The sequence below is a fragment of the Shinella sp. 20P9.1.1 genome (assembly GCF_057798995.1).
Genome location: NZ_JBYOLC010000001.1, coordinates 620466 through 676279 on the forward strand (window position 1 = coordinate 620466; position 55814 = coordinate 676279).

The window sequence follows — 55814 nt, forward strand, 5'->3', positions numbered from 1 at the left end:
AGAAGCAGATTTTCCGCATCGATCATTTCCTCGGCAAGGAGCCTGCGCAGAACATCCTGGCCTTCCGCTTCGGCAACGGGTTGTTCGAACCGATCTGGAACCGCAATTTCATCGATCATGTGCAGATCGACGTGCCGGAAACGCTCGGCCTTGCGACGCGCGCCGCCTTCTACGAAACGACCGGCGCCTATCGCGACATGGTCGTGACCCATCTCTTCCAGATCCTGGCCTTCATGGCGATGGAGCCGCCCACCGCGCTCGAGCCGGCGCCGATTTCGGAGGAGAAGAACAAGGTGTTCCGCTCCATGCTGCCGATCGAGCCGCGCGACGTGGTGCGCGGCCAATATATCGGTTACCGCAAGGAGCCGGGGGTCGATCCGGAGAGCGATACCGATACGTTTATTGCGCTCAAATGCGCGATCGACAACTGGCGCTGGGCCGGCGTGCCCTTCTTCCTGCGCACGGGCAAGCGTCTCGCCGAGGGGCAACGCATCATCTCCATCGCCTTCCGCGAGCCGCCGAAATCGATGTTCCCGCCCGGCTCCGGTGTGGGCGCGCAGGGCCCCGATCATCTGACTTTCGACCTTGCTGATGCCTCCAAGGTGTCGCTTTCCTTCTATGGCAAACGCCCCGGTCCGGGTTTCCGGCTCGACAAGCTGTCGCTGCAATTCGCCATGAGCGAAACCGGCCTGATCGGCGAAGTGCTGGAGGCCTATGAACGGCTGATCCTTGATGCAATGCGCGGCGACCACACGCTATTCACCACCGCCGAGGGCATCGAGCGGCTCTGGGAGGTCTCCCAGCCGCTGCTCGACAACCCGCCGCCGGTCAGGCTCTACGATCAGGGCGGCTGGGGTCCGAAGTCGATCCACCAGCTCATCGCCCCGCATGCCTGGCGTCTGCCTTTCGAGCGCGCTTGGCGAGATTCGTCGAAGGGGTAGGCGGCGGCTGAAGCCGTTTCGGTGCCGGCTCAGTCGGGCCGGTAACCATGGCGGGCGAAGAAGCGGTCGAGTTCGTTTCGGCGCGGCGTCTGGCCGGTGTAGATCGCGATATATTCCGGGATGCGCTTCATGCGCAGCGCGATGTCCTCCTGCGCCTGCATGGAGATGTAGCCGATCTGGACGAGGTAGGTCGTCCGCGCGCGGACGTCGGCGGCGGTCTCGTCATAGCCGAAGCGCACGAACATGCCGACCAGAGCCTCCAGCCGCGTTTGGTCGGCCTGCCGCACCTCTTCGAGAATGTCTTCCGATTGCAGCGCCCAGCTTCGAACGGCGAATTCGAAGGGAGAGTCGAACAAATCCTTGTCCAGCCAGCAATCGAAGACGTTCAACATGGCTTCGGTCAGCGATTCCGCATAGGCTTCGGACCGCTTCACCATGTTACCGGTGTTCTTTTCCCGCCACCGCGCGATCAGCGCGTTCAGCAGCTCCTCCCGATCCTTGAAGAACCAGTAGAAGCTCGTGCGGGAAAGGTTCAGCCGCTTGGCAAGTGGCAGGATCTTCACCGAATCCACCCCGGATTCGAGCAGCGCGTCATAGGCAGCCGCGAGCCACCCCTCCTGGGAGCCGCGCCAGCCGCTGTCGATCGTTGCCTGTTCCATCATGCCTCCTAGCAAATCCTGCCCGGCGTGACAAGCAAATGTACATATGTGTCGATATTCCGGTCAGGACTGTTTTCCGAATATTGACACATATGTACATTTCCGCTTACCGTCCGGAAAACCGACAAACCGGAGCCTGGCGCATGTCCAACGATCCCCTGCTGCAGCCCTATCAGCTCAAGCACCTGACCCTCCGCAACCGCATCATCGTCACCTCGCATGAGCCGGCCTATCCGGAAGATGGCATGCCGAAGGGCCGCTACCGGGCCTATACGCTGGAGCGCGCGCGGGGCGGGGTGGCGCTCACCATGACGGCGGGCTCGGCCGCCGTCTCGAAGGATAGTCCGCCGGTCTTCAACAACCTGCTCGCCTATAAGGACGAGATCGTTCCGTGGATCCGCGAGATGACCGACGCCGTGCACGAAGAGGGCGCGGCGATCATGATCCAGCTCACCCATCTCGGCCGCCGCACGCGCTGGGACAAGGGCGACTGGCTGCCTGTCGTCGCCCCCTCGCATCATCGCGAGGCGGCGCACCGCGCCTTCCCGAAGAAGCTGGAAGACTGGGATATCGAGCGCATCATAAAGGACTTTGCCGATGCGGCCGAGCGGATGAAGGCGGGCGGCATGGATGGCGTCGAGCTGGAGGCCTATGGCCACCTGATCGACCAGTTCACCTCACCGCTCACCAACGAGCTCGACGGCCCGTATGGCGGCTCGCTCGACAACCGCCTGCGCTTCTGTTTCGACGTGTTCAAGGCGATGCGCGAGCGGGTCGGCAACGACTTCATTCTCGGCGTGCGCTACACGGCCGACGAATGTCTTCCCGGCGGGACCGGAAAGGCCGAGGGCTTGGAAATCTCCCGCCGCCTCAAGGAAAGCGGCCTCATCGATTATCTCAACGTCATCCGCGGCCATATCGACACGGATCCCGGCCTGACCGACGTCATCCCGATCCAGGGCATGGCGAGCGCGCCGCATCTGGATTTTGCCGGCGACGTGCGCGCGGCGACCAAGTTCCCGACCTTCCATGCGGCCAAGATCCAGGATGTCGCCACGGCGCGCCACGCCATCGCGGCCGGCAAGGTCGACATGATCGGCATGACCCGCGCCCACATGACCGACCCGCATATCCTGCGCAAGATCATCGAGAAGCGCGAGGACGACATCCGCCCCTGCGTCGGCGCCAACTACTGTCTTGACCGCATCTACCAGGGCGGCCTGGCCTTCTGCATCCACAACGCGGCGACCGGCCGCGAAGAGACCATGCCGCACAGCATCCCGAAGGCGGATGTGCGCCGGAAGATCATTGTCGTCGGCGCAGGCCCTGCCGGTCTGGAGGCGGCGCGGGTGTCTGCCGAGCGTGGCCATGAAGTCGTCGTCTTCGAGGCGGCGAACAATCCCGGCGGCCAGATCCGCCTGACGGCGCAGAGCGAGCGCCGCCGCGAGATGATCGGTATCATCGACTGGCGCATGAGCCAGTGCGAGAAGCTGGGCGTCACATTCCACTTCAATACGTGGGCGGATGCCGATGCGATCACGGCGGAAAGCCCCGATGTCGTGATCATCGCGACGGGCGGACTGCCGCATACCGACGTGCTGACCAAGGGCAACGAACTGGTCGTCTCCTCCTGGGATATCATTTCGGGTGACGTGAAGCCGGGCAGCAACGTGCTCATCTATGACGACGCTGGCGATCATGCCGGCCTGCAAGCCGCCGAATTCATCGCCAAGGCGGGCGGCAAGGTCGAGATCATGACGCCGGACCGCGCCTTCGCGCCCGAGGTCATGGCCATGAACCTCGTGCCCTACATGCGATCGCTGCAGAAACTCGACACGACCTTCACCGTCACCTACCGCCTGGAGGCGGCGGAAAAGAGCGGCAACCAGCTGATCGCCCATGTCGGCAGCGATTACGGTGGCGTTTCCAAGCAACGCACCGTCGACCAGATCGTCGTCAACCACGGCACTATCCCGCTCGACGATCTCTACTTCGAGCTGAAGCCAAGCTCGAAAAACCTCGGCGAAGTGTCCTATGACGAGCTGCTGAATGGTGCTCCGCAGACCGTCGAGCGCAATCCCGAAGGCGCCTACCAGCTCTTCCGCATCGGCGATGCCGTCGCGGCCCGCAACACGCATGCGGCGATCTATGACGCGCTCAGACTCGCAAAGGATCTCTAATGGCGGCGTGAAGCGTTTGGTGTGTGACATGGCCGGCCTCGCCGCTTTCGCGGATGGTGGCCGGGATTGAAGTTCCCGCACATTGAAACGTGGGGTCGCGGCCCTATCCTTCTTGAGACAACGACCCAAAGGAGCCAGTCAATGAGCATTTTCAGCCGCATCAAGGAGAAACTTTTTGGACATCCGGCCGCAACGCCGGATCATGCCGTAACCGCCGGTGCGGGCAAGCCCGCAACCGCTGATGTAGCGGCCACTCCCACCCTTGGCGGCCAGGCGGATCAGGGCAAAGCAGAAAAGGTTGCGACGCCGATCCTCAGCGATGACGTCACTGCAACGCTTTCGGGAGCTCATTCCGACCCTGCCACCTCAGGAAATGCCGGCCCCGTCGATGTCGCAGCTATCATGGACGCCGCCGTTAAGGAGAACGGTCAGAAACTAGACTGGCGGCGTTCGATCGTGGACATGATGAAGGCGCTCGATCTGGATTCCGGCCTGTCGGCACGCAAGGAACTGGCCGATGAGCTGGGGTTTACAGGCGACAAGAACGATTCCGCCGCGATGAACATGTGGCTGCACAAGGCGCTCATGAAGGCCTTGGCCGACAATGGCGGCAAGGTGCCGGCCGAACTGCTCGATTGAGGCAAACGTGGAGGCGCTGGATATCCGGCGCCTCCAAAATATACCGAGCATGTCGTCGCTTCACGCTCCTTCATGGGCCTTGCGAGCAAAATCATTGAGGGCGATGACGGTGGCGTCGAAGCGCTGTTCCGCCTCGGCGTTTCTCAGGAAGCCGACGCGTTGCACGAGAATTTCCGGCGGCGTGGGATGCTGCTGGAAAAGTGCGATGACTTCATCGATGAAGTCCTCGAGCGGAAGATATCCCTCGCGCGTGGATTGGCCGGGCGTCAGCTCGGTCTGAACGGCAGGCGGCACCAATTCGATCACCTCGATCTTGCCTTTCAGGACCTCGCGAAGCGAGACCGTGTAGCTGTGAATGGCGGCCTTTGTGGCAGAATAGGTCGGCGTCGCCGTCAGCGGCACGAAGGCGAGGCCCGAGCTTACATTGACGATCACGGGGTTGGCTTGTGTACTCAAATGCTCGACGAGCGCATTGGTCAGGCGGATCGGGCCGAGCAGGTTGGTGGTGATCGTGGCCTCCGCATCCGCGAGATCACGGAATCCCTCCAGCGTCTCCATGCGCATGACGCCGGCATTGTTGACCAGCACATTGAGGCTTGGGAACTCGGCGATGACCGTCTTGGCAAATGCCGCGATGCTTTCCACGCTGTCGATGTCAAGTTGAACGGCGTGGATATTCGGACGATTCCCGATCGCCTGCCGCAACGTCTCCAGCCGTCGTCCGGCGATGATAACGGTGTTGCCGAGATCGTGGAAACGATGGGCGAGCGCCTCGCCGATGCCCGAACCGCCCCCGGTGATGAGAATGGTGCTGTTGTTTGTCTGCATGGACGTGAACCTCGTTGCTGTTGTTCCCCGGCAAATTAGGGTTCATACTCTCTGTTCCAAAGTAGGCACCAAAAAGATTTGTACGCACCAAAAGGAGAGTATCTGATGCGCCGGGCGATTGCGGACCCTCAAATGGAAGAACGGCTGCACGGCCCCGTCCCTGAACAGGTCGATCCGGCGATTGAGGCGCTTGTCGAGGACATTATCGGCAAGGTCGCCGACAAATGGACGATGCTGATCCTGGAGGCGTTGCAGGAACAGGGAACGCTGCGTTTTACCCAGCTTGGCAAGGCTGTTGGTGGCATCAGCCAGAAAATGCTGACCCAGACGGTGCGGCGCATGGAGGAGGACGGCCTTGTCCGCCGGACCGTGCACCCTGTGATCCCGCCGCATGTCGACTATGCGCTCACGCCGCTCGGTGAAAGCCTGAGCCAGGCGTTCTGCGGGGTCTGGATATGGGCGGAAAAGCACCACGATGCGATCAAGGAAGCCCGTCAGGCTTTTGCGAGCAACAGGAAAGGCTAGCCTGTCTTGCATTTGCGACAATTCTCGCGATTACGGAACGATTGCTCCCCTCGTTGATTTCTCCGGCGCATTCATGCGTAAGGAGAAACATCATGAAATCGCTATCCGATATTTTCGAGCATACGTTGCAGGACATCTACTACGCTGAAAACGCCATTACCAAGGCGCTGCCGAAGGTCGCCAAGGCGGCCAAGAGCGCCGAGTTGAAGAAGGCGGCGGAAGAGCATCTTGCCGAAACGAAAGAGCAGATCACCAAGCTGGAGCAGGTGTTCAAGTCCATCGGCAAGAAGGCGTCCGGCGAAAAGTGCGACGCCATCGAAGGGCTGCTCAAGGAGGCCGATGGTCTGATGAAAGAGGCCGAGGGGACGGCGCTGGATGCCGGGCTTCTGGCTGCTTGCCAGGCTGTCGAGCACTACGAAATCGCACGCTACGGTTCATTGCGCGAATGGGCGAAGGATCTCGGCCACGATGAAGCCCACAAACTTCTCAGCGAAATCCTCGACCAGGAGAAGGCGACGAACAACAAGCTGACGAACCTTGCGGTGACCTCGATCAACAAGACGGTCGCCAAAGCGAAGGCCGCATAGCGCCGGGTGGGGCGTTGCTGTGCGCCTCAAGTCTAAACAGGTGTGAAAATGTGTGGTGGCGCCGGGCTTTCGGCTCGTCAACCCGGCACCACCACACCCCCCGGGGAGTCGTCAGGTCTTCGCCTCGCGCAGGTCGAGGAAGTGCTTGATGCCCATCTCACTCTTCCCCCCACAGGCGCGGTAAAGCGGCAGCCATGCAGATATGGCGACGGAAGGCTAGCGCTGTGAATGTGATCTCCGCTCTCCTCCAGAGCGCGGCCTCAGGCCGTGAGGTCGATTTCGCGGCCGATACCCTTCGCTCGCGCGCTGGCGACGATAAGACTGCCGATCGCCAAATCCTGGATGGCGAGGCCGACGGAATTGAACAGGGTGATATCCTCTGCGGACGTGCGGCCCGTGGCCGCGCCGGTGATGACGTCGCCGATTTCGGTCGAGGCCTGTTGCGCGGTGATCGCTCCGTCGGCAATGGCCAGAAGCAGATCACCCGAGTCGTGCATGGACATGGGCAGGCTGTCGAGGAAGACACGTGCCCGCGCCATGCCGGCGGAATCGATTTCGCGGTGGTCCGGGCGTGGCGGTGCGCCGACCGCGTTGATATGCTGGCCCGGTTTGAACCAGGCGCCTTTGACATGCGGCTCGCGCGCCGGTGTCAGCGTGCAGACGATGTCGGCCTTGGCGAAGACGTCCTCAGGCGAGGCTGCGCCTTCCAGCACGAGATCGGGAAAATCACGGCCGACGCGTTCGATGAAGCGGGCGACGGTAGCTTCCGAGCGCGACCACACCACGACGCGCTCGATTGCGCGGACTTCGCGGATGGCGCGCACATGCTCGACGGCAAGATCGCCGGCGCCGATCAGGCCGAGAAAACGGCTGTCGGCGCGGGAAAGATGGCGTGTCGCCACGGCGCTGGCGGCGGCCGTGCGGATGCGGGTCGGAATTTGGCCGTGGAAGATCGCCACCGGCGCGCCGGTCTCCTGTGAAACCAGCAGCGCCACCGAGCGCTGCATCGGAAGGTTCCGCGCCGGATTGTCGGGAATGTCGGCGAGCAGCTTGACGACGGCGAGGCCCTGACGGTCGGCAAGTGCCGGCATCGCCAGGAAGGCGCCGGTGCCGGACGGCAGCTTCATCGCAGTCGCTGCCGGCTGTGCCGCCGCGCCGTTTGACATGTCGGCATGCGCGTTTTCCACCGCTTCGATGACCTCGGCCATGCTCACCAGTCCCTCGATTTCGGATCGGGACAGCACGAGCGTCGTGCGCGGGGAGAGGGGGCTGTCGGCTCTGCTATCGACGTTCATAGGCGCTCTCGCTGGCTTCGCGTGACGTTGGAAATTCTGTCGTCCGGAAGAACCTCATATCCTTCTCGCATTGTGATGCTATGATTTGATTGTATGCAATGTCAATGAATAATGATCGACACAAATCGTCAATATTTGCCATTTCGGTGGAAGATATAGGCAAAAATTGCATGCAGTTTGCGTTTTTCATACGAAAGACGTGGTGGGTGCCGCTGGTGCGGCGTGATGAAGTGGATGAAACACCCACATCCCTGGCTATGATGTGAGCGAAAATCACGAAGTTGGCTTTCCGCTGCGTCGGCCTTTGGAATGGCATGCAGAATTGTATGCTATTCCGGCGACACCAGCCCGTCGAAAACCTCGACGAGCGCAGTGACGATGGCCTGACCGAGCGCATTTGCCGTCTCTGCGATTTGCGCATCGTCGCCGTCACGGGCAGCAAGCGCCAGGTTTCCGCCTTCCTCCGCGACGATTGCCTTGGCGCGCTCGATAGCCCATTGCGCAAAATCACTGCGGCTGGATATCGTCATCATTTCCGATTGTTGATCCATTCGGTTTCTTCCGGGTTCGAGCCTGATAATCATTTCGCATAACAATAGGCTGACGGACGCGACCCTGCCCAAGGCAGGGTTAAACCCACGGAGTCAGCTAACGTCTGGTCGCCATCCATATGACATGGCGGGCACCACTGTTCTTGGTGCTGGCGCGCACGCGCACCTCGTCGGCGGCAAAACCCGCTTCGCCCAATCGGCAGGTAAACGCGTTGTCGGGCGCCGACGACCAGACGGCGAGTACGCCGTTCGGGCGCAAGGCGTCCTTGGCAGCGCGTAAGCCCTTGTGGCTGTACAGGCCGTCGTTGGACGCGCGCGTCAGCCCGTCCGGGCCGTTGTCGACATCCAGCAGAATAGCGTCGAACGCTGCGGTCTTCGAGCGAATGAGGGCACCGACATCACCGACATGGATATCGACGCGAGGATCGTCGAGTGTGCCGGCATGCAGGTCCGCCATCGGTCCGCGCGCCCATTCAACGACGGCCGGAACGAGTTCGGCGACGATGACGGACGTGTCTTGCGGCAACACGCCGAGGGCCGCCCGCAAGGTGAAGCCCATGCCCAGGCCGCCGATCAGCATGCGGGCGTTCTTCCGGCCCGCAATGCGCTCGCAGCTCAGTGTCGCCAGGGCCTCTTCGGAGCCGCTGAGCCTGCTGTTCATAAGCTCCGTCGAGCCGAGCATGATGGAGAATTCGCTGCCGCGCTGCTTCAGGCGAAGCTCGCCGCCATCGCCGGGAATGGTTGCACGATCAAGCTGGATCCAGGGAAGCATCGGGGTGTCTCGCGGCCTTGTTCAGGCGCCTCGTAGCATGGTGGCGTGAGCGAAGATATCCCATTGTCGGCGAACCGGGAAAGGGTGTTTTGTTTGGGGAATGGACGGCCAGCGGTCATGGCTGGTCGATCGTGCCGGGCGTACCGCAGATGGATCGGCACGCCCGGGCCGGCAATCACCTACTCGGTCCGGCTCAGCCCCTCCGGAACGCGATAACCGGAGGCTTCATAGCGCAGCCGGTAGCTGTTGCTGCCTGCGGTCTTGGTATCGATGCACGCACCGTCCTTGCCGGGCGTGCTTATGGTCGTCGTGCTGGTTTCGTCGACCACGATATCGGCGATGGCGTTTCCGGCCGAGGGAGCCATGGAAAGGGTGCGATCCGTGTTATGGAATTCGCCGGCGCAATTCGTATCCCATTCTCCCTGGTTGCTCGAGACGACAATGTTGTCCAGAACGGGCGTGAGGCGCTCCTTGTCGTCGATGCGGAAGAGCCGGAGCGTCGTTTCGCCGAAAGGGTTGGGACGCGAACTGCCCTGCAGCGACACGCGCAGCCCGAAGGCCGTCTTGCCCGGTGCAAGGTGATAGCGCGCCGTATCGAACGCAATGCTTGAAATATACAGGGCATCATCAGCCATGAGATGCGGCAGGCGTAATCGCTGCCTGGCCGCGGAATCGCTGCTGTTGACGACAAGCAGCTCGAGATCGCCCTCGTTGCCGTCGTCGGACTGGCGCGTCATGAGCGGCACGGCCACCAGCGTGAGCTCGGGCCGAGACGGCCAGACCCGGCAGATGATGGCATGCGGGTCGTCGTAGGCGCTTGCCGATACCTTGATGGTCGCGCCGTCGACATGTCGAAGGCGAGAACGAGGGGGATCAGGCCTATCAATGCGAAGGGTCGCGCAAAAAACGGTAAAGATTGCCCCAGGCTGTGCATATCCAAGTCCCCGTGATGTTCGATCATGGAGCGGAACATACAGACGATCTGCCGGGCTCACAAATGGCTTGCGGCATTCGGACGGCCGGCTGAAGCCGAAGCGGGCGTTTTAGAAAATGGATAGAGTCAGTTGTTTGCATGGCGCCGATATCGGCAAGAGGCTCGGGAATGTCACAGCGATCATTCCGGGGCAGAGGTCTGAACCACAAGATCGCCAAGGACGGCGATTGCCCGGTCTCTTCGGCGTCCCGTGGACGCGCGGTGGAAAAGGGGACGGCAAGGCCGTCCCCAAAATCATGCTTAGGCCAAGCGGACGTTTTCGGCCTTCGACTTGCCCGTCTTGCGGTCCTGGCCGATGTCGTAGCTGACCTTCGTGCCGTCGCGGAGCGAATCGCCAGCCTGCACTGCGGAAACATGGACAAAAACGTCTGCCCCGCCATTGTCGGGGGTGATGAAGCCGAAGCCCTTATCCTGGTTGAAAAACTTTACGGTGCCGGTTGCCATGTTATCCTCGTGATCTCAGTGCCGTTGTGGCCACTGCTGTAGCTTAAGCATCGTTCTGCGCCCCTGCAACCGCTTATTCGCGTTGTGTTGGCAAGGCTGGGAACAATCCTATGGATTATAGTCTTACGCGTGACGCAAATCCATTCAAGCCCGATTGGGCATATCTGTGGCCCTGACAGGAATATTGTTGGGTATCAGCATGAAAATCAGCGTTCAAAAGGCTCTCCAAGCGAGGCGACACCGTTGAGCTTGAGCAGGCGGCGATCGGCGGAGATGATGCCGAGCACGATGATGGTGACGATATAGGGCAGACTCGACAGCAACTGCGAGGGCAGATCGAGCCCGGTCGTCTGGGCGGCAAGGCTCATCAGCGAGACGGCGCCGAACAGGCAGGCGCCGAGGAAGACGCGGCCGGTCAGCCAGGTGCCGAAGACGACGAGGGCAATCGCGATCCAGCCGCGGCCGGCAATCATGCCGTCGGCCCAGAGCGGGGTATAGACCACCGAGGCATAAGCACCCGCAAGGCCGGCCATCATGCCGCCGAAGGCGACGGCGGCGACGCGCACGCCGATGACGGGATAGCCGATGGCATGCGCCGCCTTCGGATTTTCGCCGACGGCGCGAATGACGAGGCCGGTCTTGGTGAAAGCGAAAGTCGCCCAGATCGCCAGTGTCGCAAGCGCCGACAGCCAGACGACGGCGTCCTGCGCGAAGAGACCGCCGACGACAGGCAGGTCGGAAAGGCCGGGAATGCCGATCTTCGGCAGGCCCTTCACCGTCAGGCTCTCGTAGCTTTTGCCGAAAAGCGCAGCCAGGCCTTGTCCGAGAATGCCGATGGCAAGGCCCGTCGCGACCTGATTGGCGCGGAAACCGAGCGCGATGAGGGCGAAGACGAGCGAGAGCAGCGCGCCGCAGACCCCGGCGGCGATGAAGGCGATGAAATGCCCGCCGCCGTGATAGACGACGAGGAAGGCAATGACCGCACCGAAGGCCATCAGCCCCTCGACACCGAGATTGAGCACGCCGGCACGCTCGACCACCAGTTCGCCGAGGGCGGCAAGCAGGAACGGCGTGGCTGCCGCCAGCATGCCGGCGAGAATGAATTCGACGGCGTTCATGACGGGCTCCGCGCGGTGACATGCGGCCATTCGAGGCGATAGCGCACGAAGGCGACGGCGACGAGATAGGCAAGCAAGAGGCTGCCCTGAAAGACACGCACGGCGGCGATCGGCAGATTGGCCGAGACCATGGCATTGTCGCCGCCGATCGAGATCGCCGCCATCACCAGCGAAGAGATGACGATACCGATCGGGTGCAGGCCGCCGAGATAGGCGACGATGATCGCGGAATAGCCGTAGCCGGTGGAAATCGAGCGCTGGAGCTGGCCGAGCGGACCGGCGACTTCCGCGCCACCCGCAAGGCCAGCGGCGAAACCACCGATCAGCAGCGACAGCCAGATCGCCCGTCCTTCGCTGAAGCCGGCATAGCCGGCCGCGCGCGGTGCAAGGCCGCCGACCTGCAGCTTGTAGCCCATGAAGCTTCTCTGCATGAAGACCCAGGCTGCGAGCGAGAGGGCGAATGCGATGAGCAGCGAGACGTTGACGCGCGTGCCGGCAAACAGCGTCGGCACCATGGCGTCGTACTGGAACATCACGGATTGCGGAAAGTTGAAACCGTTCGGATCCTTCCAGGGGCCGAGCAGCAGATAATAGAGGAGCTGCGCGGCGACCAGGCTCAGCATCAGCGAAACGAGGATTTCGTTGGCATTGAGCCGCACGCGCCAGAATGCGGTAATGCCGGCCCAGAGCGCGCCGCCGATGGCGCCGATCAGCAGCATGGAGGGCCAGATCCAGCCGCCGGTCGCCTGCGGAAACCAGATCGGAATGGCCGAGGCGAAGATCGCGCCGAGGATGAACTGCCCCTCCGCGCCGATATTGAACACCTTGGCGCGAAAGCCGATGGCGAGGCCCTGCGCGATGAGAAGCAGCGGCCCGGTCTTCAAGAGCACTTCGGAAAACGACGACCAGGAGAGGAAGGGTTCGAGCAGCATGGCATGCACGACGGCGGCGGGGTCGCGGCCCATCAGCACATAGAGCGCGAGATTGAGCAGGATCGCGGCGGCGAGCGCCAGTGGGGGCGCGAACAGCATCGCCTTGCGCGAGGCGCGTTCGCGGCGCACGAGGTTGGGCAGGAAATGCGTCATGCTCATGCGTCGGCCTTTTCCGGCTTTGCGCCCATCATGTAGCGACCGATCTCTTCCGGCCTGGTGTCGCGCGTCACGAGCGGCGGGCTGAGGCGGCCGTGATAGAGCACCTGGATCGTGTCGGCGAGTTCGAAGAGTTCTTCCAGTTCCTCTGATATGACGAGGATCGCCATGCCGGCATTGCGCAGCGCGATCAGCCGCCGACGAATGGCCGAGGCGGCGCCGATATCCACACCCCAGGTCGGTTGCGCAACGAACAGCAATTTCGGCGCCAGCATGATCTCACGGCCGACGATGAACTTTTGCAGGTTTCCGCCGGAAAGCGCCCCGGCCTCGGCCTGCGGACCAGGCGTGCGCACGTCGAAGTCACGGATGCAGGTCTCGGCAAAGGCGGTGGCCCCAGCCTTGTCGACGAGGCCGTTTTTCAGTAGCTTCAACGGATGGGCGGTGAGCAGCCCGTTCAATACCAGCGACATTTCAGGCACAGCACCGCGGCCGAGCCGGTCTTCCGGCACGAAGGCGAAGCCGCGCGCGCGGCGAGCGGCCGGGCCGAGCTGGCCGACATCGGCACCCATCATGCGGATGCGGTCCTTCTCGTGTCGGGAAAGCCGCGTCTCGCCGGAGATCAGGGCGGCGAGTTCGCTCTGGCCGTTGCCGGAAACGCCGGCGATGCCGAGGATCTCGCCGGCATGCACCGTCAGATTGATATCGGCGAGCGGCACGGCGAAGGGATCGTCGGGCGTATGGTCGAGATTGATGATCTCGAGCTGCTTGTCGCCGCCGGTCCTGGGTTCGGCCGGCATCGGCTCGGGCATGTCGCGGCCGATCATCATGCGGGCGAGATCATGCGCGTCATGCTCGCGCGGATCGACATTGCCGGTCACGCGGCCGGCGCGCAGGATCGTCGCGCGGTCGCAGATCGCCCGGATTTCCTCCAGCTTGTGCGAGATGAAGAGAATGGAAACGCCGCCGTCGCGCAGGCGCCGCAGCGTATCGAAGAGCTTTTCCACCAGCTGCGGCGGCAGGACCGAGGTCGGCTCGTCGAGGATTAGAAGCTTCGGATTGGTCATCAGGCAGCGGATGATCTCCACCCGCTGGCGTTCGCCGACGGAGAGCGCATGCACATGGGCCAGCGGATCGACCTCCAGGCCGAAGTCGCGGCCGAGCGTGCGGATGCGCTCGGTCAGCTCCGCTTTCCTGCCGGGTACGACGAGGCGGATATTCTCCACCACCGTCAGGGTCTCGAACAGCGAAAAATGCTGGAAGACCATGCCGATGCCCTGCCGGCGCGCTTCAGCGGGGGAGGCGAGGGCGAGAGGTTCGCCCTGCCAGGTGGCTGTGCCGTCGTCCGGCTGTTCGACGCCGTAGATGAGTTTCATCAGCGTCGATTTCCCCGCCCCGTTCTCGCCGAGGATCGCGTGGATCGACCGGTCTGCCACGTCAAGGTCGATGCCCTGGTTGGCCTTGATCGGCCCGTAGCTTTTCGAAATGCCGCGCAGCGACAGGAGGGGCGGGGTCATGGACTTACTTCGGCAGCGGGGTGGTGACGCCCTTGACGTGCCAATCCATGGCGACGATTTCGGCATCCGTCATAGTTGCGCCGGCTGCGACACCTTCGCTGCCATCCGCTTTGGCGATCGGGCCGGTGAAGGGCGAGAAGCTGCCGTCGGCGATCTTGGCCTCGACGTCCTTGATCTTCGTCATCATGTCGGCCGGAATAGCGGGGTTCCAGTCCGTCACCTTCACGACCTTGTCGGCGACGCCGAGGAAGGCATTGGCGCCCTTGAAGGTGCCGGCGAGATGCGCTTCGACCGAGGCGAGGAAGAAGGGCGACCAGTCGGTGGCAACGCAGCCGAGGTAGGTCTTCTCGGCGTATTTCTTCATCGAGGAATTGAGATTGAAGGAATAGACGCCGGCGTCCTCGCAAGCCGCCACGACGGAAGGCGTGTCCTGCGCGTTGGAGAAGATCACGTCGCACTTCTGGGCGATCAGGGCCTTGGCCGCTTCCTGCTCCTTGGCCGGATCGAACCAGGAATTGACCCAGACGACCGAGACTTCGATATCGGGGTTCACGGCCTGAGCGCCGAGCGCGAAGGCGTTGATCGAGGTGATCAGTTCCGGGATCGCGAAGGCCGAGACCGAGCCGAGCTTGCCGGTCTTCGAGACCGCCGCGGCCGCCATGCCGAGCAGATAGGTGCTCTGGAAATATTTTGCCGCGAAGGGCGAGAAGTTCGGCGCGACCTGGAAGCCGGAGGCATGCAGCACGGTGACGGTGGGATCGCGGCGGGCGATCTGGAGGGCGCCGTTCTGATAACCGAAGGAGCCGGCGATCAGGAACTTGTTCCCGTCGGCGACGGTCTTGGTCATGATACGGTCGGCATCGGGGCCTTCCATGATGTTTTCCAGCACCGTGACCTTCACCTTGTCGCCGTACTTGGCCTTCACCGGCTCGAGCGCTGCGGAAAGTGCGTGGCCCCAGCCCACATCGCCGATCGGCGAGGGCACGACGAGCGTGATGCCGAGCGGTTCGTCGGCGGCAAAGGCGAGGCGGCTGCCGAGCACGCCGGCAAGGCCGGTGGCGGCCGCGGCCTTCATCAGGTTTCTGCGGGTCAGGTTGGTCATGATGGTTCCCTCTGGTTGGTTTTTTAGAATTCTACGGTGGCGAGTACGGCTTCCGCGTCGGCGGCAAGCCTGGCCTCATCGAGGCCGGGGAATTCGCCGTCCTGCCAGACGATGCGGCCATTGATCATCGTCATGTCCGTCGCCATGCCGATGCCGACGCGCGGGATCAGGCTTATGGGATCATGCCGCGTGCCGACATAATCCATGCGGCGTGTGTCTATGGCGAAGAGATCGGCGGCCATGCCGGGCGCGAGCCGGCCGATATCCGGCCGTCCGAGCAGGCTCGCGCCGCCCGTCGTGCCATAGCCGAGGAAATCGGCGGGGTCGGGTACGGGATGCTTGCGCGTCGAGGCGACGAGGCATTGCAGCATGTAGGCCGAATGCAGGCAATGCATCAGGTTGGAGTTGTCGTTGGAGGCAGCACCGTCGCAGCCGAGGCCGACGCGCAGGCCGAAGGCGGCCATGGCGGGAATGTCGGTCACTTCCGCACCGACGAGATAGACCGGCTCCGAGCAATGCGAGATGCCGGTGCCGCTTGCTGCCATGGTCTTCAGCTCGTCATGCGTCAGTTCCCAGCAATGGGCGTAGAAGGCATCCGGGCCGGCGAAACCCAGTTCTTCCAGGTAATCGACGGTGCGTTTGCCATGGCGTGCTGTGATGACCGGGCTCTCGCCCTCGCCGACATGGGTATGCAGAAAGACGCCGCGATCACGCGCCAGCGCGACGGATTCCACGAAGGTCTCGCGATAGCAGTTCACCGGCTGGCACGGCGCGACGACGACTTGGCGCATGCTGAAGGGCTTTGCGTCGTGATAGGTGTCGATCAGGCGGGCACAATCGGCGATGAATTCGTCCGTCGTCTCCAGCATGGCGTCGGGGATGGTCGACCCTTCGGATTTCGGCAGCGTGTTGCCGCCGCGGCCGGCGTGGAAACGCATGCCCAAGAGATCTGCGGCCTCGAACTGCCGGTCGATCAGCCGCTTTCCGGCATGGCGCGGGAAATTGTACTGGTGGTCGAAGGCGGTGGTGCAGCCGTGTTTGATCAGTTCGGCCATCGCCGTGACGGAGGAGTGGTAGAAGCATTCCTCGTCGAGCTGCGAGAAGATCGGATAGATGCGGTCCAGCCACTCGATGACGGACAGTTTCGTCCAGTCGAGATCGGCGCGGTTGCGCACGAAGCACTGGAAGAAATGGTGATGGGTGTTGACGAGGCCGGGATAGACGAACCAGCCTGTGGCATCCTGCACCTGAACGCCGGGGCCGGCGGACAGGTTCTCGCCGATCGCCTTGATGGCGGGGCCCTCGGTGAGGAGGTCGACATTGCGCCGGACCGTGGGGCCGTTGCCGTCATTGACGATCACGGCGGCGCAGTTCTTCAGGAGATGGCCGCTCATGTCACGCCTCGCCCGTTTCGAGCTGCGGCTCCGGCTTCAATTCGTGCAGCCGGTGGATGCCGGGCATTTCGATGAAGCCGGGAAGGGAGCGAAGCCGGCGCGACCACAGGCGGATCGCCGGATAGGGATCGAGCGGCACACCACCGTCGGGCGCGAGTGCCACATAGGGGAAACAGGCGATATCGGCGACCGTCGGCCGGTCGGCCGCAAGGAATTTCTGTCCGCGTTCCGCCTGCTCGACGAGGCCGAGTTCCAGTTCGCGAAGGGCGGCGATGCCCGATGCCTGAAGGGCGCCGATATCGCCGGGCCGCAGCAGCATTTCATGCAGGCGCGCGCCGCCGAGGCTGGCCGTCAGCCGACCGGAGAAGGACAGCCATTGCTGCACGCGGGCGGCCTCTTGTGCATCGCTGCCGGCGAGCCAATCCGGTGCCGCTTTCGCCGCGAGATAGACGAGCATCGCGGAGGACTCGGTCAGGAGCACGTCGCCGTCTTCGAGGATGGGGATGGAACCGGCCGGGTTGAGCGCCAAGAGTTCCGGGCCGCGATGTTCGAGGCCGGGATGGAAATCCACGGCGCGCAGGTCGAGCTTGACGCCGCACAACGCCGCCATCAGGCGCACCTTGTAGCAGCTCGGCGAGAGAATGTAGTCGTAAAGCTTCATCATTGCGCCACCAGCTGCGCGCCATAGGTAAAGTTGTGACGCTTGAGCCAGCGCCGGTACGCGACGGAGGTCAGGTCCGCGCGCGTCGGCATTTCCATGCCGGGATCGAGCGGCAGGAGGCGCGGCACCTGGTTTTCCAGGATCGAGCGGTCCTGCAGGAAGATCGTCTGCTGGAAATGGATGAGATCGGTCATCGGCGTGTCGTCGTCGAACAGCGCCATCCAGGGCCAGACGTCGCAAAGGTCTTCGGCGAGCGGCTGCACGAAGAGCGTGATAACGTCCCATTCGCTCGGCTTCGGCGGGCAGGTCTTGTAGAGCACGGTAGAGGTCGGTCCGGCCACGCGGTACATATATTGCGTGGTGATGCCGCCGCTCGCCGATTTCGCGGCCTGCGGCTGGTAGAACTGCACCTGGGTCGCCCAGACCTCGTCGACATCCTCGCGGATTTCGACCTTGTAGGCCTGCACTTCCGTATGCGGCTCGGCGCCGAGAATATCGGTGTGCACGAAGGGGAAATGGGCGATGTCGAGGAAATTCTCGACGGCGCGCAGGGGCGAGCAGCGCACGCGCACCACGCCGACATCGACGAAACGGCGACCCGGCTGGTCGGCCTCGGGAATGGCGAAGAGCTCCTTCTTCGGATCGCCCAACGACGTCCAGACATGGCCGTAGCGCACGCGCACCGGCAGGCTGCGGCCGGCGCCGTCGGTCACTTTGGCGTCGCCGTTCTCGTCGCGCGCGACCACGATCGGCTCTCCCATCAGCATGGTCTTGCGGCCGGTCTCGTCGAGTTGGCCGAAAATGCCGACCGGGTACCATTCATCGAGCATGGGACCTATGCTCATTGGGCGGCTCCCTTCTTCTGGAAGTCCTCGGCCTTGCGGCGAAGGCTTTCGGCAGCGCGCGCCGCTGCGATGCGGGCGGCCGGGCCGGCGTCGGCCGATACCAGTATATGAATGAGGGTTTCGCCATCCTTCGCAGACGACAGCAGCAGGCGGATGCCTTCCGCTTCCAGCAGCCCTTCGGCATTGGCCTTGGCGCCGGCAGCCGCCTCTATGGCGGCGATGTCGGCGAAGGCGGTGAGCGAGCGCAAGGACACGAGGCCGGCAAGGGCAGGCGGCGCGGCGGCGGGCTCGCCGACGGCGACCCAGACCACGCCATCGGCTTCTGTCACCGGATGGGTGACGGTGCGGATCGCTTCGGGCGGCGTCAGTCCCGGATGGGCGGGGATGCGAAGACAGTTCCCGGCCTGCCCGTAGCTCCAGCCGTGATAGATGCAGGACAGCGTCTCGCCGCGCACGAAGCCGTGCGAAAGGCTCATCCCACGGTGCGGACATCGATCCGCCGAGGCGGCGACATGGCCGGACTGGCTACGCCAAAGGGCCAGCGCGCCGGTGGGAATGCGGGCCGGCATGACGGTTCCCGCCGGCAGATCGGAAGAAAGGGCGACCGGAACCCAAGAGCCCGTCGGCTCCGCAGGCATGAGGATATTTTCCAAGTGACTTCAACCGCTTGATTTTGCAGAAGGCGAAAGATCCCCTCTACGTTTGCACAAACAGTTCCGCATTGGCAAGTTTGATCAAATACAGGAATGGCGGCTTTTCCGGCTATCCACCGGCATTGCTGACGGACCTGCGATCGATGGTTTCAACCCATACGTTAATCGGGCCGAGCAGGCAGCCAACCTCCATCATATCGATGAGCTCCGGCGCGCCGGCAAGGTCCACCTCGATGCGGTCCGGACCGCTATGGGTGATGGCCTGGGAAAGGCCGAGCTTGGCGGCATGGCGACGGATCCACGGCAGAAAACTGTCCGCGTCGAGCTCGCCACGGATCGTCATGCGTTCTCGCAAGAGAGTATCGTTTTCACCCGGCATGGAAGGCTCCAACACCATCATCGTCTCCGCAGCATAGCGGCTCGATCGGTTTGTTACAGATTTTTTGGGCGGCGCGATGACGCGAGCAGGCCATGCAGGTCAGAGCAGGCCTTCTGCCACGGCATAGTCCGAGAGCACGTCCTTCATGTCCCGGTCGCTGTCGCGTGGCAGGAGCGCGCGGGCCGAGATCGCGTCGAGATGGTGCATCATCAGCTTGGAGGCGGCATCCGTCTGGCCTGCGATGAGATGCTCAAGGATTTCCTGGTGTTCGGATACGGCACAATCCGAAGAGTGCGGCCGTCCGTAGAGCGCCAGGATGAGGGAGCTTCGGGCGACGGTTTCGTTCACATAGCGGATCAGGCTGGCATTTTCGGTCATCTGGGCGAGTATGGTGTGAAATTCGCCGGCAAGGCGGATCGACACCGCATGCTCCGGCTTGGCGGCCTCCTCCGCCGCGATATGCGCGGTCAGCGTTTCGATCTGCGCCTTTGTCAGCTTGCCCGAAAGCGATTCCACGACGAGGCGTTCGAGGGCCATGCGTGTGAGGAAGAGGTCCAGCCCTTCCTCCAGCGTCGGTCGCGCGACCGTCGCGCCCTTGTTGGGCGTCAGGTCGACCAAGCCTTCTTCGCTGAGCCGCACCAGTGCTTCGCGCACGAGCGTGCGGCTGACCCCGAGACGCTCGCCAAGCAGGTCTTCCGGAAGCTTCGCTCCAGGGAGAAGCGCCTGATCGAGGATCGCGCGCTTTAGGGCACGATGGACAGCCGGCGAGCGCCCCCGGCTGGAATTGGCTGCTTTCGGCGCCATGCGGCAATCTCCCGTCCCGAAAATACGCCCGCAAATTGCATGCACCGCCCCCTTATGTCCATGGCGAATAGGGCCATGAACATGGATGAACAATAATATAATTACCGCAGATGTTCCATCCAGAGCATGGGAGCGTGAAGCCCCAAACTAGGATCCGAATATGCTCTCCAGCTTGCTGGCCGGCGGTGGGGCGTAGCCGCCGAGGCGGGAGGTGCGCATGTTGAGACCGGCCATGGCTTCGGCCATCTTGACCGCGCAGGAGACGCCGTCGAGCACGGGCAGGCCGTGTTCGGCGGCAAGATCGGCCGCGAGGCTCGCCATACCGGCGCAGCCCAGCACGATGGCCTCGGCGCGATCTTCGGCAACGGCGACGCCGATTTCCGCGCTGATCTTCTGCCGCGCATTCGAGCCGGGCTGCTCGAGTTCCAGCACGGCGACCTCGGACGAGCGCACGCGGGCGCAGCGGGCGTCGAGGCCGTAGCGGGCAAGGTTATGCTCCAGCGCCGGCACGGACCGGGCAAGCGTCGTGACGACGGAGAACTTGTTCGCGATCATCGAGGCGAAGTGATAGGCGGCCTCGCCGATGCCGATAACCGGCTTGTCGGTGAGGCAGCGGGCGGCATCGAGGCCGGTATCGTCGAAACAGGCGATGACGACGGCGTCGCAATCGGGATTGCGGCGGATCGTGTCGAGCAGGCCGGCGAGGCTCATCGCCTCGTCGAAATAGCCTTCGATGGAGACGGGGCCATGCGCCGGGTTGACGGCGGTGATGTCGGTGCCGGGAGAGGCGGCGGCGCGCGCCGCCTTCCCGATATGATCCGTCATCGAGGCGGTCGTGTTGGGGTTGATGACGAGGATTTTCATGTCAGAGCTCGCCTCCGAGGTAAGCAGCCTTGATGCGGTCGTCGTTCATCAGCTCTTTCGAGTTGCCTGACAGCGCGATCGACCCGGTGGAGAGCGCATAGGCTCGGTTCGAGATGGACAGCGCCATGCGGCTGTTCTGCTCGACGAGGAGGATTGAGACCTTCTCGTCGCGGCTGATGGCGACGATGGCGCGGGCGATGTCCTGCACCAGTTTCGGCGCGATGCCGAGCGATGGTTCGTCCAGCAGCAGGAGTTTCGGACGGGCCATCAGCGCGCGGCCGATCACCATCATCTGCTGCTCGCCGCCGGACATGGTGCTGGCCTGCTGGTGGTAGCGCTCGCGCAGGCGGGGGAAGCGCGTCAGCACGTTTTCCAGCGTCTGCTCGATTTCCGCCTTGTCGGTGCGGGTGAAGGCGCCCATCAGCAGGTTGTCCTTGACGGACATCAGCGGGAAGGCGCGCCGTCCCTCCGGCACCATGGAGATGCCGCGCCGCACGATCTCTGCCGCCGAGGTGCCGTTCAGCTTCTGTCCCTGGTAGAAGATCTGACCGGACTTGACGGACCGGAGCCCGGTGATCGCCCGCAGGATCGAGGATTTGCCTGCCCCGTTCGCGCCGATCAGCGCGACGGTTTCGCCTTCGTCCACATCGATCGACACGCCCTTCAGCGCATAGATATGGTCGTAGTAGAGTTCGATATTCTCAACGCTCAATATCTTTGTCATGGCTTACATCCCGATCGCCGCATCTTCGGAGCCGAGATAGGCTTCGATCACCTTCTCGTTCTCGCGGATTTCCTTGGGCGTGCCCTCGGCGATTTTCTGGCCGAAGTTGATGCACACGATGCGGTCGCTGATCTTCATCACGGCGGGCATGTCGTGTTCGACGAGAAGAACAGTGACGCCACGCTCGTCGCGAAGGCGGCGGACAAGCCCGACCATCTTCATCGTCTCGTCGTGGTTCATGCCGGCGAAGGGCTCATCGAGCAGGATGACCTTCGGATCGGTGGCAAGGCCGATGGCCATGCCGAGCGCGCGCAGATGCCCCTGCGGCAGGTTGGAGGCGAGCTCGTTGCGGATCGCCTGCAGGCCGAGGAAATCGACGATGTCGTCGGCCGACTTGGCGAAGGCCGCCTCGTCCTCCTTCGCCTGCCTGGTGCCGATGAAGAAGCCGAAGAGGCTCGCCTTCGAGCGCAGATGATGGGAGACGATGATGTTTTCGCGCACTGTCATGGAGCGGAAGATCGTCGTTTCCTGGAAGGTGCGCACCACGCCCATCTGCGCGACCTTGTGCGGCGCGAGGCTCGAAATGCGCGTGCCGTTGAACAGCACTTCGCCCGATGTCGCCGGCACGAAGGAGGAGATCAGCTTGAACAGTGTCGATTTGCCCGCACCGTTGGGGCCGATCACCGAGAGGATTTCCCCCTTGTTGACGTCGAAGGTGACGTCGTTCACCGCCGTCAGGCCGCCATAGCGCTTGGTGATGTTCTTGATCTGCAGGATCGGGGTCATGCCCGGCCCTCCTTCTTGTCGAGAAGGCTGAGGACACCGTTCGGCAGGACCAGCATGAGCAGGATCATGACGCCGGAATAGATGAGCAGCTGGTATTCCTTGGCGATCGACAGCAGGTCCCAGCCGAAATAGAGCAGCAGCGTGCCGAGCATCGGGCCGAAGACGTAACCGAGGCCGCCGAGGAAGCAGTAGAGCATGAAGTTCACGCTGTCGGCGACCACGAAGGACGACGGGTAGATCGACTGGGCGATGGAGGCGAACATGGCGCCTGCAATGCCGCCGAAGAACGAGGAGATCGCATAGGCGAGCAGGCGGAGATAGGCGGTGTTGACGCCGATCGAGGCCGACAGTTCCTCATTCTGCTGAAGGCTGCGGCAGAGATGGCCGAGCCGCGAATTCACGATGCGCCAGAGCACGAGATAGGTGAGGATCATCAGCACCACGGCCATGACATAGAAGCCGACGCGCGGATTGGAGAGCGTTGCGAAGTCCGGGATGATGGTTAGGCCGAAGAGCGAGAGCGCGCCCGGCTGCGGGATCGAGGTGATGCCCTTGGCGCCGTTGGTGATCGGCAGGGCGAGGGCGGCCAGGCGGGCGACTTCCGTCAGAACCAGCGTGACCATGGCGAAGTAAACGCCGCGCAGCCGGAGGATCGGCAGACCGATCAGCACGGAGATGAAGGCGCAGAACAGGCCTGCCAGCGGCAGCGTCCACCAGAACGAGACGCCGGCCTTCGTGACGAGGATCGTCGAAACGTAGCCGCCGACCAGCGCATAAGCGCCCTGACCGATATTGATGCGGCCGATATAGAAGGTGAGCCAGACACCGGCCGCACCGACGGAGAGCAGAGCGACCGAGGTCAGCGTGTAGTAGAAGTCCCAGCGCCCGGTCGCGTTGATGAACAGCGGGACGAGAACGAAGACGGTGAGAAGGAAGGCTGCGAAGCCGAGAAGTCTTTTCGTGTTCATGACCTTAACCCCACGGCTTGCCCATCAGCCCCTGCGGGCGGACGGCGAGGAAAACCATCAACGTGGCGAAGATGACGAGATAGGTGATGTCGCCATAGGCCGAGAGCACGGTCAGGCCGACGCTCTCCATCATGCCGAGGATGAAACCGCCGGCGATCGCGCCCGAAATGACGCCCGCACCACCGATCATGATCATCAGGAATGCCTTGACCGAGGTCGGGCCGCCCATGCCGAGATTGACGCCGGTGATGGTGACGAGAAGGCCGCCGACGAGGCCGGCCAGCATCGCGCCGAGCGCAAAGCCGATCATCGAGTAACGGGCGACGTTCACGCCCATCAGCTGCGCCGCCATCTTGTCCTGGGCGAGCGCCCGCATGGCGCGGCCGGTCTTGGAGTAGTTCATGAAGCCGATGAAGACCACGATCAGCAGGATGGCGAGCACGCCGATCAGAATGCGGTCGTACGGCATGATGATGCGCATATCGAGGTTGAGCACGCCGTTGACGATTTTCGGCACGCCGCGCTGCTTTTCGCCGAAGAAGAGCAGGATGACGGCATCGAGGAAGAAGGCGACGCCGGCTGCAAGCAGCATGGTCGATTCATCGCGCTTGGAGCGGCGCACGACCGGCGCAAAGAGGAATTTTTCGATGGCCGCCCCCATGATCGCAAGCACAATCGCCGAAGCGAACAGGCCGACGACGAAGGGCAGGCCGAGCTGGACGACGACCGTATAGGTGACGAAGCCGCCGAAAACGTACATCTGCCCGTGGGCGAAGTTCAAAACGTTCATCAGCGAGAAGATCAGGGTCAGTCCGAGGGCGATCAACGCATATTGCGCCCCGAGATAGAGACCGTTGGCGATTATCTGTTCCATCGTGAGCCTCCAATGGAAGGACGTTCAGGCAAAGGGGACCCGGCCGAACGACGCGGCGCCGTCCGGATCCCCTGTCTCATCAGTGCCTAGGCTCCGATCAGTCGACCTGGCCGACGAACATCGTCTCGAACTTGCCGCCCTTGTACTCGTTCACGACGAGCGGGACGGACACCTGACGCTTCTGGCCGAAGGAGGTCATGCCGACATATTTCAGCTTGGCATCGCCCTTCATGAACGGGTTCGGCGCTTCGAACGTGTCCATGGTCTTCTTGTATTCCTCGACATTGTCGATGGCGGCCGGGTTCGCCTTCAGCGTCTCGATAATGTATTCGAGCGCGTAGACCTTGGTGTTGGACTCGTCGTTGTACTCGCCGAACATCTTCGTATAGCGATCAACGAATTCCTTCATCGTGTCGCTGGCGAGTTCCGGCGTGGACGCGCCGCCGACCGAGATGAAGCCCTCGGCAAGCTCGCCTGCACCTTCCTGCAGAACGGTCGCATCTTGCCCCGTTTCCGTGGAAATGAAGCCGGTATAGCCAAGCTCGCGGGCCGAACGGATGAGCTGCGGCGCGTTGGCCGGGGAAACACCCGAGAGAACGAGCAGGTCGGGCGACGCCTGGATGACCGGCAGCAGGACCGGTGTGAAGTCGGTCGTATCCACCTGGTAGGTCACGTTGCCGGACACCACTTCAAGGCCGAGCGCCTCAGCGGCGGCAATGCCGGATTCACGCTGGCTGAGCGGGTCGGATTCGTTCGCGGCGACGAAGGCCACCTTCTTCACGCCCTTGTTTTCCTTGAGATACTTATAGATGGCCGGACCAGACTGGTAGTTTGCCACCATGCCGAGGATCGCGTTGGAGGCCGGTGCGGTGAAAAGCTCTTTCGGGAAGGCGTAGGGGAAATACATGATGCCGTTGTGCTCGGCGACCGGGCGCACTGCTGCCGCGCCGTCATCGACATTCGGGCCGACGACATAGTGCACGCCGTCCTGTGCCATCTTTTCCATGCCGGCGATGGCGCGCTTCGGGTCCTTCTGGTCGTCGAAGGGCACGATCTCGATGTCGTAGGTCTTGTCGCCGATCTTCACGCCGCCGAGTTCGTTGAGCCAGGCGGCGCGGGCTTCCATCGAGCGCTGGTTGGAAATACCCCAGGCGGCGGCCGGGCCGGAGGTGACGCCGACGAAGCCGATCTTCAGCTTGGCGTTCTCGGCATGCGCCATCAGCGGCAGAGACAGGAACGTCGCTGCGGCGAGGGCGGAAAACTTCAGGAATGTACGCTTGTGCATGTTGTTCTTCCTCTGGGCCATTGATTTATTTTCTAATGGCTGGTGGGCCGCGAGGGCGGCCACATCAGGCCTTGGCAAAAGCATTCAATGCATTGTTAACAATCCTGTCAAGTGGTCGTGCACAACGCGAGGAAGTTTGATCGACGAAATCGTGGCTTGTTGGTTGATGAAATCGGCCCTATTTAGAAGCCGGGTGCAGCAGAGTGCGCATATCGAGGTGATGCGGTGGTTGATTTGGGGCGGGAAAATCTGATCGAGGCGGAGGAGATCGACGAAAGCGATATCGTCGAGCGTATCTTCGAAGCCGTGGTCGAGCAGAGATTGCCGCCGGGAACGAAGCTCTCGGAATCAGCTTTGTGCGAGGCTTTCGGCGTCGGGCGCATGCGCATCCGCCGCTCGCTTCTGCTGCTGGCCAGCCGCGAAGTTGTCGAGCTTCATGCCAATCGCGGCGCCTTCGTCGCCTCGCCGACGCCCGATCAGGCGCGCGAGGTCTTCGAAGCGCGCCTTGCGCTGGAGCCGAACATCACGCGCCTTGCCGTCCAGCGCGCCAGCGAGGACGATATCGCGGAACTGAACCGGCTCCTCGAAATGGAATATGTGGCGCACAAGGAGCGGCACCGGCACGACGCGATCCGTCTCTCCGGCCAGTTCCACACCATGCTTGCGCAGATCGCCGGCAACGCGATCCTGATCCGCACGATGAAGGAACTCGTGACGCGCACCTCCCTCATCATCGGTCTCTTCGGCGCGCCGGGCCTGAACAGCTGTCGCGACGACGACCACGCGTCCATCGTTCACGCTTTCCACACGCGAGACGCAGAAAAGGCGGCCTGGATGATGACGCTTCACCTGAGGCACATCGAAAGCCATCTCCAGCTGGACGCCAAGCCCCATGAGGCGGTCGACCTCGTCCAGCTGTTCACGCAGAAGAGCCTCGTCGAACAGTAACGGCCAGTCTGTCTTCTCAGATCGGCCGCACCCGCTTTACGCCGATGAAGACGGTGCCCACGACGCTGCCTGGAATACGACGGCGCAAAATCCGGAATGCGAACAAACGTGCATGAAAAAGGGGAGGCCCCCGTCTGGATCCTCCCCCGCAAAAACCGTCGAAACGGTATTTCGATCAGCCGCACATGGCGCGGGTGATCTTTCCGGTCGCCGGGTCGGTCTCGATGGTCACGCGTTCCTGCCGCAGGTCCATCGTCACGCCGTCGCCCGGCTTGATCTGACGCACGATCGTCGCACCCGTCAGCTTCATCGCCTCGGCATCGGAAATCTTGTCCTTGCCGGCGAGGGCGTCAGCCGCTTCGCGCTTGCAGATGCCGGATTCCACGGTAGCCGCGGCTTCGGGCTCCTTTTGCTTCTGGCAACCGGCCGCGAAGAGAGCCAGAACGGTGGCTGCGAGGGCAGCGGTGTGGCGAATGGCAAACAAGGCGGGTCCTTTCTGTCGAAAGGCGTCATCAAGCAGCCGAATACGGCGACAGCTGGGCATGGACTGATACGTCGGGGCGTAAGGCGGCGGCGAAGTGTCGGGTTTCGCTCAGAGGGAAATGCATATTTTCTATAAAAACAGTCAATTTAGAAAAGTCGTGCCTGCTGCCCCTCGTTTTCGTTTGTTATCCCTATGAGCATCAGACGATTGCAGTGGAGCGGGAACGATGAATGCTCATGCCGAAAACACGCATTTCAATACCCACAACACGACGTTGCTCGACCATCCGGCCGATGCCGACAGCCTGAAGGCGGCCTTGCGGACGCTCGGCGGCGGCGTCAGCATCATCACGGCGGGCGAGGGGGAGGCCCGCACCGGCGCCACCGTCACATCGGCCACCGCGCTTTCGGTCGAGCCTGCACGCATGCTGGTCTCGCTCAACCGCACATCCTCCACCTGGCCCGTCGTCGAACGCTACGGCCATTTCGGTATCAACATCGTCGGCGCGGAACACGAGAGTCTGGCCAACCAGTTCGCCGGCCGGGGCGGCCTGCGCGGTCCTGATCGGTATCGCGGTGGAGAATGGACGACGGCCGTAAGTGGCGCCCCATTGCTCATCGATGCCGTTGCCGCAATCGATTGTACGGTTGAAGAGGCCATCGAGCGGCACAGCCATGTGATCGTCATCGGCAAGGTTCTGTCGATCCGCCTCGGTACCGGTCATTCGCTGCTCTACCAGGACGGCCGCTACCACGCGGTCTCGCGCTAAGCGCAAAGTCCCTCCGACATCTTGAAATGCTGCAACCCGCCACGGGCGGGATCGTGAACCTGTGGCCGCAGCCGGCCTCCTTGAAAGGACATGATATGACACGCAAGATCAGACTTGGCGCCTTCCTTCCCGGTGGTGGGCAGCACGTTGCCGCCTGGCGGCATCCCGACCAGCCGGTGGATGGCGCGACGAGCTTCGAATTCCACAAGCAGCTCGCCCAGACGGCCGAGCGCGGCCTATTCGACGCCTATTTTCTCGCCGACAATCTCGCCATCGGTTTCGGCGGGGCGCGGGAGGGCGGCAATGCCCGCATCGCCGGCTTCGAACCGGTGACGCTGTTTTCCGCGCTCGCCTCTTTCACGACCAATCTCGGGTTCATCGCCACCGCATCGACGACTTATGAGGAGCCCTTCAACACGGCCCGCAAGTTCGCCTCGCTCGATCTGATTTCGGGTGGCCGCGCCGGCTGGAACGTCGTCACGACGACGGGCGATCCGACCGCACAGAACTTCAACCGCGAGACCCAGCTGCCCCATGCCGCGCGCTATCGCCGTGCCGCCGAGCATGTCGAGGTGGTCAAGAAGCTCTGGGACAGCTTTGAGGACGATGCCTTCATCCGCGACAGGGAAAGCGGCGTATTCTACGACCCGGCAAAGCTGCACGAAATCGAGCATCGCGGCGAACATTTCCAGGTGCGCGGGCCGCTCAACGTTCCTCGCTCGCCGCAGGGCCATCCGGTCATCGTGCAGGCCGGGCAATCGGAGGACGGGCGCGGGCTTGCCGCCGCCATGGCCGAGGTGATCTTCACCGCCCACCAGCATCTCGATACGGCGCAGGAATTCTACCGCGACATCAAGGCCCGCGCCCGCGGCTTTGGCCGCAACCCGGATCACGTGCTTGTCATGCCCGGCGTAGCCCCCTTCGTCGGCCGCACGCTGGAGGAGGCTCGCGAGAAATACGAGCGCCTGACATCGCTGATCCTCGAAGAAGACGGCGTGGGCCTGCTTAACGGTCTGACCGGCGGCACGCTCGACCTGCGCGGCTACGACATTGATGGCCCGTTGCCGCCCGCGCCGCCAACCGAGGGCATGAAGAGCCGCCAGGCACTCATTCGCCAGATCGCCGACGAGAACAATTTCTCGATCCGCGAACTCTACCAGTGGATCGCCACGGCGCGGGGCCACTTCACCATCGTCGGCACGCCGGAAACCATCGTGGATACGTTGCAGGAATGGTTCGAGAACGAGGCCGCCGACGGCTTCAACATCCTGCCGCCATGGTTGCCGACGGCGCTCGACGATTTCGTCGATCTCGTCATCCCGGAGCTTCAGCGGCGCGGCCTGTTCCGCACGGCCTACGAGGGCACGACACTGCGCGAAAACCTCGGCCTGCCGTTCCCCATAAACCGCTGGGCCGGCGCAGACGCCGCCGTCCAGGCCGCGGAGTGAGGCGCAGCCCATGTCCTACGAAAACCTCAACTCGACGCTCGGCGCTGATTTCCGCCTGACGAACCGGCCGCGTGCGGTCCCCGCTTACGTGTCCAAGCTCAACACGTTCCTTGCGCCATTCTTTGCCCGTTACGGGTTGGTGCTGGCGTTCCTGGCGCTCTGGCAGATTTCGAGCACGCGGGGTTGGGTCAACCCTTCCGTCTTTCCGCCGCTCGACGCCATCGTCTCCGCGCTCTGGGGGAGTCTTGCGAGCGGCGCGCTGCTCGACGACATCGCCATCAGCCTCCAGCGCGCCGGCATCGCCTTCTTCGCCGCCGTCGTCATCGGCGTTCCGCTCGGGCTCGTTATGGGGCAGGCACGCGTCGTCGAACAGGCGTTGGACCCGCTGCTCCAGTTCTTCCGCCAGACATCGGCGCTTGCGCTTTATCCGGTCTTCATCCTGCTGCTTGGGCTCGGCGAGACCTCGAAAGTCTTCGTGATCTTCTGGGCAACGCTGTTTCCGATCCTGCTGTCGACGATCGGCGGCGTGAAGGAGGTCGATACCAAGCTCATCGAAATGGCACGCACCTATGGCGCGGGCCGCTTCACCATCTTCCGCCGCGTCGTGCTGCCGGCCTCGGTTCCGGCGATCTTCGTGGGCCTGCGCCTCTCCGCCACCACGGCGCTGCTGCTGCTCATCGCGGCCGAGATGATCGGCGCCAACAAAGGCATCGGCTTTCAGGTGATGAACGCCCAGTACAATTTCCAGATCCCGCTGATGTTCGCGGCGATCCTTCTGCTCGCCTTGCTCGGCCTGCTTGCCAATGCCGCGCTCGTGCTTCTCCAGAGCAAGCTCTGCCGCTGGTCGCAGCCCACCGTCTGAAACCGTTCCCCCTTTCCGAAAGGACACCGCAATGAACTTCCATTCCCGCAAGCTCCTTCTCTCCGCAGCGCTTTTCCTCGGATTTGCCGGCGCTGCCTCGGCGGAGGACGTGACGCTCCGCTATCTCGCCAGCCAGGGCGGTCTTTCCGCCCATGAACTCGCCGCCGAACTCGGCTATTTCGAGGGAACCGGCATCAAGCTGGAAAATATCGGCTATGCCGCTGGCGGACCTGCCTCGCTGATCGCGCTTGCCTCCGGCGATGCGGAGATCGGCAGTGCGGCAACCGCCGCCGTGCTCAACTCCATCGTCAGCGGCAACGATTTCGTCGCCGCCTATCCCTCGAACGGCATCAATGCGGAGGTCCAGTCGATCTTCTATGTGCTGGAAGACAGCCCCATCAAGGAGATCAAGGACATCGCGGGCAAAACCATCGCGGTGAACACGCTGGGCGCCCATCTCGACTATACGATCCGCGAGGCCCTGCATAAGGCGGGCCTGCCGACGGACGCCGCCAACCAGGTCGTCGTACCCGGCCCGCAGCTCGAACAGGTGCTGCGCTCCGGCCAGGTGGACATCTCCGCCTTCGGCTACTGGCAGACGACCTTCGAAGGAGCGGCGAAGAAGAATGGCGGCTTGCGCGCCATCTTCGGCGATACGGACGTGCTGGGCGAGATCGCCGGCGGCTTCGTGGTGCTGCGGCGCGATTTCGTGAAGGCGCATCCGCAGGCGGCCAAGACCTTCGTGGAACAGTCCGCCCGCGCGCTCGATTATGCCCGCGAGCATCCGGAGGAAACCCGCAAGATCTTCGCGAAGGCCTTGCAAGAGCGCGGCGAGAATCCTGATATCGCTCAATATTTCCGCGGTTACGGCGTGCGGGCCGGTGGCCTGCCGGTCGAGCGTGACGTGCAGTTCTGGATCGACGTGCTGGTGCGCGAGGGCAAGCTGAAGGAAGGCCAGCTCGCTGCTAAGGACGTGCTCTTCTCGCCTGAAGCCGCGACGAACTGAGGTGGAGCGATGAGCCTTTCGTCCCAGACCGTACGGGGAGAGGTGACGATCCGTCACCTCTCGAAGTCCTTCGCCCTGAACGGCAAGCCCTTGCCCGTCCTCAGCGATATCAACCTCGATATCCGTTCCGGCGAAAGCCTCGCCATCGTGGGGGCCAGCGGCTCCGGCAAGACGACGCTGCTGCGCATTCTCGCCGGGCTCGACACGGCCGACGGCGGCGATGTGCTGATCGACGGCAAAGCGATCCGGGGCGTGGGCACCGAGCGTGCCGTCATCTTTCAGGAGCCGCGGCTTCTGCCCTGGCTGACCGTGCTTGAAAACGTGGCCTTCGGGCTCGATACGAGCGGTGTCGGTCGTGCGGAGGCACTTAACCGCGCGCGCCGTTATGTCCAACTGGTCGGGCTCCAGGCCTTCGAGACCGCCTATCCCCGCCAGCTCTCCGGCGGCATGGCACAGCGCGTCGGCATTGCCCGCGCGCTGGCGGTGCAGCCGGAAATCCTGCTGCTCGACGAACCGCTCGGCGCCCTCGACGCCATGACGAAGATCGGCATGCAGCAGGAGCTGACCCGCATCTGGCGCGATGAGGACGTGACGACCATCCTCGTCACCCATGACCTCGAAGAAGCCGTCTATCTGGCCGACCGCATCCTCATCCTGCCGCGCGAGAAGAACGCTGCGCCGCGGCTGATCGACGTCGACCTGCCGCGACCGCGCGACCGCAGTTCGCCGGATTTCGTGCGCTATCGCGAGGAGTTGCTGAACCTCTTCGGTCTGCACTGACGCACGACGATGGCCGCCTCGCTTCGGCGGGGCGGTGCTGCCCGATCGTATGCTCCACGCTTCCGATCCTCGCCTTCCCGCCAGAGATCGGTTACCACGGTGGATCTTCTGAGGATCGTTTTCTCAGCACGTTTCCGGAGTAGGCCATGAGCAGCAACACCTTGTTTTCCCTCGCCGGGCGGGTCGCCCTCGTCACCGGTTCGAGCCAGGGCATCGGCTTTGCCCTTGCCGAAGGTCTGGCGCAGCAGGGGGCGACCGTCGTGCTCAACGGCCGGAATGCATCGGCGGTGCAGGCGGCTGCGGCCACCCTTCGCGACAAGGATTACCCGGCCCATGCCGCGACATTCGACGTTACCGATCCCGCGGTGATCGCGCCGGAAATCGAGCGGATCGAAAACGAGATCGGGCCGATCGACATCCTGATCAACAACGCAGGCATGCAGTTTCGCACGCCGCTCGAGGACTTTCCCGTCGAGCGCTGGGAACAGCTTTTGACGACCAACATTTCAAGCGTCTTCTTCGTCAGCCAGCCGGTCGCCCGCCGCATGATCGCGCGGGGCCGCGGCAAGATCGTCAATGTCGCCTCCGTCCAGAGCGAGCTGGCACGGCCGGGCATCGCGCCCTATACCGCGACCAAGGGTGCGGTGAAGAACCTGACCCGCGGCATGTGCGCCGACTGGGCGAAACACGGGTTACAGATCAACGCGATCGCGCCTGGATATTTCCGCACACCGCTCAACCAGGCGCTGGTCGACGATCCCGATTTTTCCGCCTGGCTGGAAAAGCGCACGCCGGCCGGCCGCTGGGGCAATGTCGAGGAATTGATCGGTGCGGCCGTGTTCCTGTCGAGCGACGCCTCGTCCTTCGTGAACGGCCACACGCTCTATGTCGACGGCGGCATTACCACCAGCCTGTAACCGTCAGATGCCGCCCATGCAGAGATATTTCATCTCCAGATAATCCTCCAGCCCATGGCGGGAGCCCTCGCGGCCCATGCCGGATTGCTTGACGCCGCCGAAGGGCGCGGCTTCCGAGGACATGCGGCCGGTATTGATGCCGACCATGCCATATTCCAGCGCCTCGGCGACCCGCCAGACGCGGCTGAGATTGGAGGCGTAGAAATAGGCGGCAAGACCGTAGATCGTGTCGTTCGCCTCGCGCACCACCTGATCGGCATCCGTGAAGCGGATGATGGGGGCGAGCGGCCCGAACGTCTCTTCCTGCGCGATGCGCATGTCGCGGGCGATGCCGGTCAGCACCGTCGGCGCAAAGAACGTGCCCGCACCCTCGATCCGCTTTCCGCCGCACTGCACGCTGCCGCCGCGTTCGACCGCATCGGCGACATGCGCCTCGATCTTGGCGAGCGCGCGCGTATCGATCAGCGGGCCGATCGCGACATCGGGATCAAACCCGTCGCCGACGGAGAGCGTCCGAACGCGAGCGGTGAACTTTTCGGCGAATTCGTCATGCACGCCGGCCTGCACGTAGAGGCGGTTCGCCGAAACGCAGGTTTGGCCCGCATTGCGGAACTTTGCCTGGATGGCGCCGTCGACGGCCGCGTCGACATCGGCATCGTCGAAGACGATGAAGGGAGCGTTGCCGCCCAGTTCGAGACTGAGCTTCTTCACCTGGTCCGAACATTGCCGCATCAGCAGGCGGCCGACTTCCGTCGAGCCGGTGAAGCTGATCTTGCGCACCTGGGGATGGGTGCAGAGTTCCCGGCCGACGGCATCGCCCTCCGAGGCATAGATCAGGTTGACGACGCCGGGCGGAAAGCCGGCCTTCTCCGCCAGCGCGAACATCGCGCCCGCCACCAGCGGCGTCTGTTCCGCCGGCTTCAGCACCACCGTGCAGCCGGCGGCAAGTGCCGGCGAAATCTTACGTGCGACCATCGATGCCGGGAAATTCCACGGCGTGATGGCGCCGACCACGCCGATCGGTTGCTTGATGACAATCATGCGCCGGTCGCGCGAGGGCGCGGGAATGGTCTCGCCATAGATGCGGTTCGCCTCCTCGGCATACCATTGCAGATAGGCGGCGGCGTGCGACACCTCCGATTTCGCCTCGGCGAGCGGTTTGCCCATCTCGGCGGTCAGGATGGCGGCGAGATCGTCGGTGTGGCGCACGATCTGCTGGTGCCAGCGCCAGAGCGTGTCGGACCGTTCGCGGGCCGTGCGGGCGGCCCATTCCGTCTGTGCCTCGGTGGCGCGCTCGATGGCGGCCCGTGTCTCAGTGATGCCCATGTCCGGGATTTCCGCGAGCAGCTCACCGGTCGCGGGATTGAACACCTCGAAGGTCGCGCCGCCCGCGGGCAGGCCGAGCCATGTCGGATCGGCGATCGCTGCGAAGAGGTCGCGGTTGTCCAGGCGGCGGATGAGGTTTTGCGTCAGGGCCACGGGTGTCCTCCCGGTCACGATATCAGTGACGCAGAGATATGAGAGCGCAAGGGCGTTCGCAATCGAACAATTGTATCGATTGTCAGCCCTCGGCTGCTCCCCCGGGCACCCCAACCCAATCGCGTCACACTTGTAACTCTCACCCGCCGCGCGGGTGCCGCTAGCGTGTCCCTGGATCGATCATTCGGAGCAGGACGATGACCACGACGGCAAACACCACAAAAGACGGTTTCCACTGGCTCGGCCTGGCGGCAGCGCCGACCTTCACCTTCATCGCGATGGTCTCGCTGTTTGACGGGTCTCAGGCCTCGATCTGCGGTTCCGGCCCCGATCTCTCGCCGCTCGGCAGCATGACGACGATGTACCTGCTGATGGCTCTCTTCCACCTGGCGCCCTGGCTCAAATTCGTCCGGCGCCGCTGACCGACCAACCAAGGAGAAAGACAATGCAACACGAGATTGTTACACGAGACGAATGGCTGAACGCGCGCAAGGCACTGTTCGACAAGGAACGCGCCATGACGCATGCCCTCGATGAGCTGCGCGCCGAGCGCCGCCGGCTCCCCTGGGTGCGGATCGAGAAGGACTACGTTTTCCAGGGGCCGGATGGGCAGGTCACGCTCGATGCGCTGTTCGGCGAACGCAGCCAGCTCGCCATCTATCATTTCATGCTGTCGCCGGGATCCGATAACATCTGCCCGGGCTGCTCCTATACGGCCGACCATGCCGATGCGGCGCGACAGCATTTCGAGCATGCCGACCTCTCCTTCGCCGCCGTGTCCCGTGCGCCTGTTGAGCGCATCGAGGCCGTGAAGGCGCGGATGGGCTGGACCTTTCCCTGGGTTTCGGCCGGCGACGGCGATTTCAGCTATGATTTCGGCGTCTCCTTCACGCAGGAGGATCGGGAGGCCGGCCGGGCCCTCTACAATTACGGCCTGACGACGATCAAGCGCAGCGCCGACATGTTCGGCCTCAGCGTCTTCGTGAAAGACGAGGACGGTTCCATCTTCCACAGTTACTCGACCTATCATCGCGGGACCGAGCTCTTGATGGGAGCTTTCAACTGGCTCGACCTGACGCCGAAGGGACGCAACGAAACCGGCGGCATCATGAGCTGGGTGCGCCTGCACGACCAATACGGAGCTTAAACGCACCGCATAGGAAAGAGCCCACCCGCGTTCGGCGGGTGGGCTCGCGTCTGGAATGCCGGATGGCTTAAAACTCTTCCCACTCGGTCTTTGCGGCGAGCGCCGTATTGCCGGAGAAGGCTGTGGCGACCTTTCGGTTGAGGGCGCGGGCAGGCGAGACGTGCGCCGCGTCCGTGCTGCGCGTGGGGCGGGCCGATGCAGCCTGGCCGGGGCCGGCCAGCCGGAAGCGGACGACGAGGTCGCGCAGCCGCACGGCCTCATTGGCGAGCGTGTTGGAGGCGGCGTTCGACTGTTCCACCATCGCCGCGTTCTGCTGCGTCGTCTGGTCCATGGAATTGACCGCGGTGTTCACCTCCGCGAGACCAACGGACTGCTCCTTTGCCGAGGTCGCGATCGATTCCATATGGGTGTTGATCTCGACGATGAAGCCGCTGATCGTCTTGAGGGCTGCGCCCGCATCCCGCACCAGCTTCACGCCGTTTTCGACTTCCGACGACGAGTTGTGAATGAGCCCCTTGATCTCCTTGGCCGCCTGCGCCGAGCGTTGCGCGAGTTCCCGCACCTCCTGGGCGACAACGGCGAAACCCTTGCCCGCTTCCCCTGCACGGGCCGCCTCGACGCCGGCATTCAGCGCGAGAAGGTTTGTCTGGAAAGCGATCTCGTCGATCACGCCGATGATATTGGAAATCTGCTGCGAGCTTTCCTCGATCTTGCGCATGGCCTCTTCCGCATGGGAAACGACCTGGGCGGACTCTGCGGCCGACCGGTTGGCCTGGCTGGCGACGCTTTTGGCTTCATCCGTGCGCTTGCTGGAATTGGCGACATTGACGGTGATTTCGTCGAGCGCCGCTGCCGTTTCCTCCAGCGAGGCGGCCTGCTGTTCGGTGCGCTTGGAAAGATCGTCCGTCCCGGCCGCGATTTCCCGCGTTCCGGTGTCGAGATTCGAAATGGAGTCCGAGATTTCCGAAAGCGTCGTGCCGAGCTGGGCGACGGACTGGTTGAAATCGTGACGCAGCGCTTCGAAATCCGGTGCAAAGGTCTCGTTGATCTGGAAGGCGAGGTCGCCGGAGGCAAGGCGCTTCAGACCGGCGGCAAGGCCTGATGTTGCGATGCGCAGGCGTTCGGCAGCGTCGGCTTCGGCCTTTTCCTGCAGGGCGATGCGTTCGGCTTCCGCGCGTTTGCGGTTTTCCGCCGCTTCCTGTTCCAGCCGCCGGTTGGCGATGGCGCCCTGGCGGAAGACTTCCAGTGCCTTGCCCATGTCGCCGATTTCGTCATTGTTCTTCGCAAGGCCGATCTCGGTGTCGAGTTGGCCCTCCGCCACGTCGCCCATCGAGCGGCGCAGCTTGTCCATGCCGCCGATGATGCGCTTGAACGTGACGAAGCCGACGATGGCAAGCATCAGAGCGAGCATCGACATCGCGGCGATGGTGAGCATCCAGAAGAATGCCGCGCGCGCATTCGCTTCATCGACGGCGCCCTGGGTGCGTTCCTCGAGCTTTACGAAGAAGGCGTCGACCGGCTTCATGATCCCGGCCTTGAATGTGTGATAGTCGGGCGAATTGAGCATCGCCGAGGCCTTTTCCCTGGCCTCCGGCCCGAGCGTGGCGGCGTTGTCGACGAGGGTCATCGCCTCGGTCTCGATCTTGACCAGCGCGTCGGAGCGCTTGCCGGCCTCGTCTAGGAGCGCGAATTCCTCATCCGTGAAGCCGGCCTGCTTCATGAGGTCATGCATGGAAATGGCAGCGCCGTCGGGACGGGGCTTGGCTTCGCCGCCGGCAACGAAATCCCAATAGATGCGGTGATAGTCCTCCGGCCGCGGCCGCGTGCCGTTCCGGATCTCGATCACGGCATTATACTGCTCCTTGAACGACGGGTCGCCCGTTTGCGCATAGGTACGCACCAGGCGGGTCAGGTCGTCGGAGGACTGGCGAAAATTATCGGCCAGCAGATACGATTTATATTTCTGATCGTAGGCATTCGTGACATCGCCCGCCGCGCCGGCATAGCTCCAAAGGCTGCCGACGAGACCGGCAATGGTGATCCCCGTGACCGAAGCCAGGACGATGAATTGGCTCTTGATTCTCATGATGGATAGGTCCTGCCGTGGGCATACGCTTTTCTGGCGCGCGGAACTCATTTCTGGCGTCAAGAAGCCATGCCGCACCTAAGTGCGATATCCGGCGCCATAGCCGGAGAGGTTGTAGGCTTAGTATAAAATGCTTATTGAATCGCTAAAATATCGGTTTTCCTTGATCGTTCTCATGTTGATCTCATGGAGAATCTCATCATTGATTTCTTGTCTTCAACTTAATTTTGCGTGAACTCAACTTCTGGTGTCAATACTGCCGTGTTTTTAAGTATTGTTGAGTGTTCAGTGAATCATTTTTGGATTTTAATCTATTTTTTTATTGCTAAGATGAAAATTCCGGCTGTCTGCAAGGTGTATGCAATTCTGTGGTGGGGGTTTAAGTAAATCTGCAAAATTCGCGACCTCTAACGTGCAGGAATGGTTCGGATTCTCTTGGGAATCTTGAATTTATCCCGCCTAAGGCGGATTTGGCCGGCGAGGTGGGAAGCGCATGCGCCCTGTTATTCAGAATATGCGCATCTTTGGAGGTGGCGGTATGTTGAAAATCGGAAAGTGGCCCCACATCGAGGCGCTCACTGCCGCAAATTTCGAATGCTGATGCGCTTTGTTTTCGAGTGCTGCCCCCCAAAGCGTCCCGGCGCCATAAACGGACATAATTTTGTACCGGGCCGGTCATAGAGCGGCGATGCGCTCTCCTGACGGTGTCTCTCCGACACGGGGACGCGCCTGGGAAAACGCATCATGCGCTTCGGATTTATCGTCGTCTTGCTCGCACTTGTCTCTCCGGCCGTGGCCAAGCCGCTGCACGAGCCGCGGTTGACCATCGCCAAGGGCGGGCCGGAGCATCCGCAGGTCGCCCTGACCTTCGATGCGTGCAGTGGCGGCATCGACAGGCGGATATTGGACACCCTCATCGACAACCGGATTCCCGCAACGCTGTTCGTGACCCGCCGCTGGCTTGCCCGCAATGGCCCGACCGTGAGGGTGCTGGCCGACCATCCCGAGCTTTTCGAGATCGAGGATCATGGTGCCGAGCATGTGCCGGCGGTGCTGGGCAGCAAGGCGGTCTATGGCATCAAGCCGGCTGGAACGCTCGCTGCGGTCGAGGCGGAGGTCGAGGGCGGGGCCGGCGCGATCGCCACGGATCTCGGCGTGCGGGCCGGCTGGTTTCGCGGCGCGACGGCGCTCTACAGCCCTGATGCGCTGGCGCTGATCAAGTCGCTGGGCTTCCGCATTGCCGGCTATTCCGTCAGCGGCGACGAAGGCGCCACGGCGTCCGCCACCAAGGCGGCGAGGACGATAGGCCACGCCCGCGACGGTGACGTCATCATCGCGCATATCAACCAGCCGAACCGCATGTCCGGGGAGGGCGTCGCGAAGGGCATTCTCGAACTCAAAGCCAGGGGCTTTGCCTTCCGGCTTCTCAAGGAGGTCGAGACGGCTGAGGACGACAACAGCTAGCGCTCGGAACGGCGTGCCGCCATCCGCGCATGGGCGAATAAACCGCTTTCGTCACCCGTATTGCGAGAACGCGCACCGGACGAACGACCGTCTTTCAACCCAATGAAGAGTCTTTGTCCGGCAGCGTTTTGAAAACTGCTTGAGGAAGAAAGCGGCGTTGGTGAGGATTTTTTCTCCGAGACTGTTTTGGCTCACCGCGAAATCCGGCGTGGCGCTGTTCGTAGGCCTTCTCCTTTCCGGCAGCTTCGCCCACGCCTGTGAGACGGATGCGCAGCCGATCTTCAGCTGTGAGGCGGATGAAGGGCGCAAGTTCATCGAATTGTGCGCTTCTCGCGAACCGGGCGGCGCGCCGTCTACGCTTCAATACCGCTTCGGTTCCCAGACGCCGGAAGGGCATGATGATAAGGTGGAGCTGGCGTTTCCCGAAAAGCCGGCCGGCTCGCTCGACCGGTTCTTCGGTGCTGTTTACACCCACCGGGATGTCTATACGCAATCCGTCCGGTTCAAATCCGCGGGCTTCAGCTATACGGTCTTCACGGAAAGCTGGCCGGATGCGGATTCTGCCGAGGGGACTGCCGGTTCCGCCGGCGTGACGGTGCGCAACCTGCGCACAGGCAAATCGCGCACGGTGGATTGCAGCGAACGGCCGCGTTTCTACATTTTCGAGCTGCAGGGCGTTCTCGCGTGTGATCCCGAAACCCCGGTAGGGAAAGCCTGCATCCAATAGGCCGGCGCATGCGGGCCGCATGGAGATATGCGCAAGCGGTGGCACTCACGGACCGATAAATTTCGACGATGCTAGCGACAATGCCGCCAATGTGAGCTATGCGGGGCGGCTGCTTCAGGCGCCTCCGCACAGCAGATTTCCTTGAATTGCACCGAAAGAGAACAGCAGACTGCGAATGCTGCGACGATTGTATAAGTGGGTTCTATCCCTTTCCGCCCGCCCGACGGCGCAGATCTGGCTTGCTGTGATCGCCTTCGTCGAAAGCTCGATTTTTCTCGTGCCGGCCGATGTGCTGCTGTTGCCGATGGTGCTGACGCAGCCGAAGAAGGCCTATCGATATGCGGCCATCGCTACGGTTGCCTCGGTGCTGGGCGGCATCGCGGGCTGGGCGCTCGGCTATTTCGCCTATGAGACCGTTGCGAAGCCGATCCTGTCCTTCTACGGCAAGCTTGCAGAATTCGAGCATCTGAAGGCGTCGATCGACGACCGCTGGATCCTGCTGCTGATGATCACCTCGGGGATCGCGCATCTGCCGCCGATCAAGGTCGTGACGATCCTGTCGGGCGCGGTGCACATGGCGCTCCCGGTCTTCATCCTCTGCGCCGCGGTGACCCGCGGCGCGCGCTTCTTCCTCTTCGCTTATCTGGTGCGCCGCTACGGCGAGACCGTCGCGCTTTTCATCGAGCAGCGGCTGAACCAGATCGTGCTGATCGTTGCAGCGCTGGCGGCCGCCGCCATTCTCCTGTCGGGCCGGTTCGTGACGGTTTGACCACGCCGGTCAGGGCGTGCCGCCGATGCTGGCAAAGGCAGCCTGGCCCTCGGCGCAGGCGATGACGATGTGGCCGTAGGGCGCGCGCCATTCGCTGTGGACACGGGTGTTGTCGTCCAGATCGAGGCTTGCGGTGCTCTGCATGCCGTCCTGCTTGAACGCGACCGGCTGGCCATTCACCGTCAGCCACGATAGCGGCGTTGGGCTTTGCACCTGTATCGACAGCCGTTGGCGACCATGACCGATGGGTGCCAGCGACACCGACAGCCGAAGCTCGGCGGTATCGACCAGGTCCGTTGCGGAAGCGCCTGACAGGTCTTGAAGTTCCGGCGTGCGCATCGGCGCTTCGCGATAGCCGCCGGTCTTTTCGAAGGCGCAGGCATAGGCGAGAAGGGCCGTATCGTCCCAGGCCCGGCCGGCGAAGGTGAGGCCGGCCGGCATGCCGATATCAGCCAGCATGCCCATCGGCACGGTCACCGTGGGAATTCCGAGATGGCGGATCGCCAGATTGCCGTTCGCCACCCAGGTGCCGTTCTGCCAGGCGAGATCGGCCGAGGCAGGGTTCACATCGGCATCGGCCGGGCCGATATCGGCGACGGCCGGGAAGATGACCGCATCCAGCCCGAGCTTGTTCATCCAGTCTTCGAGATCGATGCGGCGCGTTTCCTCTAGGCCGCGAAACCCTTCGGCAAGGCCCGGAATGTCCTCGAACGAGGCAACGGCGTGGTCGCGCCGATGGGCGGGATAATCGGCGATGTGATCGTCGAAGCCATGATAGCGGTCGGGCACGCTGCCTTTCGGCGCGGGAAAGATGCGGATGCCATCGACATCCGCGAGCCGCGAAAGGCTGGGATCGGCATTGGCCGCCAGAAAATCGTCCCAGGACCAGGCGGAGAGATCGACGATCTCGCGCTGGAGATAATCGGCGCTGACGAGGCCGCGGGTCGCGATGGTGGGCGCACCCGGCCGATCGCCCTCGTAATTGCTGACGACGGGGAAATCGGTGACCACGACCTCGGCCCCCGCCGCTTCCAGTGCGGCGCGCGCCGCCTTACAGAGCGCAAGCATTGAGGCGCGGGTTTTGATGCGCTGGCCCGTCGCGCCGCCGATGCCGACCGTTTCGCCGGTTCCGGCCTCCGCGTCGGCATTGATATACATGGCCGGCAGGCCGAAGCGCTTGCCCGCAAGGCTCGCCGTCGCGGCAATGTCCACATAGGACGGTGGTCGCATCTCGGACGCCTTGGGGATGGGAACCCAGGTCTGGCGTCTCCAGAGATCGCCGCGCGTCTCGGGATCGTCGGCGACGATGATATCGAGCAGTTCCAGCATATCGGCCATCGAGCGGCTGTGCGGCACCACGACATCCATGGTCGGCACGAGCGGCCAGTTGCCGCGCACCGAGATGATGCCGCGGCTTGGCGTATAGACGCATAACCCGTTGTTGGCCGCGGGTGCGCGCCCGCTCGACCAGGTCTCTTCGCCGAGCCCGAAAGCGCCGAAGCTTGCGGCTGTCGCGGTGCCCGAGCCATTGGACGAGCCGGAACCGAAGGCGGCCGTCAGCCAGTCAGGATTGTAGGGCGATTCCGCGCGGCCGTAGACGCCGCGCTGCATGCCGCCATTGGCCATGGGCGGCATGTTGGTGAGCCCGATCAGCACCGCACCCGCTGCCCGCAGCCGTGCGATCGCAAAGGCGTCTTCCGTGGCGATCAGGTCGGCGAAGGCCGGCGAGCCGGCGGCAACGCTCAGCCCCTTCACCTTGTAGCTGTCCTTGGCGGTATAGGGGATGCCGTCGAGCGGGCCGAGGCTTTCGCCGCGCGCGCGCCGCAGATCGGAGGCGCGGGCGTCAGCGAACATGTCAGGATTGAGCACCGGCACCGCATTGAGCGTGATACCGTGCCGGTCGTAGAAGGCGATGCGGTTCAGATAGGCTGCGACAAGCTCGACGCTCGTCGTCTCTCCTTTTTCCAACGCTTCACGCAGTTCGCCAATCGACGCCTCAACGACCTTCATGGATATCCTCCTCCAACGGGCATGTTTGCGGATGATGAATGCCCGCCGTTGGCGAGCATCGCCTGTTGCACAAGGCTCACCGTCCGCGATGCCATCGCACCGGTTCTAGCCTTCGGTTTTTTGACCGGCAATGTCCCATCTGGGACAGGCATTGATCCCGGCCGTGCGGGTTACCGCAAACCCTTCGCGCGATCCCAGGCCTGGGTCCACATCTTCAGGGCTTTCTGACTGAGCGCCTTGGGCAGATGCAGGCGCTTTTGGTCGACCTCGGAAGGGTAGAGGTCGGGGTTCGTCCGCAGCTTTTCGTCCAGCAGACCAAGTGCGGCCTTGTTGGCCGTGGAGAAGCCCGTCTCCGTGGCCGCAACCGCCGCAATTTCGGGACGCAGGAAGAAATTGATGAAGGCATGCGCGGCTTCGGGATGAGCGGCGTCGGCAGGGATGGCAAGAACGTCGGCCCAGACGAGGTTGCCCTCCTTCGACAGGCGGTAGGCGATGCTGAACGGTTTGCCGGCCTCCTTCGCCCGACTGCTGGCAATCAGCATGTCGCCGGAAAAGCCGATGGCGAGGCAGAGACCGCCGTCGGCGAGATCGTTGACATAGCTGGAACTGTGGAACTTGCGCACATAGGGGCGGACCTTGGCGACCACCTCCACCGCTTTCTCCAGTTCCTCCTTGTCGGTCGTGTCGGGGTTCAGTCCGAGATAGATGAGGGCGAGGCCCAGCACCTGCTCGGCATCGTCGAGCATGCCGACGCCGCAGGAGGCGAATTTCTCGACGATGGCGGGATCGAAGACCATACGCAGGCTGTCGACCGGGGCATCGGGCATGATCGCCTGTACCTTCTCGACATTATAGCCGACGCCGGTCGTGCCCCACATCCACGGCACGTTATGGGCATTGTCGGGATCGACCTGCGCCCCACGGGCGAGAACCGCGGGATCGAGATTGCCGAGATTGTTAAGGCGGGTGCGATCCATCGGCGCCCAGATGCCGACGGGCAACTGGCGCAGGAAGTGCGGCGAGAGATTGACGGTGACCAGGTCGTAACCCGATTTGCCCGTCAGCATCTTGGTCTCGACGATATCGTTGGAATCGAACAGGTCGTAGGAGACCTTGATACCCGTCTCCTTTTCGAAGGCGACAATCGACTGGGCGCTGAAATAGGATTCCCAGGAATAGAGGTAGAGCACCTTCTCCTCTGCCCAAGCCGAGGTCGTGAAAAGGCATGCCGTCGCAAGCGCGAGCCAGCGTTTCATCGTCGTTCTCCGTTTCTGATGGCAGGTTATCGGGGTTGCTGTTGCGTGACACAGTGAATGCCGCCGCCGTTTTCATAGATGCGATCGGCATTAAGCTGGACAATGCGGCGGCCGGGATGCAGTCGACCAAGAACGTCCTTCGCCAGCGCATCGGCCTTCCTGTCGCCGAATTGCGGCGTGTAGAGCGCGCCGTTGCCAACATAATAGTTCGCGTAGCTGCTCAAGAAGTCCTCGCTCGTCGAGCGAACCTCGATTGCCGAGGGAATGGACACGATCTCGAAGGTGCGGCCGCGAGCGTCGCGCGCCTTTGCCAGGATCGCCAGGGCCTCGTCATGGGCCAGCGCCCATTCCGACGTGTCGCCGGGATAGCTGCTGGCCACGATGAGGCCGGGTTCCACGAAGCGCAGCGAGCCGTCGATATGCCCGTCGGTGATATCGAGCCCGCGCACGCCGGGAACCCAGATGACGGTTTCGACGCCGAGGGCGGCCTTGAGACGCTTTTCGATGTCGGCACGCGTCAAGCCGGGATTGCGATTGTCGTTCATCCAGCAGCTTTCGGTGAGGAGAAGCGTGCCGTCGCCGTCATATTCGATGCCGCCGCCTTCGCCGCAAAGGCCCGCATCGTGACGGTCGATGCCCGCAAGCGCCGCAATCTCTGCGGCAAGCTTGCCATCACGCGCATGCACCTGCTTGTTGCCCCAGCCGTTGAAGCCGAAATCGACCGCGGCGATGCCGTCTCCCTTGCGAACGAAGACCGGGCCACTGTCGCGCGCCCACATGTCGTCGGTCGGGATATCGGCGAACGTGACCTTCGGCCCGCAGAGGCGGGCGGCCAGGGCATGCTGGTCCGCCGGGGCGGCCATGGAAACGGGCTCGTTTTCCGCAATGGCCGCGGCCAGCCGGCCGAGTGTTTCCTGAACGCTCTCGAAATAGGCGCCGGGGCCGCCGTAGAGGCTTGGCGTCGATGGCCAGGCCATCCATGTTCTCTCGTGCGGCTCGGCTTCGGCGGGGACGGTGATCATTCCGATATTCTCCTCTTCGGCATGGCCGCGTGCTGCCGGCAACAGTGCCAGGCTTGCACCCGCCAGAACAAAGCTGCGGCGCGACAGCGCGGCAGAGTGCCCGGTCACAGCGGCTGCTCCTGCGTGATGCAATGGATAGCCCCGCCGCCGGGAGCCACGGCGCCCATATCGACCGTCACGATCCGCCGGTCCGGGAAGGCGCGGGCGACCGCTGCCTTGGCTTCTTCGCCGGACGGGCGTCCGAAGGTCGGCATAACGACGCCGCCATTGGTCAGTGCGAAATTGATGTAGGAGCGTGCGAAAATCTCGCTGGTCGCCTCCACGTCATAGGCTTCCGGGATGGGGATGACCTCGAAACGGCGTCCGCGCGCATCCGTCTGGCTTTCGAGCGCCGCCAGATTGTCGGCGAGGATGCGGCCGTGCAGGTCTGTCGGATCGGGATTGTATTCGAACATCACGACGCCGGGCCGCACGAAGCAGCACATGCCGTCGATATGGCCGTCGGTCTCCAGATCGAGCGGATCGCCGGGCAGCCAGACGACCTTTTCGACGTCGAGCATGCGCGTGAGTTCCTGCTCTATCCAGGCCTTGGAAAGGCCGGGATTGCGGTTGGGATGGAGCAGGCTCGTCTCCGTGACGATCAGGGTGCCGTCGCCGTCGCAGGCGAGCGACCCGCCTTCGCAATGGAGGAAGGAGCGGATAATGTCGGCCTCCTCATAGGCCAGCACGCGGCCGGCCAGCGCATCGTCGGTATCGAAGGGGGCGTGTTTGCCGCCCCAGGCATTGAACCGCCAGGAGACGCCGGCAAGGCCGCCGTCGCTGCGCTTGAGGAAGGTCGGTCCGGAATCGCGGATCCAGCAATCGTCGATCGGCAGGGCGACGATCTCGATGGCGTCGGCGAGCTGGGCGCGCGCGCCCTGCGTATGATCGGGATGCACCACCATGCTGACAGGCTCGAATTGCGCGATGGCTTTGGCGACATCGGCGTAAGCGCGCTGCATGTCGGGCAGGCGTGCGCCGTAGAGATCCTGGCGGTGCGGCCACGCCATCCAGGTCTTGGCATGCGGTTCGAATTCGCCCGGACGGCGCAGCTTCACATTCGGTTGCAGCCGGATCGACGTGTCCATGATTGACTCCTATTCATGTATGGCGATCATTATTGATCTCGATTTTCGTCGATACAAACGAGAAGTATTCCTGCTGAAGATGAATGGATTTCATGAATGGTCAAATTTCGCCATATTCCGCCGACCCAGTTCATGAAGGGATTCGAGGCCGCGGCTCGGCTTGAAAGTTTCAGCCGCGCGGCGGAGGAGATCGGCCTGACGCAATCGGCCATCAGCCATCAGATGCGCTTGCTCGAAGGGCAGATCGGCCAGCCCCTGTTCCTGCGCATCGGCCGCGAGGTGCGCCTCACCGATGCCGGGCGCGACTACCACCGCACGGTGCGGCGCTGCCTGGAGATGATGGAGGAGGGCTATCGGCGGCTGGAGCCCTATCGCAAGCCCGGCAGCGTCGTCATCTACGCCCCCCGGGATTTCACGCGGCGCTGGCTTCTACAGCGCCTGCCATTGCTGAAGACGGCCGTGCCGGCCTGCGACCCGTGGCTGGACACCAGTGGCACCGCGATCGATTTCGAGACCATGGAAGTCGATATCGCCATCATCCATGCCCATGAACCTCCCGTCGGCAGTGAAAGCTTGCTCATTGCTAACGGCAACCTCTCGCCCGTCGCAGCACCTGCGCTTGCGCAGACGCTGCGCGACCCCGCCGATCTCCTGACGGCATCCCTCATTCACGAGGAAGGCCCCATCGGCTGGGCCGACTGGTTGGCTGATAGGGGGATTGCGCCTGATGCCGTCTGGCGGGGCAGTAATTTCAGCGACAGCGATATCGCCCTTGCTGCCGCCGAACTTGGTCAGGGTGTCGCCCTCGCCAGCGTTTTCCTCGCCCGCGACGCCCTCGCAGCAGGTAACCTGATGCAACCCTTTCCGACGACGCTCGACACCGGGCGCGGCTGGTTTGCCATATCCAGACCGGCGCGACTGAAGGATGGCGATGTGCGGGGCGTGTGGGATTGGCTGCAAACGCAGGCTGCGGGAGGTGCCTAGCAGCCATTGGGTGCGAAATGCCAAGGGGAAATACGGCGCGATCCGCAGTCATCAAGTGCGGATCGATGGCCGCACGGACCCAAACACTCTATCGGGGATGAAATTTTATGCTTGTGCATAAAATTCGGGCTTCACTCCTTCTGGTAGTGAAGATCACTGCGGCTCCGGAAGAGGCACTTTGCCGTCTTTCCGCCTCCGAAATGAATGGCATGGCCTTTGCATCGTGGTTTGAAAGCCACCGGGATGCCGCAAGCCATGAGCGATTTCGACCGTATTTTCATCTCCGATCGTCCGGTTCGGTAGGGCGATCCGTTGATCGTCTTTCCTGCGCCAGACGTTTCGGAACCTTCCGCCACACCGTTGCGGTTGCAGCGCGCCGAAGGCAATGCGCGGCTTGCCCTTCACCATCGCCATGGCGAGACGCGGCTGAAGACGCTCTATCAGGAGGGTTGCGTCAAGATCCGCCTGCCGCGGCCCTTGCCCGGCCGGCCGCCGGAGGCGATCCTGATCAACACGGCGGGCGGGCTGGCCGGTGGCGACCGTATCGCCACCGAAATTGAGATTGCCGAAACGACGGCCGCGACGATCACCACGCAGGCCTGTGAGCGCGTCTATCGCTCGACGGGCGAGGCGGCGACGGTGACGAACCGGCTGACGGTCGGTGCCGGAGCACGCCTTGCCTGGCTGCCGCAGGAGACGATCCTTTTCGACGGCGGACGTCTTTCCCGCCGGCTGGAAGCCGATCTTGCTGATGATGCCGAGCTGGTGGCGATGGAGGCGGTGCTGTTTGGCCGCGCCGCCATGGGCGAAATCCTCTCGCACGGCGCGCTGCATGATCGCTGGCGCATCCGTCGCGACGGCCGGCTGATCTTTGCCGAGGATTATCGTATTTCCGGCGAGATCGACGCCAAGCTTTTCCGTCCGGCCATGCTCGCCGGCCGCACCGCCATGGCAACGGTCCTCTATGCCGGCCGCCAGCCGGAGCGGCTGCTGGACGCCGTCCGGACCCTTATCGGCGAAGACGGTGGGGCGAGTGCTTGGAACGGCAAGCTGCTGATCCGCCTCGTCGCCACCACCGGCCTTGCGCTGCGTCAGCGCCTCGAGCCGCTTCTCTCCCTTCTCATCGGCGGCCGTCCGCTGCCGAAAGTCTGGCAATTATAGGAACAGGCCCATGAACCTTACCCCCCGCGAAAAGGACAAGCTGCTGATCGCCATGGCCGCCATCGTGGCGCGCAAGCGGCTGGAGCGCGGCGTAAAGCTCAACCATCCCGAGGCCATCGCGCTGATCACCGATTTCGTGGTCGAAGGCGCGCGCGACGGCCGTTCTGTCGCCGACCTCATGGAGGCGGGCGCGCATGTCGTCACCCGGGACCAGGTAATGGAGGGCATCGCCGGGATGATCCACGACGTTCAGGTGGAAGCGACCTTCCCCGACGGCACCAAGCTGGTGACCGTGCACCAGCCGATCCGCTGATTTCCAGAAAGGATACGCGAATGAAAAGACTGTTTCTCGTCACCCTGCTCATGGCCGGTGCAGCCGCAAGCCCAGCCTTCGCTCATCTCGATCCGGCTGCGCATGGCTCGTTCGGTGCCGGTTTTTCCCATCCGCTGACGGGGGCTGATCACCTGCTCGCCATGGTCGCCGTCGGACTCTGGGCTTCGCTGATCGGCGGGCGGGCGCTGTGGGCCGTGCCAGTTGCCTTCGTCGCGGCTATGAGCATCGGCTTCCTGGCTGCTCTCGCCGGATTCGGCCTGCCCTTCGTCGAGCCGGCGATTGCCGCCTCGGTCGTGGTGATCGGGCTTCTGGCGCTGGTCGCGCTTCAGGTCCCGACGGTGGTCGGCATGGCGGTGGTCGGCTTCTTCGCGCTGTTTCATGGATATGCTCACGGCCTCGAACTCGGCGGCGCAAGCGGCCTCACCTTCATGGGCGGCTTCGTCGCGGCGACGGCGTTGCTGCACGGTGCGGGCGTGGCGCTCGGCCTCGGCATCGGCGGCCGTGCCGGCCGGACCATTGCGCGGCTCGCCGGTGGCCTGACGGCGCTCGGCGGCCTCTGGCTGGTCGCGGGGGCATGACCATGATCCCGGGCGAAATCCTCACCGCCGAAGGCGAGATCGTGCTGAATGCCGGTGCCGAAGCGCTGACGCTGACCGTCGCTAATACGGGCGACCGCCCGGTCCAGGTCGGCTCGCACTATCATTTCTTCGAGACCAATCCGGCGCTCGCCTTCGACCGGGCGCTGGCGCGGGGCATGCGGCTGGACATTGCCGCCGGCACCGCCGTCCGCTTCGAACCGGGGCAAGAGCGCCTGGTGCGGCTCGTGCCGATCGGCGGCAAACGCGAAATCTATGGCTTCCGCCAGCAAGTGATGGGGAAACTCTGATGGCAGCTCACCTCTCCCGCGCCGCCTATGCCCAGATGTATGGTCCGACCGTCGGCGACCGCGTGCGCCTTGCCGATACCGAGCTCTTCATCGAGGTCGAGAAGGATTTCACCATCTATGGCGAGGAGGTGAAGTTCGGCGGCGGCAAGGTGATCCGCGACGGCATGGGCCAGAGCCAGGTGACACGCGCCGAGGGGGCGGTCGATACCGTCATCACCAATGCGCTGATCGTCGATCACTGGGGCATCGTCAAAGCCGATATCGGCCTGAAGGGCGGGCTGATCGTCAAAATCGGCAAAGCCGGCAATCCCGATACGCAGCCGGGCGTCGATATCGTCGTCGGTCCCGGCACGGAGGTCATCGCGGGCGAGGGGCGTATCCTGACGGCGGGCGGCGTCGATGCGCATATCCACTTCATCTGCCCGCAGCAGATCGAGGAGGCGCTAATGTCGGGCGTTACCACGATGCTGGGCGGCGGCACGGGACCGGCGCACGGCACGCTCGCCACCACCTGCACGCCGGGGCCTTGGCATCTGGCGCGGATGATCCAGTCCTTCGATGCCTTCCCGATCAATCTCGGCTTGTCCGGCAAGGGCAACGCCTCGAAGCCGGCGGCGCTTATCGAGATGATCGAGGGCGGGGCCTGCGCGCTGAAGCTGCACGAGGACTGGGGCACGACGCCGGCGGCCATCGACAATTGCCTTGCTGTCGCCGACGACTACGACGTGCAGGTGATGATCCACACCGACACGCTGAATGAAAGCGGCTTCGTGGAGGACACCATCGCCGCCTTCAAGGGCCGCACCATCCATGCCTTCCACACGGAGGGGGCGGGTGGCGGCCATGCGCCCGACATCATCCGCGTCTGCGGCCTTTCCAATGTCATCCCGTCCTCGACCAACCCGACGCGGCCCTACACGAAAAACACCATCGCCGAGCATCTCGACATGCTGATGGTCTGCCATCACCTGTCGCCGTCGATCCCCGAGGATATCGCGTTTGCCGAAAGCCGCATCCGCAAGGAGACCATCGCGGCGGAAGACATTCTCCACGATATCGGCGCCTTCTCGATCATCTCCTCCGACAGCCAGGCGATGGGCCGCGTCGGCGAGGTGCTGATCCGCACCTGGCAGACGGCGCACAAGATGAAGGTGCAGCGCGGCCGGCTGCCCGGCGAGACCGGCGACAACGATAACCTGCGCGTGCGCCGCTACATCGCCAAATACACGATCAACCCGGCTATAGCTCAAGGGTTGTCGAAGCATGTCGGGTCCGTCGAGGCCGGCAAGCGCGCCGATCTCGTCCTGTGGAACCCGGCCTTCTTCGGCGTCAAGCCGGATATGGTTCTGGTCGGCGGCACCATTGCCGCAGCCCCCATGGGTGATCCGAACGCCTCCATTCCGACGCCGCAGCCGGTGCATTACCGGCCGATGTTCGGCAGCTATGGGCGCTTGCCGGCGCTTTCCTCCGTCACCTTCGTCAGCAAGGCGGCGATGGATGGCGGGCTGAAGGCGCGGCTCGGCGTGACCAAGGACATGGTGGCGGTCGAGAACACCCGCGGCGGCCTTTCCAAGGCATCGATGGTGCTCAATGATGCAACACCGCATGTCGAGGTCGATCCGGAAACCTATGAAGTGCGCGCCGATGGAGAGCTTTTGACCTGCGAGCCTGCTACCGTGCTGCCCATGGCGCAGCGCTACTTCCTGTTCTGAGAGAGATCGTTTTGCCCTATCGCTCCACCGAAATCCTGCCGCCCGGCGCCGGCGGCGATCGTCTCCCGATCGACGTGGTCGTGTTGACGCACGACCAGCGCCATCTGCGCCGCAAGCTGCTGCACATGCAGCATGACGACGTCGTCATGCTCGACCTGAAGGCGCCGGTTCTGCTCGCCCATGGCGACCTTCTCCTGACGGAAACCGGGGAGACCATCGAGGTGATCGCGGCGGAAGAGTTGCTGTACGAAGTGACGCCGCGGGATCGGTTGCATCTCGTCGAACTCGCCTGGCATCTCGGCAACCGCCATCTGCCGGCGCAGATCGAGGAGGCGCGCATTCTCATCCTGCGCGATCACGTCATTCGCGACATGCTGACAGGGCTCGGCGCTATCGTGCGCGAGATATCCGAACCTTTTCATCCGCTGCGCGGCGCTTATCACGGCCAGGGGCACCATCATCACGGCCATGGCTGAAACAAGAGACCTCATCCGGCTGATGACCTGGCTGTCGCCCGCCTTCCCGATTGGGGCTTTCTCCTATTCCGGTGGTCTGGAGCAGGTCGTGGCGGATGGCGATGTGCGGGATGCCGGCACCTTGCGGGATTGGCTGGGCGATCTCCTCGCACAGGGCAATCTCTGGAATGACGCCGTGCTGTTTGCCGAGGCGCACCGCTCTACCGGTGACGCAGATCGACTGGCGGAGGTTGCGGCGCTGGCGGAGGCCCTGTCGGGCTCGGCAGAGCGGCATCGCGAGACCATGTTGCAGGGTGAGGCCTTCCTTGCAGCGGCGGCAGGCTGGCAGCATGCGCTCCTCGACCATCTTGGTGGCAAGGCGGCTTATCCCGTCGCCGTCGGCGCCGTTGCTGCCGCCCATAACATTGCGGCCGAGGCAGGGCTTGCCGCCTATCTGCATGCGGTCACGTCCAATCTCGTTTCGGTCGCCATCCGCTGCGGCGTCATCGGCCAGAGGCATGGAGTGGCGGTGCTGACGGGGCTGGAGGTGCCGATCGTAACGCTCGCGAAAGCAGCCGCAGGCTCCACGCTCGACGATCTCGGCGCGGCGACCATACGGGCGGAAATAGCGAGCCTGCGGCACGAAACCCTGCCGGTAAGGCTCTTCCGCTCATGAGCGGGCATTCAATTTAATGGAGGTTCCCATGACATCGAAGAACGGCCCCCTGCGCGTCGGCATCGGCGGCCCCGTCGGTTCGGGCAAGACGGCGCTCACCGAAAAGCTCTGCAAGGCGATGCGCGAGCAATATTCCGTCGCCGTCGTGACCAACGACATCTACACCAAGGAGGACGCGGAGGCGCTGATGCGCATGCAGGCGCTGCCGTCGGACCGCATCGTCGGTGTGGAAACCGGCGGCTGCCCGCACACGGCGATCCGCGAGGACGCCTCGATCAACCTCCAGGCCATCGCCGATCTGTCCCGGCGGTTCCCCGATCTCGACGTGGTCTTCATCGAATCGGGCGGCGACAACCTAGCGGCGACCTTCTCGCCCGATCTGGCGGACCTGACGATCTACGTCATCTCCGTCTGCCAGGGCGAAGAAATCCCGCGCAAGGGCGGACCGGGCATAACCCGCTCCGATCTGCTCGTCATCAACAAGAAGGATCTGGCCCCCTATGTCGGCGCCGATCTGGAAGTGATGGAACGGGATGCGACACGCATGCGCGCCGACCGTCCCTTCGTCTTCTCCGACATGAAACGCGGCGACGGCCTGGCGCCGATCGTCGACTTTCTGCGTTTTCACGGCGGTTTGTGAGCCATCGGCGCGCTTGCGCCGACCCGTCTGGCATGTAGATCCCGGCGGCGCGATATCGATGGCGACTGCCTGACGATGGTGCGACGCCGGGTTGAACGGTTTTAGAACTTGAGGCTCAGGTTCGCTGCGATCGTATGGCTGACGGTGTCGCTGTTCACGCTGGCGCGGTAGCTCAGCTTGCCTTCGAGCGCCGAGGCCGAGCGCGCAAACAGCAAATCCGTCTCCAGGGCCACCCGGTTTTTATCTGGATCAATCTTGCTGACGATCGGGGAACCCATGAGCTCGAGGGTGCGCTTGAAGTCACCGAAGCTCCGGCCATAGGCGATGTTCAGGGACGGCGTCACGTCGATGCCGCTCAACACGACAGGTGCCGTGCTTACCTTCATGCCGACCCCGACTTCGCCCGTGGTCGCCGTGGCGCTCGCCGCGTTCAGCACGAGAACGCTGGTCCCGGTTTCATTCACGCCGCCCAGATGCTGGCGCACCATCCGGCTGAAGACATAAGGGGAGAGCTTCAGGTCATCGAACGCAAAATGGCTGCCGATACGCGTGGTCGCCCACAAAGCCCGGTCGCTCTGATCGCCGGCAATGTCGAGGCCCGCGAGGCCGAGGATCGTGTCGTCCATGCCCGGTGCCCGCACGCGGCGCGTCTTGCCGGAGAAGAAGCTGGTGCCGAGTGTGGCATTGGCAAAGAACGTATCGTCGTCGAAGGCGATATAGGGCGCCGCATGGTAAGACGTATCCTCGACGCGATTGCCATTGTCGGCCGTGAATCGGTTCTGGCTGAAGCCGACGGCAGCACCCACCGTCCAGCGGTCGTCGAGCGCATAGTCGATGCCGCCGATCAGGCCACCGGTCGTGTAATCGCCGGAGAGGCCTGCACTTCCGAGTGAGAGCCTTGCCCGGCTGGCAAACGGGGTGAGCCAGAGACCGTAGCCATCCGTCTCGGCTTGCGCCGGATGGCTTTCGATCACGTCGGCAATCCGGTTCACGGTCGTTGCGTGAGACCAGGCCGCCTGCGCATAGATCGCGCCGGCTTCGATTTCATTTGTCGTCACCAGGTTTCCGACATTGAGCAGGCCCCAGCCGTAGATGTCGTCCAGACCGGCGTCGCCGATGTCGGTGGCCGTCTGGAACACCAGTTGGGCGAGCTCCTGCTCGCTGGCATTGGGATAGAGCTGCTTTGCGATGGCAAGCGCACCCGTCACGTGCGGTGCGGCCATGGATGTGCCCTGCTCGCCGAGATATTTTCCGTCAAGCCAGGTCGAGTTGATCAGGCCCTCTTCGCCGTAGAATTCGTCGCCGCCCGGTGCGGAAATGCAGAAATATTTCGACCCGCCGCCGCAGCCCTGCGAATACCAGGCGAGTTCTCCTTCAGGATTGACAGCGGCGACCGTCATCCAACCGCGCTGTAATTCCGGGAAGAACATCGGCAAAGCGCCGGGAACGCTTGGCTCCGCCCAGCCATCATTGCCGGCCGCTACGACCATGACGCCGCCCGCATTGACGACCTCGCGGTAGACATTCAATTCGCGCGCGGCGAAGGACTCGATCATTTCCGGGCTGTAATCGGTGAACGGGCCGGGATAGCCATAGGACGCGTTGAAAATGCGCACACCCTGCTTGAGGGCATAGCGATAGGCGGTTTCCGCGGCGACTTGCTGTTCCTCAAGAGACGCACCATCCAGCAGAACTCTCATGGCGACGATTTCGGCGCTCGATGCAACGCCCATCATGCCCTCGCCATCCCTGTTGCCGGCGATGATGCCTGCCACGTGGGTTCCATGACCATTGTCATCGTCGAGACTGCCGCCGAAGCCATCGATCCCGAGGCCGCGGTAGCGTCCGACCAGCTCAGGATGCAACTTGTCGCCGGTCTGAAGGCCCGTATCGGCCACACCGACCCGAACGCCCTTGCCGTCGAGACCCTTCTTGAGCGCCTTGTCGACGCCGATCATACGAAGGCCCCATTGGCTGTCGAACTCGGCCTGGAAATCCTGCGCGCTGGCGGCAGACGACATGAGCAACGCGATGGCGCAGCACGCCCGCAGATGATAAGAAATTGATTTCATGATCTTTCCCCAGATGTAGGAGCACTCATAGCGAGAGGGGAAAGGCGGGATCAACCGAAGAAGCGGATCATACCCCGGTACACCCAAAATTGAGTCAGCCACGGGGTATCGTGACATGCCGACGTGACGTTGCGCTGGTAGGAAGTTAGAAACGCGTGCCATAAACGGCAACTTTGAAACGCGATCTGCAGATACGAAAAGTGATTTCCGCCCGATGAAATGGAATGGCGATTCGACATTTTTTGCGGTCCTACGCGATGCGGCCGAACAGCTGCTTGCCATGCACGACACCGCACCGCGCGTGGTCCGCTATGTCGCCAGCATGCAGAAATGGCTGATCACGCAGGCAATCGTCGCCCTGCATTTCGAGCGGCAGCACGACGAAACGCGTCCGCCGCTCACCGCCGGATCGCTGATCGATTTTTTCGCGGAACGCCAGCCCTTCAGCAAGAACACGCTTACGGCGCATCTTGCGGAAATGCGCGCCTATGGACTGCTCGTGCCGCTGGACAGCCGGGACAAGCGCGTCAAGCCGCTGCAACTCAGCCCATACGGCGAGGCGCTGGTCGGCCAGTGGCTGGAAAGCCATCTTTCGGCTCTCGACCGGATGGATGGTGGCGATCGCCTCCCGACGCTTGTCGGAAATCCGCAGTTGCTGGCCCACATCCATCCGCTGGCCATTCGCGCTCTGGTCTTCGATCCGGCCTGGGCTGAACCGCCCGCAAGCGTCGATCTGTTCGTCCGCACGGAATCGGGAAGCAATATCCTTCACGAGCTCATCTGCCGCCTGCCCGCCGACATCACGAGCATGGCCGAGCCGATCCGTCTCGGCCCGCTCCACGCAAGCGAAGTCTCGACCCGGCACACCCTGTCCCGCGGTCATGTGCAGAGGGTGTTTTCGCGGGCGCGGGCGGAAGGATTGCTGGTCTGGAGCCTGCCGGGCAACCAGGGCGACCTGTCCGTCTCCGGCAGGCTGCTTCAGGACTATGCCCGCTGGCAGGGCGTTAAATTTGATGCGATTTCCGAAGCTTACAATCAGAGCCAACGAACGTCCGCGTAAGCTCCCCTGCAGAGCCTGCCATCTCTCTTTGGCTTGACCGGCGCCGACAGGCACCG

58 protein-coding genes (1 of these 58 only partly in view) are annotated in these 55814 nt (G+C 63.2%); 27 read left to right on the top strand and 31 right to left on the bottom strand.

Annotated elements, in window-relative coordinates; genetic code table 11:
• On the top strand, positions 1 to 941 hold the 3' portion of the coding sequence (gene zwf / locus AC27VQ_RS02880; protein ID WP_488715131.1) for a glucose-6-phosphate dehydrogenase. Its footprint begins 517 nt before the window's first position; the window shows 941 of its 1458 coding nt (coding positions 518-1458); its start codon lies beyond the left edge, outside the window; its stop codon occupies positions 939 to 941.
• A 29-nt stretch (positions 942 to 970) separates the two neighbouring features.
• Here zwf and AC27VQ_RS02885 read toward each other — a convergent pair whose 3' ends face one another.
• Entirely contained in the window at positions 971 to 1600 is a 630-nt protein-coding gene (locus AC27VQ_RS02885) for a TetR/AcrR family transcriptional regulator (RefSeq protein ID WP_488715250.1), read from the bottom strand.
• Between the two features lie 143 nt (positions 1601 to 1743).
• Here AC27VQ_RS02885 and AC27VQ_RS02890 point away from each other — a divergent pair, with 143 nt between their 5' ends.
• Positions 1744 to 3780, top strand: coding sequence for an oxidoreductase (locus AC27VQ_RS02890; RefSeq protein WP_488715132.1), 2037 nt, complete (start codon positions 1744 to 1746; stop codon positions 3778 to 3780).
• Between the two features lie 141 nt (positions 3781 to 3921).
• Positions 3922 to 4419: a DUF3597 domain-containing protein gene (locus AC27VQ_RS02895; protein WP_488715133.1), complete on the top strand. Its 498-nt coding sequence runs from the start codon at positions 3922 to 3924 to the stop codon at positions 4417 to 4419.
• 60 nt (positions 4420 to 4479) lie between these two features.
• Here the strand turns inward: AC27VQ_RS02895 and AC27VQ_RS02900 are convergent, their stop codons facing one another.
• The gene (locus AC27VQ_RS02900) at positions 4480 to 5247 is read right to left on the bottom strand and encodes an SDR family oxidoreductase (RefSeq protein ID WP_488715134.1); all 768 of its coding nucleotides are present in this window, start codon (positions 5245 to 5247) and stop codon (positions 4480 to 4482) included.
• Between the two features lie 105 nt (positions 5248 to 5352).
• On the opposite strand from AC27VQ_RS02900, the gene AC27VQ_RS02905 reads away from it, so the two are divergent.
• Entirely contained in the window at positions 5353 to 5772 is a 420-nt protein-coding gene (locus tag AC27VQ_RS02905) for a winged helix-turn-helix transcriptional regulator (RefSeq protein ID WP_488715135.1), read from the top strand.
• Between the two features lie 92 nt (positions 5773 to 5864).
• Positions 5865 to 6359 (top strand): YciE/YciF ferroxidase family protein, encoded by a 495-nt coding sequence (locus AC27VQ_RS02910; protein WP_313527693.1) that lies wholly within the window; start codon positions 5865 to 5867, stop codon positions 6357 to 6359.
• 260 nt (positions 6360 to 6619) lie between these two features.
• Here AC27VQ_RS02910 and AC27VQ_RS02915 read toward each other — a convergent pair whose 3' ends face one another.
• From AC27VQ_RS02915 to AC27VQ_RS03015, 21 genes are all read right to left on the bottom strand, one after another.
• A complete protein-coding gene (locus AC27VQ_RS02915; RefSeq protein WP_488715136.1) occupies positions 6620 to 7654 on the bottom strand; it encodes an ornithine cyclodeaminase family protein in 1035 nt (344 codons plus the stop codon).
• Between the two features lie 329 nt (positions 7655 to 7983).
• Positions 7984 to 8205 (bottom strand): hypothetical protein, encoded by a 222-nt coding sequence (locus tag AC27VQ_RS02920; RefSeq protein ID WP_421589860.1) that lies wholly within the window; start codon positions 8203 to 8205, stop codon positions 7984 to 7986.
• Between the two features lie 97 nt (positions 8206 to 8302).
• Positions 8303 to 8977 carry a spermidine synthase gene (locus AC27VQ_RS02925; RefSeq protein ID WP_488715137.1) on the bottom strand — a complete coding sequence of 225 codons (675 nt, stop codon included), beginning with the start codon at positions 8975 to 8977 and terminating at the stop codon, positions 8303 to 8305.
• A 179-nt stretch (positions 8978 to 9156) separates the two neighbouring features.
• The gene (locus AC27VQ_RS02930; RefSeq protein ID WP_488715138.1) at positions 9157 to 9972 is read right to left on the bottom strand and encodes a PA3715 family protein; all 816 of its coding nucleotides are present in this window, start codon (positions 9970 to 9972) and stop codon (positions 9157 to 9159) included.
• 239 nt (positions 9973 to 10211) lie between these two features.
• Positions 10212 to 10415, bottom strand: coding sequence for a cold-shock protein (locus AC27VQ_RS02935; RefSeq protein WP_313527702.1), 204 nt, complete (start codon positions 10413 to 10415; stop codon positions 10212 to 10214).
• 206 nt (positions 10416 to 10621) lie between these two features.
• Entirely contained in the window at positions 10622 to 11533 is a 912-nt protein-coding gene (locus tag AC27VQ_RS02940) for an ABC transporter permease (RefSeq protein WP_488715139.1), read from the bottom strand.
• The gene (locus AC27VQ_RS02945; RefSeq protein WP_488715140.1) at positions 11530 to 12624 is read right to left on the bottom strand and encodes an ABC transporter permease; all 1095 of its coding nucleotides are present in this window, start codon (positions 12622 to 12624) and stop codon (positions 11530 to 11532) included. The genes AC27VQ_RS02940 and AC27VQ_RS02945 overlap by 4 nt, the downstream gene beginning before the upstream one ends.
• Positions 12621 to 14138 carry an ABC transporter ATP-binding protein gene (locus AC27VQ_RS02950; protein ID WP_488715141.1) on the bottom strand — a complete coding sequence of 506 codons (1518 nt, stop codon included), beginning with the start codon at positions 14136 to 14138 and terminating at the stop codon, positions 12621 to 12623. Before AC27VQ_RS02950 ends, AC27VQ_RS02945 begins: the two co-directional genes overlap by 4 nt.
• Positions 14139 to 14142: 4 nt before the next feature.
• On the bottom strand, positions 14143 to 15240 hold the full coding sequence (locus AC27VQ_RS02955) for a BMP family ABC transporter substrate-binding protein (RefSeq protein WP_488715142.1): 1098 nt from the start codon (positions 15238 to 15240) through the stop codon (positions 14143 to 14145).
• A 23-nt stretch (positions 15241 to 15263) separates the two neighbouring features.
• Positions 15264 to 16634: an amidohydrolase gene (locus AC27VQ_RS02960; RefSeq protein ID WP_488715143.1), complete on the bottom strand. Its 1371-nt coding sequence runs from the start codon at positions 16632 to 16634 to the stop codon at positions 15264 to 15266.
• 1 nt (position 16635) lies between these two features.
• The gene (locus AC27VQ_RS02965) at positions 16636 to 17295 is read right to left on the bottom strand and encodes a glutathione S-transferase family protein (RefSeq protein WP_488715251.1); all 660 of its coding nucleotides are present in this window, start codon (positions 17293 to 17295) and stop codon (positions 16636 to 16638) included.
• Entirely contained in the window at positions 17295 to 18140 is an 846-nt protein-coding gene (locus AC27VQ_RS02970) for an aromatic ring-hydroxylating dioxygenase subunit alpha (RefSeq protein ID WP_488715144.1), read from the bottom strand. The genes AC27VQ_RS02965 and AC27VQ_RS02970 overlap by 1 nt, the downstream gene beginning before the upstream one ends.
• Complete coding sequence (locus AC27VQ_RS02975; protein WP_488715145.1) at positions 18137 to 18778, bottom strand: Rieske 2Fe-2S domain-containing protein; 642 nt, start codon at positions 18776 to 18778, stop codon at positions 18137 to 18139. The genes AC27VQ_RS02970 and AC27VQ_RS02975 overlap by 4 nt, the downstream gene beginning before the upstream one ends.
• A gap of 124 nt (positions 18779 to 18902) precedes the next feature.
• The gene (locus AC27VQ_RS02980) at positions 18903 to 19172 is read right to left on the bottom strand and encodes an acylphosphatase (protein WP_313530394.1); all 270 of its coding nucleotides are present in this window, start codon (positions 19170 to 19172) and stop codon (positions 18903 to 18905) included.
• A gap of 99 nt (positions 19173 to 19271) precedes the next feature.
• A complete protein-coding gene (locus AC27VQ_RS02985; protein WP_421589850.1) occupies positions 19272 to 19976 on the bottom strand; it encodes a GntR family transcriptional regulator in 705 nt (234 codons plus the stop codon).
• 147 nt (positions 19977 to 20123) lie between these two features.
• The gene (locus AC27VQ_RS02990) at positions 20124 to 20840 is read right to left on the bottom strand and encodes an aspartate/glutamate racemase family protein (protein ID WP_488715146.1); all 717 of its coding nucleotides are present in this window, start codon (positions 20838 to 20840) and stop codon (positions 20124 to 20126) included.
• Position 20841: 1 nt separating this feature from the next.
• Complete coding sequence (locus AC27VQ_RS02995; protein WP_117369848.1) at positions 20842 to 21564, bottom strand: ABC transporter ATP-binding protein; 723 nt, start codon at positions 21562 to 21564, stop codon at positions 20842 to 20844.
• Positions 21565 to 21567: 3 nt separating this feature from the next.
• Positions 21568 to 22350, bottom strand: coding sequence for an ABC transporter ATP-binding protein (locus AC27VQ_RS03000; protein WP_421589848.1), 783 nt, complete (start codon positions 22348 to 22350; stop codon positions 21568 to 21570).
• Positions 22347 to 23318, bottom strand: a complete 972-nt coding sequence (locus AC27VQ_RS03005; protein WP_488715147.1) for a branched-chain amino acid ABC transporter permease — start codon at positions 23316 to 23318, stop codon at positions 22347 to 22349. Before AC27VQ_RS03005 ends, AC27VQ_RS03000 begins: the two co-directional genes overlap by 4 nt.
• A gap of 4 nt (positions 23319 to 23322) precedes the next feature.
• Positions 23323 to 24192, bottom strand: coding sequence for a branched-chain amino acid ABC transporter permease (locus tag AC27VQ_RS03010; RefSeq protein ID WP_313530408.1), 870 nt, complete (start codon positions 24190 to 24192; stop codon positions 23323 to 23325).
• A gap of 97 nt (positions 24193 to 24289) precedes the next feature.
• Entirely contained in the window at positions 24290 to 25477 is a 1188-nt protein-coding gene (locus AC27VQ_RS03015; protein ID WP_421589846.1) for an ABC transporter substrate-binding protein, read from the bottom strand.
• 225 nt (positions 25478 to 25702) lie between these two features.
• Between AC27VQ_RS03015 and AC27VQ_RS03020 the strand changes: the two genes are divergently transcribed.
• Positions 25703 to 26425 carry a GntR family transcriptional regulator gene (locus AC27VQ_RS03020; protein ID WP_488715148.1) on the top strand — a complete coding sequence of 241 codons (723 nt, stop codon included), beginning with the start codon at positions 25703 to 25705 and terminating at the stop codon, positions 26423 to 26425.
• A gap of 175 nt (positions 26426 to 26600) precedes the next feature.
• Here the strand turns inward: AC27VQ_RS03020 and AC27VQ_RS03025 are convergent, their stop codons facing one another.
• The gene (locus tag AC27VQ_RS03025; RefSeq protein WP_488715149.1) at positions 26601 to 26909 is read right to left on the bottom strand and encodes an I78 family peptidase inhibitor; all 309 of its coding nucleotides are present in this window, start codon (positions 26907 to 26909) and stop codon (positions 26601 to 26603) included.
• A 226-nt stretch (positions 26910 to 27135) separates the two neighbouring features.
• On the opposite strand from AC27VQ_RS03025, the gene AC27VQ_RS03030 reads away from it, so the two are divergent.
• From AC27VQ_RS03030 to AC27VQ_RS03055, 6 genes are all read left to right on the top strand, one after another.
• The gene (locus AC27VQ_RS03030) at positions 27136 to 27678 is read left to right on the top strand and encodes a flavin reductase family protein (protein ID WP_488715150.1); all 543 of its coding nucleotides are present in this window, start codon (positions 27136 to 27138) and stop codon (positions 27676 to 27678) included.
• A 95-nt stretch (positions 27679 to 27773) separates the two neighbouring features.
• Complete coding sequence (locus AC27VQ_RS03035) at positions 27774 to 29126, top strand: LLM class flavin-dependent oxidoreductase (RefSeq protein ID WP_488715151.1); 1353 nt, start codon at positions 27774 to 27776, stop codon at positions 29124 to 29126.
• 10 nt (positions 29127 to 29136) lie between these two features.
• Positions 29137 to 29988 (top strand): ABC transporter permease, encoded by an 852-nt coding sequence (locus AC27VQ_RS03040; protein ID WP_488715152.1) that lies wholly within the window; start codon positions 29137 to 29139, stop codon positions 29986 to 29988.
• Between the two features lie 31 nt (positions 29989 to 30019).
• Positions 30020 to 30994 (top strand): ABC transporter substrate-binding protein, encoded by a 975-nt coding sequence (locus AC27VQ_RS03045; protein WP_488715153.1) that lies wholly within the window; start codon positions 30020 to 30022, stop codon positions 30992 to 30994.
• 9 nt (positions 30995 to 31003) lie between these two features.
• Positions 31004 to 31774 (top strand): ABC transporter ATP-binding protein, encoded by a 771-nt coding sequence (locus tag AC27VQ_RS03050; protein ID WP_488715154.1) that lies wholly within the window; start codon positions 31004 to 31006, stop codon positions 31772 to 31774.
• Between the two features lie 146 nt (positions 31775 to 31920).
• The gene (locus AC27VQ_RS03055; RefSeq protein ID WP_421589838.1) at positions 31921 to 32691 is read left to right on the top strand and encodes an SDR family oxidoreductase; all 771 of its coding nucleotides are present in this window, start codon (positions 31921 to 31923) and stop codon (positions 32689 to 32691) included.
• 3 nt (positions 32692 to 32694) lie between these two features.
• Here AC27VQ_RS03055 and AC27VQ_RS03060 read toward each other — a convergent pair whose 3' ends face one another.
• The gene (locus tag AC27VQ_RS03060) at positions 32695 to 34170 is read right to left on the bottom strand and encodes an NAD-dependent succinate-semialdehyde dehydrogenase (RefSeq protein ID WP_488715155.1); all 1476 of its coding nucleotides are present in this window, start codon (positions 34168 to 34170) and stop codon (positions 32695 to 32697) included.
• 197 nt (positions 34171 to 34367) lie between these two features.
• Here AC27VQ_RS03060 and AC27VQ_RS03065 point away from each other — a divergent pair, with 197 nt between their 5' ends.
• On the top strand, positions 34368 to 34592 hold the full coding sequence (locus AC27VQ_RS03065; RefSeq protein ID WP_488715156.1) for a hypothetical protein: 225 nt from the start codon (positions 34368 to 34370) through the stop codon (positions 34590 to 34592).
• Between the two features lie 23 nt (positions 34593 to 34615).
• Positions 34616 to 35317 (top strand): DUF899 domain-containing protein, encoded by a 702-nt coding sequence (locus AC27VQ_RS03070; protein WP_488715157.1) that lies wholly within the window; start codon positions 34616 to 34618, stop codon positions 35315 to 35317.
• A gap of 67 nt (positions 35318 to 35384) precedes the next feature.
• Here the strand turns inward: AC27VQ_RS03070 and AC27VQ_RS03075 are convergent, their stop codons facing one another.
• Positions 35385 to 37403, bottom strand: a complete 2019-nt coding sequence (locus AC27VQ_RS03075) for a methyl-accepting chemotaxis protein (protein ID WP_488715158.1) — start codon at positions 37401 to 37403, stop codon at positions 35385 to 35387.
• Positions 37404 to 38147: 744 nt separating this feature from the next.
• Here AC27VQ_RS03075 and AC27VQ_RS03080 point away from each other — a divergent pair.
• From AC27VQ_RS03080 to AC27VQ_RS03090, 3 genes are all read left to right on the top strand, one after another.
• Complete coding sequence (locus tag AC27VQ_RS03080) at positions 38148 to 38867, top strand: polysaccharide deacetylase family protein (protein WP_488715159.1); 720 nt, start codon at positions 38148 to 38150, stop codon at positions 38865 to 38867.
• A gap of 208 nt (positions 38868 to 39075) precedes the next feature.
• Entirely contained in the window at positions 39076 to 39594 is a 519-nt protein-coding gene (locus tag AC27VQ_RS03085; RefSeq protein WP_488715160.1) for a hypothetical protein, read from the top strand.
• Between the two features lie 175 nt (positions 39595 to 39769).
• The gene (locus AC27VQ_RS03090) at positions 39770 to 40363 is read left to right on the top strand and encodes a YqaA family protein (RefSeq protein WP_488715161.1); all 594 of its coding nucleotides are present in this window, start codon (positions 39770 to 39772) and stop codon (positions 40361 to 40363) included.
• Positions 40364 to 40372: 9 nt separating this feature from the next.
• Here the strand turns inward: AC27VQ_RS03090 and AC27VQ_RS03095 are convergent, their stop codons facing one another.
• From AC27VQ_RS03095 to AC27VQ_RS03110, 4 genes are all read right to left on the bottom strand, one after another.
• Positions 40373 to 42373, bottom strand: a complete 2001-nt coding sequence (locus tag AC27VQ_RS03095) for an amidase (protein ID WP_488715162.1) — start codon at positions 42371 to 42373, stop codon at positions 40373 to 40375.
• Positions 42374 to 42543: 170 nt separating this feature from the next.
• The gene (locus tag AC27VQ_RS03100; protein ID WP_488715163.1) at positions 42544 to 43629 is read right to left on the bottom strand and encodes an extracellular solute-binding protein; all 1086 of its coding nucleotides are present in this window, start codon (positions 43627 to 43629) and stop codon (positions 42544 to 42546) included.
• Positions 43630 to 43655: 26 nt separating this feature from the next.
• Entirely contained in the window at positions 43656 to 44759 is a 1104-nt protein-coding gene (locus AC27VQ_RS03105; protein ID WP_488715164.1) for an agmatine deiminase family protein, read from the bottom strand.
• Entirely contained in the window at positions 44756 to 45778 is a 1023-nt protein-coding gene (locus AC27VQ_RS03110; protein WP_488715165.1) for an agmatine deiminase family protein, read from the bottom strand. The genes AC27VQ_RS03105 and AC27VQ_RS03110 overlap by 4 nt, the downstream gene beginning before the upstream one ends.
• Positions 45779 to 45874: 96 nt before the next feature.
• Between AC27VQ_RS03110 and AC27VQ_RS03115 the strand changes: the two genes are divergently transcribed.
• The 9 genes from AC27VQ_RS03115 to ureG all read left to right on the top strand — a co-directional run bounded on the left by AC27VQ_RS03115 (position 45875) and on the right by ureG (position 52626).
• A complete protein-coding gene (locus tag AC27VQ_RS03115) occupies positions 45875 to 46762 on the top strand; it encodes a LysR family transcriptional regulator (RefSeq protein ID WP_488715166.1) in 888 nt (295 codons plus the stop codon).
• 312 nt (positions 46763 to 47074) lie between these two features.
• On the top strand, positions 47075 to 47923 hold the full coding sequence (locus AC27VQ_RS03120; protein ID WP_488715167.1) for an urease accessory protein UreD: 849 nt from the start codon (positions 47075 to 47077) through the stop codon (positions 47921 to 47923).
• 10 nt (positions 47924 to 47933) lie between these two features.
• Positions 47934 to 48236 carry an urease subunit gamma gene (locus AC27VQ_RS03125; RefSeq protein ID WP_488715168.1) on the top strand — a complete coding sequence of 101 codons (303 nt, stop codon included), beginning with the start codon at positions 47934 to 47936 and terminating at the stop codon, positions 48234 to 48236.
• Positions 48237 to 48256: 20 nt separating this feature from the next.
• Positions 48257 to 48835, top strand: coding sequence for a HupE/UreJ family protein (locus tag AC27VQ_RS03130; RefSeq protein ID WP_488715169.1), 579 nt, complete (start codon positions 48257 to 48259; stop codon positions 48833 to 48835).
• A 2-nt stretch (positions 48836 to 48837) separates the two neighbouring features.
• Positions 48838 to 49143 carry an urease subunit beta gene (locus AC27VQ_RS03135; protein ID WP_488715252.1) on the top strand — a complete coding sequence of 102 codons (306 nt, stop codon included), beginning with the start codon at positions 48838 to 48840 and terminating at the stop codon, positions 49141 to 49143.
• On the top strand, positions 49143 to 50855 hold the full coding sequence (gene ureC / locus AC27VQ_RS03140) for an urease subunit alpha (RefSeq protein ID WP_488715170.1): 1713 nt from the start codon (positions 49143 to 49145) through the stop codon (positions 50853 to 50855). The genes AC27VQ_RS03135 and ureC overlap by 1 nt, the downstream gene beginning before the upstream one ends.
• A gap of 11 nt (positions 50856 to 50866) precedes the next feature.
• The gene (ureE, locus tag AC27VQ_RS03145; RefSeq protein WP_488715171.1) at positions 50867 to 51331 is read left to right on the top strand and encodes an urease accessory protein UreE; all 465 of its coding nucleotides are present in this window, start codon (positions 50867 to 50869) and stop codon (positions 51329 to 51331) included.
• Positions 51315 to 51986: an urease accessory protein UreF gene (locus AC27VQ_RS03150; protein ID WP_488715253.1), complete on the top strand. Its 672-nt coding sequence runs from the start codon at positions 51315 to 51317 to the stop codon at positions 51984 to 51986. The genes ureE and AC27VQ_RS03150 overlap by 17 nt, the downstream gene beginning before the upstream one ends.
• A 28-nt stretch (positions 51987 to 52014) precedes the next feature.
• The gene (gene ureG, locus AC27VQ_RS03155; protein ID WP_488715172.1) at positions 52015 to 52626 is read left to right on the top strand and encodes an urease accessory protein UreG; all 612 of its coding nucleotides are present in this window, start codon (positions 52015 to 52017) and stop codon (positions 52624 to 52626) included.
• Between the two features lie 101 nt (positions 52627 to 52727).
• On the opposite strand, the gene AC27VQ_RS03160 is transcribed toward ureG, so the two are convergent.
• A complete protein-coding gene (locus tag AC27VQ_RS03160) occupies positions 52728 to 54980 on the bottom strand; it encodes a S8 family serine peptidase (RefSeq protein ID WP_488715173.1) in 2253 nt (750 codons plus the stop codon).
• Here AC27VQ_RS03160 and AC27VQ_RS03165 point away from each other — a divergent pair.
• Positions 54979 to 55758: a hypothetical protein gene (locus AC27VQ_RS03165; RefSeq protein ID WP_488715174.1), complete on the top strand. Its 780-nt coding sequence runs from the start codon at positions 54979 to 54981 to the stop codon at positions 55756 to 55758. The two genes, AC27VQ_RS03160 and AC27VQ_RS03165, sit on opposite strands and share 2 nt — an antisense overlap.
• Positions 55759 to 55814: the final 56 nt, after the last annotated feature.

Bases quoted from the DNA above. Each gene is read 5' to 3' on its own strand.
- AC27VQ_RS02920 (WP_421589860.1), bottom strand. From the start codon at position 8,205: ATGGATCAACAATCGGAAATGATGACGATATCCAGCCGCAGTGATTTT.
- AC27VQ_RS02975 (WP_488715145.1), bottom strand. From the start codon at position 18,778: ATGCCTGCGGAGCCGACGGGCTCTTGGGTTCCGGTCGCCCTTTCTTCC.
- AC27VQ_RS02940 (WP_488715139.1), bottom strand. From the start codon at position 11,533: ATGAACGCCGTCGAATTCATTCTCGCCGGCATGCTGGCGGCAGCCACG.
- AC27VQ_RS02960 (WP_488715143.1), bottom strand. From the start codon at position 16,634: ATGAGCGGCCATCTCCTGAAGAACTGCGCCGCCGTGATCGTCAATGAC.
- AC27VQ_RS03080 (WP_488715159.1), top strand. From the start codon at position 38,148: ATGCGCTTCGGATTTATCGTCGTCTTGCTCGCACTTGTCTCTCCGGCC.
- AC27VQ_RS03015 (WP_421589846.1), bottom strand. From the start codon at position 25,477: ATGCACAAGCGTACATTCCTGAAGTTTTCCGCCCTCGCCGCAGCGACG.
- AC27VQ_RS03045 (WP_488715153.1), top strand. From the start codon at position 30,020: ATGAACTTCCATTCCCGCAAGCTCCTTCTCTCCGCAGCGCTTTTCCTC.
- AC27VQ_RS02970 (WP_488715144.1), bottom strand. From the start codon at position 18,140: ATGAGCATAGGTCCCATGCTCGATGAATGGTACCCGGTCGGCATTTTC.
- AC27VQ_RS03040 (WP_488715152.1), top strand. From the start codon at position 29,137: ATGTCCTACGAAAACCTCAACTCGACGCTCGGCGCTGATTTCCGCCTG.
- AC27VQ_RS03125 (WP_488715168.1), top strand. From the start codon at position 47,934: ATGAACCTTACCCCCCGCGAAAAGGACAAGCTGCTGATCGCCATGGCC.
- AC27VQ_RS03050 (WP_488715154.1), top strand. From the start codon at position 31,004: ATGAGCCTTTCGTCCCAGACCGTACGGGGAGAGGTGACGATCCGTCAC.
- AC27VQ_RS02965 (WP_488715251.1), bottom strand. From the start codon at position 17,295: ATGAAGCTTTACGACTACATTCTCTCGCCGAGCTGCTACAAGGTGCGC.
- AC27VQ_RS02995 (WP_117369848.1), bottom strand. From the start codon at position 21,564: ATGACAAAGATATTGAGCGTTGAGAATATCGAACTCTACTACGACCAT.
- ureC (WP_488715170.1), top strand. From the start codon at position 49,143: ATGGCAGCTCACCTCTCCCGCGCCGCCTATGCCCAGATGTATGGTCCG.
- AC27VQ_RS03075 (WP_488715158.1), bottom strand. From the start codon at position 37,403: ATGAGAATCAAGAGCCAATTCATCGTCCTGGCTTCGGTCACGGGGATC.
- AC27VQ_RS02980 (WP_313530394.1), bottom strand. From the start codon at position 19,172: ATGCCGGGTGAAAACGATACTCTCTTGCGAGAACGCATGACGATCCGT.
- AC27VQ_RS02985 (WP_421589850.1), bottom strand. From the start codon at position 19,976: ATGGCGCCGAAAGCAGCCAATTCCAGCCGGGGGCGCTCGCCGGCTGTC.
- AC27VQ_RS03055 (WP_421589838.1), top strand. From the start codon at position 31,921: ATGAGCAGCAACACCTTGTTTTCCCTCGCCGGGCGGGTCGCCCTCGTC.
- AC27VQ_RS03110 (WP_488715165.1), bottom strand. From the start codon at position 45,778: ATGGACACGTCGATCCGGCTGCAACCGAATGTGAAGCTGCGCCGTCCG.
- AC27VQ_RS03135 (WP_488715252.1), top strand. From the start codon at position 48,838: ATGATCCCGGGCGAAATCCTCACCGCCGAAGGCGAGATCGTGCTGAAT.
- AC27VQ_RS03030 (WP_488715150.1), top strand. From the start codon at position 27,136: ATGAATGCTCATGCCGAAAACACGCATTTCAATACCCACAACACGACG.
- AC27VQ_RS02990 (WP_488715146.1), bottom strand. From the start codon at position 20,840: ATGAAAATCCTCGTCATCAACCCCAACACGACCGCCTCGATGACGGAT.
- AC27VQ_RS03070 (WP_488715157.1), top strand. From the start codon at position 34,616: ATGCAACACGAGATTGTTACACGAGACGAATGGCTGAACGCGCGCAAG.
- AC27VQ_RS03160 (WP_488715173.1), bottom strand. From the start codon at position 54,980: ATGGCAAGCAGCTGTTCGGCCGCATCGCGTAGGACCGCAAAAAATGTC.
- AC27VQ_RS03000 (WP_421589848.1), bottom strand. From the start codon at position 22,350: ATGACCCCGATCCTGCAGATCAAGAACATCACCAAGCGCTATGGCGGC.
- AC27VQ_RS03100 (WP_488715163.1), bottom strand. From the start codon at position 43,629: ATGAAACGCTGGCTCGCGCTTGCGACGGCATGCCTTTTCACGACCTCG.
- AC27VQ_RS02925 (WP_488715137.1), bottom strand. From the start codon at position 8,977: ATGCTTCCCTGGATCCAGCTTGATCGTGCAACCATTCCCGGCGATGGC.
- AC27VQ_RS02890 (WP_488715132.1), top strand. From the start codon at position 1,744: ATGTCCAACGATCCCCTGCTGCAGCCCTATCAGCTCAAGCACCTGACC.
- AC27VQ_RS02945 (WP_488715140.1), bottom strand. From the start codon at position 12,624: ATGAGCATGACGCATTTCCTGCCCAACCTCGTGCGCCGCGAACGCGCC.
- AC27VQ_RS02895 (WP_488715133.1), top strand. From the start codon at position 3,922: ATGAGCATTTTCAGCCGCATCAAGGAGAAACTTTTTGGACATCCGGCC.
- AC27VQ_RS03035 (WP_488715151.1), top strand. From the start codon at position 27,774: ATGACACGCAAGATCAGACTTGGCGCCTTCCTTCCCGGTGGTGGGCAG.
- AC27VQ_RS02950 (WP_488715141.1), bottom strand. From the start codon at position 14,138: ATGACCCCGCCCCTCCTGTCGCTGCGCGGCATTTCGAAAAGCTACGGG.
- AC27VQ_RS02935 (WP_313527702.1), bottom strand. From the start codon at position 10,415: ATGGCAACCGGCACCGTAAAGTTTTTCAACCAGGATAAGGGCTTCGGC.
- AC27VQ_RS03090 (WP_488715161.1), top strand. From the start codon at position 39,770: ATGCTGCGACGATTGTATAAGTGGGTTCTATCCCTTTCCGCCCGCCCG.
- AC27VQ_RS02910 (WP_313527693.1), top strand. From the start codon at position 5,865: ATGAAATCGCTATCCGATATTTTCGAGCATACGTTGCAGGACATCTAC.
- AC27VQ_RS03165 (WP_488715174.1), top strand. From the start codon at position 54,979: ATGCACGACACCGCACCGCGCGTGGTCCGCTATGTCGCCAGCATGCAG.
- AC27VQ_RS02915 (WP_488715136.1), bottom strand. From the start codon at position 7,654: ATGAACGTCGATAGCAGAGCCGACAGCCCCCTCTCCCCGCGCACGACG.
- ureG (WP_488715172.1), top strand. From the start codon at position 52,015: ATGACATCGAAGAACGGCCCCCTGCGCGTCGGCATCGGCGGCCCCGTC.
- AC27VQ_RS02900 (WP_488715134.1), bottom strand. From the start codon at position 5,247: ATGCAGACAAACAACAGCACCATTCTCATCACCGGGGGCGGTTCGGGC.
- AC27VQ_RS03115 (WP_488715166.1), top strand. From the start codon at position 45,875: ATGGTCAAATTTCGCCATATTCCGCCGACCCAGTTCATGAAGGGATTC.
- AC27VQ_RS03130 (WP_488715169.1), top strand. From the start codon at position 48,257: ATGAAAAGACTGTTTCTCGTCACCCTGCTCATGGCCGGTGCAGCCGCA.
- AC27VQ_RS03065 (WP_488715156.1), top strand. From the start codon at position 34,368: ATGACCACGACGGCAAACACCACAAAAGACGGTTTCCACTGGCTCGGC.
- AC27VQ_RS03095 (WP_488715162.1), bottom strand. From the start codon at position 42,373: ATGAAGGTCGTTGAGGCGTCGATTGGCGAACTGCGTGAAGCGTTGGAA.
- AC27VQ_RS03005 (WP_488715147.1), bottom strand. From the start codon at position 23,318: ATGAACACGAAAAGACTTCTCGGCTTCGCAGCCTTCCTTCTCACCGTC.
- AC27VQ_RS02885 (WP_488715250.1), bottom strand. From the start codon at position 1,600: ATGGAACAGGCAACGATCGACAGCGGCTGGCGCGGCTCCCAGGAGGGG.
- AC27VQ_RS03010 (WP_313530408.1), bottom strand. From the start codon at position 24,192: ATGGAACAGATAATCGCCAACGGTCTCTATCTCGGGGCGCAATATGCG.
- AC27VQ_RS02955 (WP_488715142.1), bottom strand. From the start codon at position 15,240: ATGACCAACCTGACCCGCAGAAACCTGATGAAGGCCGCGGCCGCCACC.
- AC27VQ_RS02905 (WP_488715135.1), top strand. From the start codon at position 5,353: ATGCGCCGGGCGATTGCGGACCCTCAAATGGAAGAACGGCTGCACGGC.